Origin of the sequence: Microbispora sp. NPDC049125, from assembly GCF_040802045.1 — a bacterium.
In the GTDB taxonomy this organism is placed as follows: domain Bacteria; phylum Actinomycetota; class Actinomycetes; order Streptosporangiales; family Streptosporangiaceae; genus Microbispora.
Genome location: NZ_JBEZDW010000016.1, coordinates 57,262 through 112,768 on the forward strand (window position 1 = coordinate 57,262; position 55,507 = coordinate 112,768).

Sequence of the window (55,507 nt, forward strand, 5' to 3'; positions counted from 1 at the left end):
GCGGTCATCCCACCTCACGCAGGGCGGGAATTCCGGTCGCACCGTTCCGACTGTTTCGGCCTTCCCATGCGGCGGTGACGACGGCCCAGACGGTGGTCGAGTGGTCGTCGTGCCGGACTCCCCATCGGTCCGCCAGATACTCCACGATGCCCAGCCCCCGGCCGCCGAGAGAGGAGAGCGTGGGGCGGCCGGCCCGGGGCTCCGTGTGCGCCCCGCCGTCGCTGACGGCGATCTCGATCTGGGTGTCCGAGCAGGTCCAGGCCACCTGCAGGTGACCGCAGGGCAGGGGATGCGCGTGCCGGAGGGCGTTGCTCAGCAGCTCGCTCATGACGAGGACCACGTCGTCGACGGAGGAGTCGATGAGGCCGGCGGCGAGCAGTTCGGCACCGAGGCGCTGACGTGCGGCGGCGACGCTCGACGGTGCGTACGGCAGCATCACGACGCTCGACGCACTCACCTCCCCGACTCTGTTCTCCCAGAAGGAGATCAGCCCCACTAGGACCGAAATGCCCCGTTCGATCCACGGGGAAACCGTGCTCCGATCACAGCTTGTGCACATTGGACAATAGATCAGCTCTTAGGAGGTGACGCCGTTACCACTTCGGTGTGTCGCTTCGGATAGGGGAGCGACGTCCAGGACGACCCGCATGCGGGTGCCTCCGCCCGGCCTCGGCAGCGCGGTGACGTCCCCTCCCTGGGCCCGCGCGAGGCTGCGCACGATGTAGAGGCCGAGCCCGACGCCGCCGAACCTGCGCCGGTCGCCGCTGTCCGCCTGGACGAACCTCTCGAAGACACGCTCCCGGTCGGCGGACGCGATGCCCACCCCCTCGTCGTCGACCACCAGGACCACCTTCGCGTCGTCACGGCTGGCGGCGACCCGGATCAGTCCGCCGTCGGGCGAGTACTTGAAGGCGTTCTCCAGCAGCTGGCCGAGCAGGATCTCGGTCGCCAGCGGGTCACCGTACACAGGGGGGAGCCCGGGCGGGATGTCCACCTCGACGCGGTGCCGTTCGGACAAGGCGGGCAGCCCGAGCGTGGCCACCCGGACGAGCGCCGCCAGGTCGACGACCTCGACCCGCACCTTGAGCTCGTCGGCGCCCGCCCGGGCGCCGAGCAGCAGGTGGTCCATGAGCCGCCCGAGCGAGCGGGCACGCTCGGCGATGGTGTGGACGGCGGCCCGGCGCTCCGCGTCGGACAGGGCCTCCCAGCGGGAGTCGAGCGTGCTGGCGAACCCGTGCACGATCGTGATCGGCGTGCGCAGCTCGTGGCTGGTGGTCGCAAGGAACAGGTCCTTGGCCTCCTCCAGCTCCTTGGACCGGGTGACGTCGCGGAAGTCGACGACGATCTCCCCCGTCTCCCTGATCTCCGCGCGGAGCACGTCGAGCCAGCGTCCCGAGGGGAGCTGGAAGGTCAGCTTCTCCCCCGGCTCCGGCACCGGGAACGGCGGCGGGCCGCCGATCACACGGTCGGCGGGCAGGCCGGTCAGCTCGGCCGCCGCGGGGTTCCACTGGGTGACCCCGCCCGCCCCGTCGAGCACGGCGATGCCGTCCGCGCTGGCGTCGAAGACGGCCCGCTCGTGGGCGCGCTGCCGTACGGCGTCCTGGTAGGCCATGGCGTTGCCGACGGCGATGCCGGCGTGCCCGGCGAGCAGTTCGAGCAGCTCCAGCTCCAGATGGCCCGCCTTGCCGCGGCCGAACATGGCGTAGAGCGCTCCATACGGGCGGCCGCCGACCGCCGCGACACCCACCGCGATCGTGTGCAGCCCGGGGACGCGTGCCCAGATCAGGTCGCGCAGCTCTTCGCTGCCGGTCTCCAGCAGGACGGGCTTGCCGGTGCGCAGCAGCTTGCCGACCAGGCTGGTGCGCAGGTCGGCCGTGACGCCCCGCAGCGCCTGGGGGAGGCGGTGGACGGCGACCAGCCGCAGCCGGTCCCCTTCGATCATCGCGATGCCGCCGGCGTCCGCGCCGGTCAGCTCGGTGAGGCTGGCGGCGATCCGGTCGAGCACGACCGGCAGGTCCAGCTCGGCGTTGATGTCGCCCACGACGTCGGTCAGCCGCCGGACCAGCCGGGCCCGGCGCGTGGCCCTGCCCTGGGCGGCCTCGTCGTCCTCCGCCGCGTGGTAGACGCTGACGTAGCCGAGCAGCGCGCCGTTCGGCGAGCGCAGCGCGCTGGTGTCGACCCTCAGGTCGAGCAGCCCGCCGTCCCGCTGGAAGCGCTTTGTCCACAGGGACGCCCGGCCGCCGGCCCGGACGCGTTCGAGCACGGCGTTGTGCTCGGCCACCAGCTCGTCCGGCACGATCGGCGCGCGCCTGCCGAGCAGCTCGGCCGCGGGCCAGCCGAACAGCCGCTCCGCCGCGCCGTTCCACGTCAGGACGGCCTGGTCGCGGTCCACGGCGACGATCGCGTCGGGGGAGGACGCGACGACGGCGCGGGCGAGGCTGCCCTCGTCGTCGTCACCGCTGAAGTCACCCACGTCACCATCGTGCCGTCTTTCACCTTTTGATCTTGGGCTTTTCCGCCAGCTCGCGGCGGCTCCGATACGCTGCCCCCAGGGGAGCGAGAGGAAGTGGGGCCGATGTCCACCGGGGACCTGGAAGCCCTGCTCCGCATAACCTCCCCCGGGTATGTCGGGGAGGCGCCTCCCGACATCGCCTTCGGCACCACCGACACGCCGGTCGGGCGGCTCGTCCTCGCGGTGACCGCGCGGGGTGTCGTGACGTGCAGCTACGACGACGAGCACGCCGTCTTCGCCCGCGTGTCCCGGGCGCTCGGCTCGTTCATCGGCCCCGACCCACGCCGTCTCGACCCGGTGCGGCGCGAGCTCGACGCGTACTTCGCGGGCCGCCTGCGAGCCTTCTCCACCCAGGTGGACCCTCAGCTCTCCAGTGGTTTCACCCGGACGGTGACCCAGATGACCCTCGCCGTGCCGTACGGGAGCGTCACCACCTACCGGGACCTCGCCGAGCGGATCGGGCGGCCCCAGGCGGTCCGCGCCGTGGCCAACGCCCTGGCGGGCAACCCGGTATGCCTGTTCGTGCCGTGCCACCGCGCCGTGGACGGCCCCGGCTCGCTCGGCGGGTACGCCGGAGGAGCGGCGGCCAAGGAACAACTGCTCCGCCTCGAAGGCGCGCTCACCTGACCGTCCCGGGTGGGGACCCGGGAACCGGCCGGGTCCGCGCCCTCAGCCCCCGGCCGCGCGGGGTGATGGCGGCCGGTGGCGTGAGCGGAAGGCCGCGGCCTTCTCGCGGTTGCCGCACTCGCGCATGTCGCACCAGCGGCGCGAGCCTCCGCGTGAGGTGTCGACGTAGAGGCGGGTGCAGATCGGCCGCTCACACTGGCGCACGCGCGCGGCGTCGGGGCCGCCGAGCAGGCCGGCCGCCGAACGCGCGATCGAGGCCAGTGCGTGCCCCAGATCGCCGGTACGGCGCAGCCGCAGCCCCTCGCCGTCCTGGACGAGCGCCGGCGTGACCGGGAGACCGGCGGCCAGCTCGTTCACCAGCGCCACGTCGCCAGGCTCGTGGTCATGGCCGCGCAGCGGCGCGACCCCGAGACGGTAGACGGCCTCCCTGAGCCGCAGGGCCAGGCGATGGGCGTCCTCGTCGACGGCCGGAGGGAGGTCCAGCAGCCCGGCCGCGACGACCCAGGAGGCGAGCAGGCCCGGCGTGCCGAGCAGCTCGACCCGCTCGTCGTCCCTGTGCCCGACCGTGCCGGCGAAGTCAAGCGCCAGGTTGCCGCTCCAGAACGTGAACACCCTTCAACCATAACCGCCTTGACAGGTTATTCGCAGCCCTCCATCGTGGTAACCGTCTTGGGCGGTTATCGGAGGTGTGCGCATGACGATCGGGGAGAGCGTGGGAGTCGCGGAGCGGCCCCGGACGGAGGGGGCGAGGCGGCTCGCGGAGGCGGCGACCCCCGGGACGTTCGTCGTGCTGTGGAGCAGCGCCTTCATCGCGGGAGTGATCGGCCTGGGGGCCGCGCCCCCGCTGCTGCTGACGCTGTGCCGGTTCGCGCTCGCCGGCATGCTGCTGGCCGCCGTGGCGCTGGTCACGCGCGCGCCGTGGCCCCGGGGCCGGGCGCTCGGGCACGTGGTGGTCGCCGGGCTCCTGCTGCAGGCCGTGCAGTTCGGCGCGTTCTACACGGCGATGTCGCTGGGGGTCACCGGAGCGGTGGCGGCCCTGGTCCAGGGGCTGCACCCCGTGCTCACCGCGCTGCTCGCCGTGCCGCTGCTCGGTGAGCGGGTGAGCAGGCGGCAGGCGATGGGCTTCGCGCTCGGAGCGGCGGGCGTCGTCCTCGCCGTCGCGGAGCGGATCTCGTCGGTGGGAGGCGGGGTGCTGCTCTGCGTCGCGGGCCTGCTGGGGCTCAGCTTCGGGACGCTCTACCAGAAGCGGTTCTGCCCCGGCATGGATCTGCGCAGCGGCCAGGCCGTGCAACTGCTGGCCAGTGTGCCGTTCATCGGCGTGCTCACGACCACGCTGGAGCACCCGGCGGTGACCGCGTGGGGACCGTTCGCGGGAGCCGTGCTGTGGCTCGCGCTGGTGAACTCGATCGGCGCCTTCACCCTGCTCTACCTGCTCCTGCGCAGGTCGCAGGCGAGCCGGGCGAGCAGCCTGTTCTTCCTGACGCCGTCGGTCACCGCCCTGATGGCCTGGGCGCTGCTCGGGCAGCCGCTGAGCGCGCTCACCGTCGCCGGTCTCGCCGTCAGCGGCGCGGGCGTCGCCCTGGCCACCCGCACCGTCAGGCCGGCTCCCGTCGCAGCAGCCCGATCAGCATCGTGAGCAGGGCCGACACGAGGAAGGCGGCGAGCGCGGCGTTCATCCACGGCTGATGGGCGAAGCCGATGCCTTCGCGAACGCCGGTCCACAGGTGGTCCCACCAGCCGACGGTGGGTGTCGCCGTGACGATCCAGTACGCGGCGAACCCGAGGATCCAGGGCACGACCATGAGCCACCGCGACGGGGCGTCGTCGGCGGTGTTCCAGCGCGATGCGCCCCCGAGCAGGAAGTACTCGACCACGAGCACGGCGAACATCGGGACGAAGACCGCCCCGATCACGCTGAGGAAGGCGGCGTAGGAGTTCACGTTGACGAACAGCGCGATCACGACGGTGACGAGGCCGATCGCGACGGAGATCACCCGCCGGTCCATGCGCGGCGCCAGGTTCTGGATCGACACCGTGGTGGAGTAGACGTTGGCGAACGACTGGTCCGCCTCGCGCAGCACCAGGATGCCGAAGAACAGGGCCCCGAGCGGCGCGGCGACGAAGGGGTCCCACACCTGCTTCGCGTCGTTGCCCACCAGCGCGAGCGCGGCGATCCCGAGGGCCAGGCAGGCGACCTGGGCGATCGTGTAGCCGCCCACCACCCCGCCGAAGGCGGCGCCGCTGGAGCGGGAGTGCCGGGCGTAGTCGGCCGCCATCGGCACCCAGGAGACCGACAGCGCGATCACGTAGTCGACGGCGGGGGCGAACGCCTCCCACGAGCCGCCCGCGAGGGACGGCCCGCGGCTGAACAGGGCGACCGACAGCCAGATCATCGAGACGACCACGCCGGCGGTCACGTAGCGCCGCAGCAGCCGCACCGCGCCGAGCGGCCGGATGGTGAGCGCGATCGTCACCCCACCGGCCAGGACCACCCATACGCCGTACGGCACGGCGGTGCCGAACACGGCCCGGGCGCCGGTCGAGATGACCCACAGCTCGAACGCCCCCCAGCCGATCATCTGCACGATGTTCAGCACGGTCGGCACGTACGACAGGCGGGCGCCGAACAGGCCCCGCAGCAGCACCATGGCGGGCCGGCCCGTCCGGACCCCGGGAATCGCGGCCAGGCCGACCATGGCCGTCCCGATCAGGCTGCCCACCACGGCGGCGACGACGGCCGCCGTGAACGTCAGCGGCTTGCCGCCGAGCGGGTCGAGCAGGAAGAGCGCCCCGGAGAAGCCGAGGAGGCTCACCCCGAGGTTGGCCCAGAACGCGCTCTGGTCGAGGACGCCGAGGGTTCTGGGCGCCTTCTCGTCGAGGGTGAGGGGGACCTCCGCGTGGGCGGGGTCGACAAGGGCAGAGGTCATCACACGCTCCCTACGCCGGCATTACCCGGACAGGTTCATGCGGTCGGCAGTGGATCAACTGCCCTCTCAGCCCGGTGTCCCCGAGCTCCCGCGTTGGATTTCATGGCGAGATGGGAGGATCATCCCAACTCGCGCCCCAATGATGCCCTATTTGTCCGCGATCGGCCACCGGCAGGCGGCCGGCTCAGGGGCGCTTGGCCCAGATCACACCGTCACGGCCGGAAGGCGCCGCACCGACCGCCCAGAGGGAACCGCTCTCCGGCTGGATGGCGAGATCACGGACGGACGGCTTCTGCTTCGGCGGAGCCGGGAAGGCGCCCGGCTCGACACTGTCGACGCCGATGTGCAGGAACCGGCTGCCTCCGCCCTTGGCGTCGTAGACGATCCAGGCCCCGCCTCTGCCGTCGGGCTCCGCCTGGGCGTGCGGCTGGATGCCCGCCTCATCATGGACCTCGAAGGTGAAGTGGTTCAGATAGCCGGACAGCAGCAGAGTCTCACCGCAGAAGGGGTGCTTCGCACCGCCGCACGGCCAGGCGACCCAGCCGACGGCCATCACCCGGCCGGTCTCACCGTCGAGCGCGACATCCGTCAGCTCCGAGATCTGGCCCGCGTGTGCGGACGGAATCGCTGGAATCGGGACCGTGCGCCAGACCTTGCCGGTCCAGTGGGCGAGAGCCGCCCTGCCCCGCACCGAGCCCGCCGCCCACGCGGCGTCGAGTCCCTTGACCACGATCGGCGTGGGGACCTTGTGCCACACCGACCCGACCAGGCGCCGCAGCGTGGACCGCGCCTTCCACCCGGCCTTACCGGCCGACGGGAAGGTGTTGGAGTTCTCGATGACCCACAGGTTCTTGCCGATGGAGTTCGCCCGATCCACCCGGCCGTAGGGCCATCGCTTGACCTGCCAGCGCTTGCCGTCCCATCGGGCGTATCGCGACGCGCCGAACGCCCAGACCCTGGTGTCGGACGCCGACGTCAGCCGCTTCACCCGGAATCCCGGCCCGGTGACACGCTTGAAGGTGGACCGGCCGCCCTTCAACAGGAGCGACTCTGTGCCGGTCGATCCGCCCGAGCGCCTGGTCCCGGCGACCCAGACCGCCCCGCCCGGCGTCACCGTCACGGCGTCGTAGGAATCGCGGTGATCGTCATGGACGACGCTCCACCCGCCGGCCGGCGCCACGGCGTCGGCGGCGGCAGGCCCCGCGGTGACGAGGAAGGCGACGGCCGCAGCGGTGCCGCGAAACAACATTCCCATAAAGGATGAGACGCGCCTTCCGCCGGAAAAGTTGGCACGGAAAGTGTCACGAACCGGGCGGCTGCCCTGTCATAGCTGACGAACAGCTCGACGACGACGCGCGAACGGAACCCGGACCCTGTCCGGACCGGCCTCGTCCGAGCCCGCAGGCGGTGGAACGGGACGTTCCCGCCGGCTTTCCGAGGAGTGAGCGATGACCTCGACCACGCCCACCGGGCCGGAGACGGCCCAGAGGCGCCGGTTCGCCGCCGACGCCGCGCATGAGCTGCGCACTCCCCTGGCCGGGCTGCGGGCTCAGCTCGAAGAGGCCCGGCTGCATGCCGCCGAGACGGATCTGCCCCGGCTCCTCGACGCGACACTGCGCGACGTCGGCCGATTGGAGGCGATCCTGGCCGACCTTCTCCTGCTCACCCAGGTCGAGGCGGGCGCGATTCCCCGCCTCCGGCCCGTCGACCTCACCGCCACCGTGCGCGCCCACGCCGTGCCGCGGCCGGGCGGCCCCGGCATCCGGTTGCGGACCTTGCCCGCGGTCATCGTCAACGCGGTCCCCGGCCACCTGGGCAGGCTGGTCACCAGCCTGCTCGACAACGCCGGCCGGCACGCCCGGCGTTCGATAGAGGTCGAGGTACGCCGGCAGGACGCGATCGCGGAGCTGACCGTCGCCGACGACGGGCCCGGCATCCCCGCCCGCGACCGCGAGCGCGTCTTCGAGCTCTTCGCCAGGCTCGACGCCGCCCGATGCCGCCGGCGCGGAGGCGCAGGCCTCGGCCTGACGATCGCCCGCGACATCGCCCACGCCCACGGCGGCACCCTGCACGTGGAGGACGCCCACGGCGGAGGGGCGCGCTTCGTGCTCCGCCTGCCGGCCCGGCACGTCGCCGCCCACTCGCGAAAATGCCGCATGCCGCACCCTTTGTAAGCTGGCAGGGAGCGGAGGGGGCAGGCACGATCATGCACTCGGGGGAGCCGCGGGCGGCGAACGGTCTCGATCAGGCCGCCGCGGTCTTCGTCGGCGTGCGTCCCCGGCTCTTCGGCATCGCGTACCGCATGCTCGGCAGCACGACGGAGGCCGAGGACATCGTGCAGGAGGTCTGGGTCCGCTGGCAGACCACGGACCGTACGGCCGTGAAAGACCCGGCGGCGTTCCTCGCGACGATAGCGACGCGACTGGCCATCAATGCCGCCCAGTCCGCCCGGAGACGGCACGAGACGTACGTCGGCCCCTGGCTTCCCGAGCCGGTGGACACCGGCGCCGATCCCGAAGCCGGGGCCGAACGAGGCGACGAGCTGGAGCTCGCGGTCCTGCTGCTGCTGGAGAGACTCTCGCCGACGGAACGCGCGTCGTACGTCCTACGGGAGTCGTTCGACTACCCGTACGGCCAGATCGCGGCGATCCTCCAGCTGAGCGAGGCGAACACCCGGCAGCTCGTCAGCCGCGCGCGCAAGCACATCGCCGCCGAGCGCCGCAACCCGGTGAGCTCGGCCGAGCATCGGCGCCTGTTGCAGGCCTTCGTCGCGGCGGCCCGGACTGGCGACCTCGTCGCTCTGGAGGAGCTCTTCGCCGCGGACGTCGTCAGTTACTCCGACAGCGGGGGAGCCGTACGCGGCGCCGCGCGGATACCCGTGGCCGGCCGCACGCGCGTCGCGAAGGTCATCGTGGCGTTCTCCCCGCGGTTCTGGCCCGGCACGACGGTCTCATGGGTCGAGGCGAACGGACGGCCGGGCGTGCTGATCTCGCATGGGGAGACCGTCACCGCGCTTCTGTCCATAAGCGCCTCGGCTGAAGGCATCGACCAGCTCATGTGGGTGGTGAACCCGGCCAAACTCGCCGGAGGCCACTGGCGCCGTGGCCTGAGGGACGGTCACCTCTGAGCCGCCCGGCGACGGTGATCGCCGGTGACGTGGCCCCGCCGATCAGCGGTGAGGCCACGTCCGCGCCGGATCGGTCGTGGAACGTGCGGAGTCCATGGTCGGTGACCCGTGATGGCGCCGGAGCGGCGCACTCGCGGAGCGATGTCACGCCACGAAGGGAGGCTCCCCCGTCTCGCTGACCATGGGGCGGCCGGCGGCGGCCCACGACTGCATGCCGCCGTCCACGTTCACGGCCTCCCTGCCGATGTGGTTGAGCCACATGGCGGCGTGCGCGGACCTCCCGCCGACCCGGCACACGACGTACAGCGGCTGGTCGGCCGGTAGCTCCCCGACCCGCTCCTGCAGGTCGCCCAGCGGGATGTGAACGGCCTCGGGGGCGTGGCCCGCCCGCCATTCGTCGAGCTCGCGGACGTCCAGGAGGTAGGCGTCCTCGGGGACGGCCTTCGCGGCGATTTCGGGCATCGTCATGCGTTCATTGTGGCCCCCGCCGGGGACAGACCGGCCCGGCTTCCCAGGCTGGAGCCCATGGTCATGGCTCTTTCCGGTCGGCACGGTTACCAGACGTGGCCGGGCGACGCCGTCGTCTTTCCCGCCAGGACGCTCGGCCGGTTCGGCAACGCCTCGCAGGCCGAGACCGCCGAGTTCGTACACGTCGGCGGGGATCGTGGGGTTCATCGGCGAGAAGTCGATCACCCTGCCCTGGTCGCTGTGATCCCTACTTGAGCAGCTTGGACAGGCGGCGGTCCGCGAGAGGCTTGCCGCCTGTCTGGCAGGTCGGGCAGTACTGCAGGGACGAGTCGGCGAACGACACCTCACGGATCGTGTCGCCGCACACCTCGCACTTCTCGCCGGTACGGCCGTGCACCCGCAGGCCCGACTTCTTCTCCGACTTGAGGTCCTTGGCGGCCAGCCCCCGGGCCCGCCCCACCGCGTCGCGCAGGGTCGTCACGATCGCCTCGTGCAGATCGGCGATCTGGCCGTCGGTCAGCGTCGAAGCGATCTTGAACGGCGACATCTTCGCGACGTGCAGCACCTCGTCGGAGTACGCGTTGCCGATCCCGGCGATGATCTTCTGGTCGCGCAGCAGCCCCTTGATCTGCGTGCGGTTGCCGTCCACGATCGCCTTCAGCGCGCCGGGCGTGAACGTCTCGGCGAGCGGATCCGGGCCGAGGCTCGCGACACCGGGGACCTCTCCCGGATCCCGCACGACGTAGACCGCCAGACGCTTCTGGGTGCCGGCCTCGGTGAGCTCGAAACCGGGCGCCCTGCCGTCCTCCCCGGGCGACAGCCGTACGCGCACGGCGAGAGGCCCCTTGCCGGGACGCACCGGTTTGGCCCCCGACAGGTCCTCACGCCAGCGCAGCCAGCCGGCCCGGGCGAGATGGGTCACGAAGTGCAGGCCGTCGCAGTCGAGGTCCAGGAACTTGCCGTGCCTGCCCACACCGGTCACGGCCAGGCCGCCGAGCGCGGTCACCGGCGGGTCGACGGTCTTCAGCGCCTGGAAGGCCGTCACGTCGACGCCCAGGATGGCGTGGCCGACGGCGCGCTCGCGCAGGAACTCGGCGAGCGCCTCCACCTCGGGCAGCTCCGGCATGCCCCCACATTAACCCGGCCGGTCCGCCTGCACGACGCGTGTCCACAGCATGTCCACAGGGGTCTACAGCGGCACGTCCCAGAAGGCGAGCTCGTGGCGCATGCCCTCGGTGAACAGCTCCCTGGCCCGCGCCGGGTCCGGGGCCGCCTCGTCGATCATCACAGCCACGCGCGCGGCCAGCGCCGCGAACCCGGGGTCCGCGTACGTGTCGACCCACGCCCGGTAGCGCGGCTCGGCGGGCGGGGTCCGCGACAGGATGCCGCCCAGCGTCGAGTAGCCCCACATGCAGGGGTAGAGCGCCGCGAGCCCCTCGGCGTAGTCGGCCGCCGACTCCAGCAGGAACGAGGTGTACGCCGCGCAGGCGGGCCCCTTGCGAGCCGCCGCCAGATCGGCGCCGAACTCGGCGGACAGCGACCGGTGGAGGTCCAGCTCGTCGTGCCAGGTGGAGTGGGCCAGATCGACCAGGTCCCCGAGATGGGCGTCCGGGGCCTGCCAGGCCAGCCGGGAGAACACCCGGACGTAGTCGAGGAGGAACAGGTAGTCCTGCTCCAGCCACGACCGGAACACGGGCTCGGGCAGGGTGCCCGCCGCGATGCCCCTCACCGTCGGATGCGCCAATTGCGCGTCGAGGAGCGGCCGCCCGATGGCGTGCAGCTCGCGTGAGATCTCCACAAGACAGTCATTCTCTCGCGAAGTGGGCCCCGATCGACTGCCGGGCGCATGACGTCATGAGACGCGGGGGCAGGCCGCCAAAGGCGGTGCGGTCACTCAGCGACGGTGAGTACACGGGCTGTGATCCACGATTCGAATGATCGGCCGACACTTAGCGTAACCGTTAGACAACGTACGGAGATATGCCCGGCCCCCGCCACGACGCGACCAACGACCTGGTCCGCGAACACCCCGAACTCGTCCGCCGCTGGAGGCACTGATGGCCACGAGCGCCTGGTTCGTGTACAGCCCCTTCGCCAAAGAGCACTACGGCAAAGGCGTCGCCGACGGCAAGGCCGGAGGCAAGGCGGCTGCCGTGCTCACAGTGCTCACCGCACGAGGCCTCCAGCTGAGCGACGAACAGCGCCGGCTGATCGAGACCACCACCGACCACGACCAGCTCGACGATTGGCTCCTCACCGCCGAATCCGCCTAAAGCACCCGTAGCGGTTCGATTCACGAGACCCCCACCGGGCCTGCGTTCCGCCGCGAGCGCGACACCGCGCGTTAGTGTCGAATGCGTGATCCTGACTATCGCGGAGGAGATCCTCCTCCTCGCCTACCGCGAGGACACCGGCAAATCCAAGATCGGCTCCATCGAGCTGGAATCGGCCCTCGGCGGCGCCGTGCTGGCGGAGCTGGCCCTGAAGGGCCGCCTCGACTTCGAGGGCACCACCGTGCACGTCACGGACTCCGCCCCCGTCGGCGACGACGAGCTCGACGCCGTGCTCGCCCGCATCGCCGGCGAGCGCAAGGAGCGCAAGCCGGAGTGGTGGGTCGGCAAGCTGCGATCCAGCAAACTGCGCGGACGGCTGCTCACCCGCCTCGCGGAGCGCGGCGTGCTCAGCGAGCAGCAGACCAAGGTCTTCGGTCTCTTCCCCACGAGGCGCTACCCGGAGCTCGACCCCGGCCCCGAGCAGGAGCTGCGGCAGCGGATCGAGAGCGTGCTCGCCGGAGCCGAGCCAGACGAGCATCTCGCCATCGTGGTGGCCATCCTGAACGCGGCGAAGCTCGACCGCAAAGCGTTCCCGGACGCGTCCAAGAAGCGGATCAAGGAGATCGCCGAAGGCGACCGCACGGGGGTCGCCGTGCGCAAGACGATCGCCTCCATCCACGCCTCGATCGCCGCGGCCGGCGCCGCCGCCACTATCGCGAGCACCAGCGCGGGCACGAGCTGAACGCGGCGCGGGCGGCTACTTGGTGATGGTGTCCTTGGGGATCGGCTTGTCCTCGGCCAGGGCGCCGAACATGCGCGTCGCCCTCTGAGTGTCCCACTTGACCACGGACTCGCCGTTGATGGTGGGCAGCGACCCGACCGGCACGGCCGTCGTCACCGGGCCGCCGCGCATGGCGAGCCCCACCGAGAGCAGGTTGAACAGCCCGGTGTCCGGGTCCACCGCGACCGAGTCGGCCGCGCTCAGCCCCAGCGGCACCGATTTGAACGGATTGAGCAGCGTGCCCGGGCCGGCCGCCTTCTGCACCACGGCGGCGAAGAACTGCCGCTGCCGCTGCGTGCGGTCGTAGTCGGGGAGGCCGGTGTTGGCCGTCTTCCGCGTCCGCACGTAGCCGAGCGCGGTGCCGCCGTTCATGTCCTGGCAGCCCTTCTTCAGGTTGATCCCGGCTTTGGGGTCGTCGATGGGCTGTTTCACGCAGATGTTGACCCCGCCGATCGCGTCGACGATGCCGACGAACCCGCCGAAGCCGATCTCCATGTAGTGGTCGATCCTGATGCCGGTGACGCGCTCGACGGTCTTGGCCAGCAGCTTCGGCCCCCCGTACGCGTACGCCGCGTTGAGCTTGCCGCTGCCGTGCCCCTCGATGGGCACGTAGGAGTCGCGGGGCAGGCTGACCAGCGTCGGCCGTCCGTCCGAGGGGATGTGCAGCAGCATCATCGTGTCGGTGCGCTTCCCGACGGCCTTGCCGGTCGCCAGCTTCCTGCGCTGGGCGGCGGTCAGCCCCGCCCGGCTGTCGGACCCGACCAGCAGCCAGTCCTCCCCCGGAGTCGCCGCCGGGCGGCCGCTGTAGTCGGTGAGCGACTCGACCGACTTGAGGCGGGAGCCGATCCAGAAGTAGCCGGCGACGGCGAGCACGAGCAGGACGACAAGCACGATCACCACGATTTTGAGGATCGTCCTGCCCGTCCGCCGGGGGCCTCTGGGGCTCCTGGAAGCCAGAAGACCCACGCCGCCACCTCTACCGTCGCCACCGCCGCCCGGAGCGTCAGCGGCCGCCTCAGCGTCTCGCCGCCCCCGCTCTCCGCCGAGCGGGCGCACCGGGCTGTCTCCCGGGCGCGGCTTGCCGTACACCTTGGACCGCATGCGGGGGATGGTGGTATCGGCGATCTTGTCCGCGCGTTCGCCGCGCACCCCGTCCGGGACCGGATGGGCGGGCTGGCCCGCCGCCGCCCGCGGCTCCTCCGGCCGCCGGATCGCACGGGTCGCCTCGTCGTCCTCCGCCACGTCGTCTCCCAGCCCCTCAGCTTCCCGGCCCCGCCATCGGCGGGTATCGCCCCCGCTTTTACGGTACGTCGCCATCGTGACGGTACGCGGGTGTGTTGTCAGCGGGGCCCCCAAGCCCGGCTCGGAAACACATGACGCATCCCAGCCGTTACGGTTGTATACCACTCTCTCGAAAGGATCCTCGTGTCCGTCCCGGACCCTTGGAGTACCGGCCCGTGCTTCGGCACGGGACCGCTTGACCGCCCGGCCGGCGCCCCATGAGCGCTGTCCTAGGCCTGCTGGCCGTACTCCTTCTCACCCTCGCGACGGGGTTCTTCGTCGCCCAGGAATTCGCCTTCGTCGCGGCCGACCGGTCCGCGCTGCGGGAGCAGACGGCCGCGGGTGACGCCGCCGCCCGGCGCGCCCTCGACATCACCGGACGGCTGTCGTTCATGCTCTCGGGCGCGCAGCTCGGGATCACCGTCACCACCCTGCTGGTCGGCTTCATCGCCGAACCGGCGATCGCCGATCTCATCCGCGGCCCGCTGGAGGGCACCAGGCTGCCTCGCGGCGCCGTTCCCGGCGTCGCCGTGGCGCTGGGCGTCGTGATCGCGACGATCGTGCAGATGATCCTCGGCGAGCTCGCCCCCAAGAACCTCGGCATCGCGCGGCCTGAGCCGGTCGCGAAGTTCCTGTCCCGGCCCACGGTCGTCTACCTGGCGGTCGCCGGGCCGGTCATCCGCCTGTTCGACGCCGCCGCCACCCGCCTCCTGCGGCTCGCCGGCATCGAGCCGGTCGAGGAGCTCGAACACGGCGCCACGCCAGAGGAGCTGTCCCGCATCGTGGCGGACTCCGCCGCGGCGGGCGAGCTTCCCGCGCGGCTCGCCGAGTTGCTGGAGCGGGCGCTGGAGTTCGGCGACCGCACCGCGGAGGACGTCATGGTCCCCCGGCCCCGGGTGATCTCGCTGCGGGCCGAATGGCCGGTCGGCGATCTCCTCGACGGCCTGCGGGTGCACGGCCACTCCCGCTACCCGGTGCTCGGCACCGACGCGGACGACGTCGTGGGCGTGACCGGGCTGCCCGAATACCTCAGGGCCGGCTCGCCGTCCACCGGCCTGATCGGCGGCATCATCCGCGCGCCGATGCTCGTGCCGGCCACGCTGCCCCTGCCGGTCCTGCTCAAGCGGATGTCGGCCGCCGGCGAGACGTTCGCCTGTGTGATCGACGAGTACGGCGGGCTGGCCGGCGTGGTCACCCTGGAGGACCTCGCCGAGGAGCTGGTCGGCGAGCTGGTGGACGAGAACGACCCCGAGCCGCTCGGCGTGGTGAGACGGACCGACGGCGCCTGGGACGTCCCGGGGACGCTCCGCCTCGACGAGGTCGAGCGGGCGACCGGGGTCCGCCTGCCGGACAGCGACGACTACGAGACCATCGCCGGGCTCGTGCTCGCCTCCCTCGGCCGGATGGCCGAGCCCGGCGACCGGGTGATCACCGAGGTCGTCCCCGAGGCGGACCTGTTCGAGGACGACGAGGACGGGTTGCGGGCCGCCGTGGAGGTCGTCAGCGTGAGCCGCCGGGTCCCCGAGTGGGTGCGGCTGTCGCTCCAGAAGGCGGAGCCCGCCGTGCGCGAGGCCGTGCAGGACGCGCCGCGCACCGCCGCCGACTACGCCCCTGAGCTGTTCTCCGCCCTGTTCCAGGGGAGGCCCGCGTGATCGCCGTACGGGTGGATCGCCCGGGTGGGCGGCGGATGAGTGAGGAGCGGGCGTGAACGACCTGAGCGCGATCCTCCTCGGCATCGTCCTGCTCGTCCTCAACGGGGTTTTCGTGGCCGCCGAGTTCGCCCTGCTCTCGGCGAAACGGCACCGGCTGGAGGAGGCCGCGGTCTCCGGCAGCCGGGTGACCAAGCTCGCCGCGCGCGCGGCCGTACGCGGCGGGCGCGAGCTGTCCCTGATGCTCGCGGGCGCCCAGCTCGGCATCACGTTGTGCTCGCTGGGCCTCGGCATGGTCGCCGAGCCCGCCATCGAGCACCTGCTGGAGCCGGTCCTCGCGTTGCTGCCCGAGCCCGTGCGCACCCCCGTGGCGTACGTCGTGGCGCTCGCCGCCGTGACGTTCCTGCACATGGTCGTCGGTGAGATGGCGCCCAAGTCGTGGGCGCTGACGCATCCGGAGCGCGCGGCCATGGGCCTCGCGCTGCCGTTCCGCGGGTTCGCCCGCGTCGTCCGGCCGATCCTGGCGGTGCTGAACGGCCTGACCAACGCGACGCTGCGGGTCTTCGGCGTGCGGCCCCGCGACGAGCTCGGCACGGCCCGCACCCCCCACCAGCTCGCCATGCTGGTGGCCGAGTCAGGGCGGATGGGCATGCTCGACCGGGACGAGCACGACCTGCTGACCCGGGCCCTGCGGGCGCAGTCGCAGCCGGTCGACCGGCTGATGCAGCCGATCGGCGAGGCGCCGTCCGTGCCGGCCGGGGCCGGTGACGAGCTGGTGCGGGAGGTGGCGGCGCGCAGCGGCCGGCTGCGCATGCTGGTGATGGGCCCCGGCGACGTGCTCGGCGTGCTGCACGTCCGCGACGTGCTCGTCCAGCCGGGACGTCCCCCGCAGGAGCTGGCGACCCCGGCTCCCCGCGTGCCGGAGGGGACCACGATCCCCGACGCGGTGACCCTGCTCCAGGAGGCGCGGGCTCAGCTCGGGCTCGTCATCGACGCGAACGGGACGCCGATCGGTGTGATCGATCTCACAACGCTGGTCGGCGAGCTGCTGGTGGCCTGAGCAGCCCGGTCCCCGGCGTCGCCGCCGACGCGGTCAGGGCCAGCGCGCCGGCCACGGCGAACGCCGTCCCGAACCCGGCGTGCGTGATCAGCGCGCCGAGGGCGGACGGCGTCGCCGCGGCCACCAGGTTCTGGACGGTGTTCTGCGCGCCCATCGCGCGGCCCGCCCAGGCCGCCCCCGCGAGCTCGGAGACGGCGGTGAAGGCGAGCCCGTTGCCGCTCATGGATATCACGAGGGCGGCGATCAGGAGCGCGGGCGCGGCCGCGTTCCCCGCGCCCGCCGCGGCGGCCAGGCACAGCATCGCCGCCGCGTTGATCAGGGCGAGCCGCCGCATCGGCCCCACGCGGCTGCCCGCCCGATCCGACCAGCGCCCGCACAGCAGCCTGCCGCCGGCCCCCGCGAACTGGGCGGCCGCCACGACCTGACCGGCCGTCGCGACCGTCCAGTGCCGCTCGCTCACCAGGTAGGTCAGCGCGAACGCGGCCGTGGCGAACTGGGGGACGACCAGCAGCATGCTCGCCCCGTGCACCCGCCACAGCGAGAGGTCCCCGTACGGCGAGGCGGAGCCGTGGCCGGGGGCGTGCGCCGGGCGGGGCGGGTCGACGACCATGAGGGCCACGCAGACGGTCGTGACGAGGCAGATCCCGGCCATGACCAGCAGGGCGCCCCTGACGCCCCACAGATGGGCGGCGGGCGGGATCACCGCACCCGCGACGGCCACGCCCAAGGGCTGGGCCGTCTGCCGCCACCCCATCGCCACGCCGCGCCGCTCCTTCGGGAACCAGCCGAGGACGACCCGGCCGCTGGCCGCGTTCGCCGAGGCCCCGGCGGCCCCCGCCAAGCCCAGGAACACGGCGAGGGCCCCCGGCCCGCCCGTTGTGGCCGCCAGCCCGAGGAAGGCCGTCGCCACGGCGAGGCCGCCGGCCATCGCGATCCGCTCGCCGAACCTGTCCGCGATCCAGCCCCACGCGATGAGGGTGAACAGCATGCCCGCGCTGGGGGCCCCGACGACCGCTCCCGCCTGGGCGAGCGACAGCCCGTACTCAGCCTGGAGGGCCGGGAGGAGGAACGGCAGGCCGTACATGAACACGCAGCCGGCGCCCTGGGCCGCCACGCCCAGGCTCAGCATCACCCAGCGATTCGGTGGATCCATGACCGGCACGGTACGTCAATCTCTTATCGCGAGACATATCGTCTTGAATATTGAGACAGTTGCCCGAGCTCCCGCGTAACGGAGCGGTGCAATCACCGATCAAGTGGTTTGAAAGGCCTCACCCGGAGAATGTGCAAGGCGCACCGGACGGCACCGGCGGGTCCATCGGCCCATCGGCGCGTCCGTACTGTGCGACTTTTGTGCGACTTGTAACAGCGGTACACCCGTACCGCGCGACCCGAACAGGAGACCGGCCCGTGCGCGAGGGCAGGAACGAAGGGCCCCGCGAGGCGCCGGCTCCGTCTCCGGCCGAGCACGACCGGCTCGAACTCCCGTGGGCTTCGCCCTCGGCCCGTACGGGGGAAAGAAAAAAACCCTGCGGGAGGGAAGATAGGCTTCCGACCACACAGGGTTTGGTGCTGGTGGGCAAGGGGGGAGTTGAACCCCCACGTCCTTTCGGACACACGGACCTGAACCGTGCGCGTCTGCCATTCCGCCACTTGCCCGTCGCGGGTGCTCCCATCGCTGGGTGCCTGGAAAGGTTAGCACGTAACCGCCCGTGCCACCGAACCCGGATACGATCGCTCTCAACGACGAAGCGAAGGCGCTCGATGAAGCACCGGAGCGGTCGCGACCATAGATCGAGTGGAAGGGAGGGATCCGGTGGGAGTCCTTCAGCGCTTCGAGCGCAGGCTCGAAGGGTTGGTTGAAGGGGCCTTTGCGCGGGCGTTCAAGTCCGACCTCCAGCCGGTCGAGGTGGCCAGCGCAGTTCAGAGGGAGATGGACGAACGGGCCGCGATCGTCGCTCAAGGTCGCACGCTCGTCCCCAACGACTTCGTGGTGGAGCTCTCGACGACCGACAGCGAACGGCTGGAGGTCTACGCCGACAGCATCAGCCACGAGCTGGCCAACCTTGCCAGGGAGTACGCCAAGGAGCAGGGGTACTCGTTCGTCGGCCCGGTGCGCGTGCGCTTCGAGACCGCCGACGACCTCGCGGTCGGGCTGTTCCGGATCCGCTCGGGCGTCATCCGGGGGGCGACGGTCGAGCAGGACGAGATCCGCCAGCCGGTGAGCGACGTGCCGGCCAGCCGGCCGAGCGCGTTCCAGGGCCGTCCACGGCTGCTCGTCTCCACTCAGGACGATCCGCAGGGTCAGCGGTCCTACGAGCTGACCACCCCGGTGACGCTGCTCGGCAGGGGAACCGACTGCGATCTGAGGCTGGTGGATCCTGGCGTATCACGGCATCATGCCGAGCTACGGATGGAAGGACAGCAGGTCGTGCTCGTCGACCTGGGGTCCACCAACGGCACTTTCGTCAACGGCCAGCCGGTCCGCAGGGTCGAGATGCAGGACGGGACGAGAGTGACGCTGGGTCGCACGACACTGGTGTTCCGGCGCGATTAAAGGTAGACAAACGGTCCATGTCCGAGCTAACGCTGCTGCTGATCCGGCTCGCCTTCCTGGCGGTGCTGTGGTTCTTCGTGATAGCCGCGGTCGGCGTCATCCGGACAGACCTGTTCGGTCCGCGTACGGCTTCCGCACCCGCGAGGAAGCCGGTGAAGCAGGCCAGACCGGTGTCCAAGCCCAAAAAGGGCGAACCTCGCCAGCTGATCGTCACTGGTGGCCCCCTGCAAGGGACCATCATCAACCTCTCGGAGACGCCAATCACCATCGGCCGGGCGAACGACGCCACGCTGGTTCTCAGCGACGACTACGCTTCCAGCCGGCACGCCCGGCTATTTCCCCAGGACGGCCAGTGGATCGTGGAAGATCTCGGCTCGACCAACGGCACGTTCCTCGAACGCTCGAAAGTCACCCGCCCGACTCCGGTGCCCCTCGGAACTCCGATCCGCATCGGCAAAACCGTCATCGAATTGCGCAAATGACCATCGCACTCCGCTACGCCGCTCGCTCGGACGTCGGACTCCTCCGTGAAGGCAACGAGGACTCCGCGTACGCCAGCGGCCGCCTGCTCGCCGTCGCCGACGGCATGGGCGGGCATGCCCACGGCGAGGTGGCCAGCTCGGTCGCCATCGCCGCAATGTCGTCCCTCGACAGGGGCGCCTCCGGTGGTGACCTGCTCAGTGACATCGAGGCGGCCGTCCGGGACGCCAACCATCAGCTCCACGCGATGGTTGCCCGGGACCCGAGCCTCAAGGGCATGGGCACCACACTCACCGCGATGCTCTGGAGCGGCCCCCGCTTCGCGCTGGTCCACGTGGGGGACTCCCGCGCGTACCTGCTGCGGAACGGCGAGCTCTACCAGATCACGCACGACCACACACTGGTGCAGTCGTTGGTGGACGACGGCCGGATCACGCAGGAGGAGGCCGCCAACCACCCCCAGCGTTCGATCCTGCTCCGCGCGCTCGACGGGAGCGGGGAGGTCGATCCCGACCTGCAGGACCGGGAGGCCCAGGTGGGCGACCGGTATCTGCTCTGCTCGGACGGCCTGTCCACCGTCGTCAGCGCGGAGACCCTGCACCACACCCTCACCTCGCTCGACGATCCCGAGGACGTCGTCCGGCAGCTGATCGACCTGGCCAACAGGGGCGGCGGGCCGGACAACATCACCTGCGTGGTCGCCGACGTGATCGAGGTCGACGACGTGCAGCCGCCCGTCTCGACGGCCGCCGTGGTGGGCGCCGCCGGGTCCGGCCGGGGGCGCTCGGCTCCCCCGGACACGCCGGCCGGCCGGGCGACGACCGTGACCGCCCCCCAGCCGGTGATCGTGGACGACGAGATCGACGAGGAGCCCGTGCGCGAGGTCCAGGCCTCTGCACGGCGCTCCCGTAAACGCCGGAGGTGGCCGCTGGTGGCCGGCCTCGTGCTGGTGGTCGCCGTGCTCGGGCTCGGCGGCTACTTCGGCTACCAGTGGACCCAGAGCCAGTACTACGTGGGCGCCAACGGGGACGAGCTCGTCGTGTTCCGGGGCGTGGACGCGGACCTGGGCCCGGTGACGCTGAAGAAGGTCGCCTACACCGAGCACGTTCGCGTCTCGTCGCTGCCGGCCGTGCAGCAGGATCAGATACGCACCACGATCGCCGTCGACAGCCTTCAGGCCGGGATCGACCGTCTCAAGACCTTCGGCGCCGCCGCTACGCCCACGCCGAGCGCCAGCCCGACACCGACCCCCGCGAGGTCCAATAAGTGACCGCTGTCGAAGCCACGCCCGTTCCGATGACCGCCAAGCGGCGGGGGGCCCAGCTGGGAATGCTGGCCTTCGCCGTGCTGATCGTGATGGGCGCGTACGCCAGCGTCGGGCTGGGGATCAACAACAAGGTCCCCTCCGGCATGCTCGGCTACGGCCTCGGCCTCGGCGGCCTCATGCTCGCGGCCTACCTGGTGCTGGCGAAGTTCGCCCCGTGGGCCGACCCCCTTCTGCTTCCGCTCGTCACGCTGGTCAACGGGCTCGGGCTCGTGATGATCTACCGGATCGAGCAGACCGGCATGGACGGCGCCTCGGCCACCAACCAGCTCATGTGGACGGCGCTCGGCGTCGTGATGTTCTCCGCGACCCTGATCGTGTTGAGAGATCACCGGGCCTTGCAGCGCCTCACGTACACCGCGGGTTTCGTCGGCCTCGGGCTGCTCGTGCTGCCCCTGATGCCCTTCATCGGCTCGGAGCACTACGGCTCCCGGATCTGGATCAACATCGGCGGGTTCTCCATCCAGCCCGGCGAGTTCGCCAAGCTCGCGCTCGTCGTGTTCTTCGCCGGCTACCTCGTCGCCAAGCGCGACGTGCTGGCCCTGGCCGGGCGCCGCCTGCTGTTCATCGACCTTCCCCGCGCCCGCGACCTCGGCCCCGTGCTCATCACCTGGGCCGTGAGCATCGCCGTCCTCGTCGGGGAGAAGGACCTCGGCACGTCGCTGCTGCTGTTCGGCACGTTCATCGCGATGCTCTACCTCGCGACGCAGCGGACGTCGTGGGTGCTCATCGGGCTTCTGCTCTTCGTCGGCGGCGCCATCCTGGCCGGTCAGATCTTCAGCCACGTCGAGGCCCGCTTCGACGGCTGGCTGCACGCCGATTCCCAGGAGCTCTACGACCGGCAACTCGGCGGCACCTACCAGCTCATGCAGGGACTGTTCTCGATCGGCTCCGGCGGCATCCTCGGCACCGGGCTCGGACGGGGCCACCCCGACCTGACCCCCTTCTCCTTCTCCGACTTCATCTTCGACGCGGTCGGCGAGGAGCTCGGCCTCACCGGCCTGATGGCCCTTCTCCTGCTGTACGCGCTGATGGTCGAGCGCGGCCTGCGCACGGCGATCGCGGCCCGCGACCCGTTCTCCAAGCTCCTGGCGGGCGGCCTGTCGTTCATCCTGGCCTGGCAGGTGTTCATCATCGTCGGCGGCGTGACGCGGCTGATCCCGCTGACCGGTCTTGTGACGCCGTTCATGTCCGCGGGAGGGTCCGCGCTGCTGGCCAACTGGATGATCCTCGCCCTGCTCATACGGATGTCGGACGCGGCCAGGCGGCCGCCGCCGCAGGCGATCCAGGACGAGGGGATGACCCAGGTGATGCAGCGATGAACGGCCCGCTCAAGCGCGTCTCCGTGGCGTGCCTGATCATGTTCGGCCTGCTCATGGCGAACGTGACCTACCTGGGCTCGGTGAAGGCCGAGGACCTGCGCACCGACTCGCGCAACTCCCGGGCGTTCTTCGCCCGCTACGCGGTCGACCGGGGCTGGATCACCGCCGACAACGGCAAGACCACGCTGGCCAAGACCATCGACAGCGGCGACCACACGTTCCGCTTCGAGCGGGAGTACCCGCTGGGCAAGGCGTTCGCGCACGTCGTGGGCTACTTCGCCCCGGAGAGCTCGACCGGCATCGAGGGCACCGAGGGCCGCTACCTCGACGGCAGCCACCCCGACCTGGTCGTCCGCCGGGCGGTCGACCTGATCAGCGGCAAGCCGGCCAAGGGCGCGAGCGTCGACCTCACGCTGGACGTCAAGGCCCAGCAGATCGCGTACAAGGACCTCGCGAGCACCGGCAAGCGGGGAGCGGTCGTCGCGATCAACCCCAAGACAGGGGCGATCCTGACGATGACCTCCGTGCCGTCGTACGACCCGAACCCTCTGGCCGTGGCCAGCAAGAAGACGGTCAACGCGGCGTACAACAAGCTGGAGAAGGACGGCGACAAGCCGCTGCTGAACCGGGCCATCGACCTGACGTTCGCGCCGGGGTCGACCTTCAAGACGGTCACCTCGGCCGCGTTCCTCAGCGACGACACCTCGCGTGACGAGAACACCGAGGTGGACGCGCCCGACTCGCTGCCGCTGCCGGGCACCACGATCTCGCTGCCCAACTACCACGGGGAGTCCTGCGGCGGCCGGGCCACGATGGTCGAGGCGCTCACCATCTCCTGCAACACGCCGTTCGCGAAGATGGGCATGGATCTCGGGTACGACAAGATGAAGGAGCAGGCCACCAAGTTCGGCGTCGGGGTGCCGCTGTCGATCCCGCTCCAGGTGGCGCAGAGCAACATCGGCCCCGACAAGGGGAAGGCGGCGCTGGCCAAGACCTCCATCGGGCAGCAGGACAACCAGATGACACCGCTGCAGATGGCGATGGTCGCCGCCGGGATCGCCAACCAGGGCACGGTCATGAAGCCGTACCTCGTGAACAAGATCGTGAGCCAGGGCAGTGAGATCGACGTCACCCGGCCCGAGGATCTCAGCGAGGCCGTCACCCCCGAGGTCGCGGGCGAGCTGACCAAGATGATGATCAATGTGGTGCAGCACGGCACCGGCACCGCCGCCCAGCTCCCCGGCATCACGGTCGCGGGCAAGACCGGCACGGCCGAGACCCTTCCCGGCAAGCCCTCGCACGCCTGGTTCATCGCCTTCGCCCCCGTGGAGGACCCCAAGGTCGCCGTGGCGGTCTTCGTCGAGGCGGGCAGCTCGGGCGCGGACGCGACCGGCGGCCTGGTCGCCGCGCCCATTGCGCACGACGTCATGCAGGCGGTGCTCGGCCAGTGACGCCGGCTGACTCGGTTCTCGGGGGCCGCTACCGGCTCCTGTCACCCATCGCCGCCGGAGGCATGGGCGAGGTCTGGCGTGCCGCCGACGAGCTGCTCGGCCGCGAGGTCGCGATCAAGCTGCTCGGCCGCCACATCGCCGCCGACCCCTCGTTCCAGCGGCGGTTCCGGGCCGAAGCGCAGATCACCGCCGGCCTGACCGACGGGGGGATCGCCCAGGTCTTCGACTACGGGGAGACCGACGACGTCGCGTACCTCGTGATGGAGCTGGTCAAGGGCGAGCCGCTGTCGGCCATCCTGGCCCGCAACGGCGCCCTCGGTCCGGAGGTCACGCTCGACATCGTCCACCAGGCCGCCAGGGGTCTGCACGCCGCTCACCGCGCCGGGATCATCCACCGGGACATCAAGCCGGGCAACATCCTCGTCACCGAGACCGGACAGGTGAAGATCACCGACTTCGGGATCGCCCGGGCCCTGGAGGCGGCGCCGCTGACCCAGACGGGCCTCGTGCTCGGCACCGCCCAGTACGTCAGCCCCGAGCAGGCGTCGGGCGCCACGCTCACCCCGGCGAGCGACATCTACTCCCTGGGCGTCGTCGCGTACGAGTGCCTGGCCGGGCGCCCCCCGTTCGTCGCGGACAACCACGTCACGCTGGCCCTGCGGCACCTCAACGACCCGCCTCCGCCGCTGCCTGACGCGGTTCCGGCGGCGGTGCGGGCCCTCGTGCTCGCCATGCTGGCCAAGGACCCGGCGGCCCGGCCGGCGTCCGGCCCAGACCTCCTGGACCACGTACGGGCCCTGCGTGACCGGCTCGCGGGACCGGGCACGGCCGTGCTCGGCGGGCTGACCGACTCGCGGGGATTCCCGGTCGCCGGCGGCACCTGGAGGGACGGCACCAACGGATCCGCCCCCGCCTCGGCTCCCACACCTCCGTTCGGCGCCTCCACCGTCGGCGGCATAGGCGGCGGCGCGGGCAGGGGCGGCCCCTCTGCGGGTGGCACCGGGCCCACCGACCGCTTCGGCGCCTCCGCGGGGAGCGCGCACCGCGCGGCCGATCCGTACGCCACCTCGGCGGCCGCCGGCTCCGCGTGGACCGATCCCTTCAACTCTCCGGCCGCCGGGCGGCCCGGCCCGTCCGGCCCGGGGACCGCGTTCGCGGGAGGACGGGCCGCAGGCGATGATCTGCGCGCCGCCCCGGCGCGGCGCCGGCGCCCGGCCGTCATGTTCTTCGCCGTCGCCGGCTGCGCGGTCGCCATCGGCGCCGGGGCGCTGGCGTGGAACGCCAGGACCGACGAAGCGACGCCGGGGCCGGCGAAGACCACGACGCCGACACCGTCCGCTTCGGCGCGCCCTTCACATTCCCCGTCTGCCCGGACCTCGCGTCCGGTGGCTCCGGTACCGTCGGACGAGCCGACCGTCGTGCCGTCGGCTACCGTAAAGACGTCGGCACCACCCACCCGGAAGCCGACCCCGACCCCGACTCCGACCCCGGAACCAAGTGACAGTCCGACTTCGGAACCAAGTGACAGTCCGATCCCCACGGACGCCCCGACCGACACGAGCTCTCCGGATGAGGGGACGTGATGAGGAAAGGGGTCGATGATGGACACCGGCGGCACCCCAAGATGAACGGCAAGGGACAGTGCAGGAAATGACTCAGCCACGACTTCTCGGCGGACGCTACGAACTCGACGGCGTCGTCGGGCGTGGCGGCATGGCCGAGGTGTACCGAGCCCGGGACATCCGGCTGGACCGTATCGTCGCCATCAAGACGCTCCGCTCCGACCTCGCCAGGGACCACACGTTCCAGGCGCGGTTCCGCAGGGAGGCCCAGTCGGCCGCCTCTCTGAACCACCCGTCGATCATCGCTGTCTACGACACGGGTGAGGACATGATGGACGGCACGCCCACGCCGTACATCGTGATGGAGTACGTCGACGGGCGGACCCTGCGCGACCTGCTCCGCGCCGACCGGCGGCTGCTGCCCGAGCGGGCGATGGAGCTGGTCGACGGCATCTTGCGGGCGCTGGACTACAGCCACCGGGGCGGCATCGTCCACCGGGACATCAAGCCGGCGAACATCATGCTGACGACCAGCGGCGAGGTCAAGGTGATGGACTTCGGCATCGCCCGCGCCATGGCCGACTCCGCCGCCACGATGACGCAGACCGCGCAGGTCATCGGCACCGCCCAGTATCTGTCCCCGGAGCAGGCGCGCGGCGAGCGGGTGGACGCGCGCAGCGACATCTACTCGACGGGCTGCGTCCTGTACGAGCTGCTGACCGGCCAGCCGCCCTTCACGGGGGACTCGCCGGTCGCCATCGCGTACCAGCACGTCCGGGAGGACCCGATCCCGCCGTCGCGGATCGATCCGGAGATCCCCAAGTGGGCCGACGCCATCGTGCTCAAGGCGATGGCGAAGGATCCGCTGCAGCGCTACCAGAGCGCGGCCGAGATGCGCAGCGACATCCAGCGGGCCGTGTCGGGCATGCCCATCGACCCGCAGACGATGGCGATGGCCACCAACTACAGCCAGTACGGCGGCGCGGACCGCACGCGGACGATGACCACCGCGGGCGGCGCCACGAGCCAGGGCACGCGGGCAATCCCGCAGTACGACTACGGACCCGAGGAGCGCGGCGGCCGGTACGACGGGCGGCGGCGCAGCGGCGGCGGGAACACCGCGCTGAAGACGGCGGCATGGATCCTGGTCCCGCTGCTGATCATCGGGGCGTTCATCGGCGTGGGATACGCCTTCCTCAGCGGCTCCGGCGGCGAGTCCACGCTCAAGGTGCCCTCGGTCGTCAACCAGACCAAGGCCGCTGCCGAGCAGACGCTCAAGGCCGCCGGGCTCAAGTGGGCGTACGGCCCTACCGCGTTCAGCGACGAGGTGCCGAAGGGCTCGGTCATCAGCACCACCCCCGCCGCCGACGAGGAGATCGAGCCGAACGCCACAGTGACGATCATCCTGTCCAAGGGCAAGGAGACCGTCACCATCCCAGACGTCATCGGCAAGACCTCCGACGAGGCGAAGAGCGAGCTTGAGGGCCTGGGCCTGACGGTCAGCATCGTGTCCAAGGCGTCCAGCAAGCCGCAGGACCAGGTGTTCGACACCAAGCCGAAGGTGGGCGAGAAGGTCGCCAAGGAGAGCTCCGTCACGTTGTACGTGCCCAAGGCCACCGTGGAGGTCCCGAGCGTCGTCGGCCTGACCTTCGCCGACGCCCAGAACACGCTCAAGGGCGCCGGGTTCAAGGTCAAGAAGTCCGACCAGCCGAGCGACGTGGTGCCGCAGGGCAACGTGATCGACCAGTCGCCCCAGGCAGGAGCCAAGCTCACGTCGGGCACCACCATCACTTTGACGGTCTCCAGCGGGCCGCAGGAGCAGCAGCCGCCGACCGACCAGCCGACGGAACCGCCGGTCGACCAACAGCCGACGGACGAGCCGACCGACGACGGCGGCGTCGACATCGGCGACGGCGACAACCCGTTCGGCAACTAGGCCGGGGTTCAGAGGTGGTTTCGGAGCGATCGGTGCGGGCCTTGGCGTGAGGCCTCACGCGGAAGGTCCGGAGCGCGGCGTTCGTGGCGCGGCCTCGGTGTGAGGCCGCGCCGGGGACCCGCGCTGAGAATGTCGGACCGCTTGGGCAGGTTGCCGCCATGACGGAATTCGTACTGGTGGCGGGGCTTGGCTGGGGTCATGGGCGTGGGACGAGGTGGTGCCGGAGTTGCGTGGCGCCGGTCATGGCGTCCACCCGTTGACACTGTCCGGCCTCGCCGACAAGCGAGGCGTCCCGGCCGGGCAGCAGACCCACGTGCAGGACATCATCGACGAGGTCGGACGCCACGACCTTCGCGACGTCATCTTGGTGGGGCACAGCTACGCAGGCATCCCGGTCGGTCAGGCCGCCGAGCGGATCGGTGACCGGATGGCTTCTCGACGGTGACGAGCCGAACGACAAGGTGGCATTGCCCCTGAGACATGAGCGAGGGCTTCCGCCACTCGGGGGCAATGGCGGAAACCCTCATCCTGTAGTCGTCACGGGGTGCCCGAGTGTTACACAGTCCGCCGGGATTCCTCGATCTGGTCGAGCCAGTTCCGCAGAAGACGGTGGCCGTGCTCGGACACGACGGACTCCGGGTGGAACTGGACTCCCTCGATGGGGGCGGTGCGGTGGCGCAGACCCATGATCACGCCTTCCGGCGTGGTGGCGGTGAGCTCCAGCTCGTCCGGCAGCGTGCCGGGGACCACCGCGAGCGAGTGGTAGCGCGTCATCGTCACGGGTGAGGGCAGCTCCCGGAAGACGCCCTGCCCGTCGTGGGCGACCCGGCTCGTACGGCCGTGCATGAGCTCCGGGGCGCGGGCCACGGTTGCCCCGTACGCGACGGCGATGGCCTGGTGGCCGAGGCAGACGCCGAGCAGCGGCTGCCGCCTGCCGGCACAGTGACGGACGAGCGAGAGGCTCACACCGGACGCCTCGGGCGTGCCGGGGCCCGGCGAGGTGAGCACGCCGTCGAAGCTTTCAGCGTCCTGGAGGGTGACGAGGTCACGCCGCCGTACGTCGCAGTCGGCGCCCAGCTCTCGCAGATACTGCACGATCGTGTGGACGAAGCTGTCATGATTGTCCACCACGAGCACGCGAATCGGGGTCATGCACCCACCGTGCGGAGAGAAATTCGGACTTTCACCCTATGTCACCGGGCACAGGAATCGCCGCGGCACGGCCACGCCGACTATCCTTGCTCCCGGACTTCACCGCAGCAGCGACTACGCTATCGACAGAACCCGCACTACCACGCGCGGGTGCCCACCAGGAGATGCTCCCGTGCCCAAGTCGAAGACTCGCAAGAAGGCCGTCTACACCCCGCCGCAGAAGGCGCAGACGGTCAAGGTCAGCCCTCGTTGGCTCGCCCCCGTCATGGTCGCGTGCTGGATCATCGGCATCGTGTGGATCGCCGTGTACTACCTCGCTCCCACGCTTCCGGGCATCTCGGCGCTGTCCAACTGGAACCTGCTGATCGGCTTCGGTCTGATCATCGTCGGCGTGGTGCTCTCCACCCGCTGGCGCTGATCGACGCCGGCTCGGCGGATTCTTTCCACAGGCTTTATCCACAGCCTGTGGGCAGCGGAGATTTCAGCCAGTGACGAAGGCGGCCGGGATCCCGTACGGCGGCAACAGGGTCACCACCAGGATCAGCGCCACCAGGACGGCCGCCGCGATGGCGAGCTGTACGGCGGTGCGGTTGCGGGCGGGCGCGTAGGCGAAGCCCGCCGCGACCAGGGTCCCGGTCACGAGGCCGCCGAGGTGACCCTGCCAGCTGATGCCGGGGATGACGAACGTGATGACCACGTTGATCCCGATCAGCCAGATGACGCCGCGCGCGTCGTATCCGAGCCTGCGTGCCATGACGAACAGCGCGCCGAACAGGCCGTAGATCGCGCCGGAGGCGCCGACCGCCGCGGTGCCGAACAGGTAGACGGCGACCGAGCCGCCGAGGGCGGCCAGCAGGTAGAGCGTCGCGAACCGCACCGAGCCGAAGCGCCGCTCCAGCTCCGGGCCGATCGCGTAGAGCGCCCACATGTTGAACAGGATGTGCCAGAACGACGGCGGCGGGGCGTGCAGGAACGCGTTCGTGATCAGCCGCCACCACTCGCCCTGGTAGACGCCGAGCGACCACATCTGGAATCGCCCGAGGACCTGGTCCGGCATGAGGACCTCGGCCCCGTAGGCCAGCACGTTGGCGATCAGCAGCGCCCATGTCACGCGGGGGGCCGCGACGGCGGCGCCGCCGAAGACGGCCTGGGCAGGCCGCATGTCCCTGCTGCCCTCGCGCACGCATTCGACGCACTGGTGGCCGACGGCGGCCTCGCGCATGCAGTCGGGGCAGATCGGACGGTCGCAGCGCTGGCAGCGGACGTAGGTCTCGCGGTCGGGGTGCCGGTAACAGGTCGGTACGGCTTCCGCTCCCGGTGGGGGCGGGCTCGTCGGCGGCTGGGAGGTCATGGAGTCCTTCCAAAGGGCAAGTCCACTGACCGCCAGCCTATAAGGCGCGCGCGCCCCGGCCGCGCGTCTCGGCGGCCGGGGTCGCACGGGCGTCAGGAGCGCTCGATGGTGACCTCTTCGAGGACGACGTCGTTCACGGGGCGGTGACCGTTGGTGGGGGTCTTGGCGATCGAGTCGACGACCTCGGTGCCCTCGATCACCTCGCCGAAGATCGTGTGGCCCTGGTTGAGGTGCGGGGTGGGGACGACGGTGATGAAGAACTGGGAGCCGTTGGTGCCCTTGCCGAACCGCTTGCCCGCGTTGGCCATCGCGAGCAGGTAAGGCCGGTTGAACTGGTTCTCGGGGTGGATCTCGTCGTCGAAGTCGTACCCGGGGCCGCCGATGCCCTGGCCGAGCGGGTCCCCTCCCTGGATCATGAAGTCGCTGATGACCCGGTGGAAGATCGTGCCGTCGTACAGCTTGTCGGTCGTCTTCGCACCGGTCTCCGGGTGCGTCCACTCCCGGGTGCCCTCAGCGAGCTCGACGAAGTTGCGGACCGTCTTCGGCGCCTTGTTGGGAAAGAGCTTCACGCGGATCGTGCCGTGATTGGTGCGCAGATTGGCGATCAGGTTGTCAGCCACGGAGGCCGCCCCCTTGTGTCCTGGTGTTAGTTGTCGGACTAACAGGGTATCGAGCATGCCTCTGAGCACCGCTCGTGATTGAGCCGCGACCATGCGGGAAGGGGTCGTCACGGGGCCCGTCGATAAGGGAGGGTGATTGTGTCCCTGAGTATGAACAGAAGGCGCCGCGTCGAGGTGATCATCCCGCAGACGTGGCTGGACCGCATGAGGGTCCAGGCCAAGAGGGCCGGTGGCAGGGTGAGCCCGGTCGCCGAGTCCGCTCGCGATCTGGCGACGCACCGCATCGAGGACGCGCGCATCTGGGCGGCCCCGAAGCTGGAGGAGGCCGCCCAGTCGGTTGAGGAGCAGATCGCTCCCATCGTGAGTGCGTTCCTCGTCGAGCTGGCCAGGCGCCTGGAGGTGTCCAACGCCAGGAAGCAGAGGCGGCGCTGGCCCGTGGTCGCGCTGGTCGGCGGCGCCGCCATCGGCGCGGTGGGCGTGGCCATGTACCGCAACAACGCCCAGCGTTGGACGGACACGATGAGGGACAGCATTCGGCACACGGGCTCGGACGCCAGCAAGTGGGTCGGAGACAAGGCCCAGGAAGCGGGCGACAAGGCGGGCAAGACCGGCGACGAGATCTCCGGGAAGCTGTCTTAACCAGTCGGCGACGCGTACGGTCGGCGCCCAGACGCCGGCCGTACGCGTTTCCAGGCCCACGCGTTTCCAGGCCCACGCGCGTCCAGGCCCACGCGCGTCCAGGCCCACGCATGTCCAGGCCCACGCGTGTCCAGGCTCACGCGTTTCCGGGCGCAGCCGTACACGTGTCCGAGCGCCGGCCGTACGATCGATCGTGAAGTCGCACGCGTGTCCGGACGGGTCTGCTGAACCAGACGGCGGCACGGGCCGTTCTGAGGGGTGAGTCACCCCCCAGGCTGAAAGGCCCGCCATGTCGCAGCCGATCATGTCCGAACCCGCCGAACCGACCGAACCCGTCCAGCCGGCCTCCGCCGCGGAGGCTTCCTCGCCGCCCGGCCCCGCGCCGAGCCGCCGGACACTGTTCACCAAGGCCGTCCTCGCCGGCACCGTGGCGCTGTTCACCCGGGTCGCGCTCGCCACGCCCGCCGAGGCCGGCGAAGCCACCGAGGCCGGTGAAGAGACCGCCGACGGCGTCGTGCTCGCGAAGACCAAGAGCATTCCACTGCACGGCGGAAAGATCATCAAAGGGAAGTACGTGGTGACCCACCCGGCCAAGGGTGTCTACCGGTGCTTCACCGCCAAGTGCACCCACCAGGGGTGCACGGTGGCGACCATCCGGGGCGGCACGATCAACTGCCCGTGCCACGGGAGCAAGTTCTCCATCGTCGACGGCCACGTCGTACAGGGACCGGCGACTCGATCACTGCCCAAGAAGAAGATCAAGGTCAGTAAGGGTGTCATCCGGCTCGCCTGACCGGGCGCCGGACGTCCCTCCGGCCAAGGCCGGCCGCGTCAGCGGGGCGGCGGGAAGACTCATCCGTCCCGCTGACGCGAAGAACGCTCGTCACCGTCTCGCGACTCCGCGAGTGTCTGCGATGCCGGTCGCCCCGAGGCGCCCGGCCCGTCGAGCCGGGCCAGCATCTCGGGCAGCCGGTCGTCGTACACAACGGTCAGCCGCCGCGTCGCCCGGGTGATGGCCACATAGAGGTCCTGCCCGCCCTTCGGGGACTGGCCGAGGATCCCCCCGGGGTCGACGACGACCACCGCGTCGAACTCCAGCCCCTTGGAGCCGCGCACGGTGAGGACGGCCACCGGAGAGTCGAGCGGGTCCGGCGTCGTGGGGAAGAGCGCGGCCGTCGCGGCATACCGGGCGTCAGGGGCGATGACCGCGAGACGGCCCTCGCCGATCTCCCGCAGCTCGGACTCCACCAGGCGGCGCAGGTCCGTCCCCGCCGCCGGAACCGCCCGCGGCGGCGCCTCGCCGTACCGGACGGACTCGGGGGGCTCCTCGCCGGGCGCCACCGCGCGCAGCACATCGGCGGCCACATCCATGATCTCGGCGGGCGTCCGGTAGTTGACCGTCAGCCGCTCCTCACGCCACCGTCCCTTCACGTACGGGTCGAGCACCTCGGCCCATGAGCGGGCCCCCGCGGCTGAGCCGGTCTGGGCGATGTCGCCGACGATCGTGAGCGAGCGGGCCGGGACCCGCCGCATGACGACCCGCCACGCCATCGGCGACAGCTCCTGGGCCTCGTCCACGATCACGTGCCCGTACGCCCAGTGCCGGTCGCCGGTCGCCCTGTCGGCCGTCGTCGTGTAGGGGCCGCCGTCGCGGTGCCGTTCGGCGACGGACGCCGCGTCCATGTACTCGTCGAGCTCGCTGATCAGCAGCACGCCCCGCGCGTACCGCTCCTCCTCCTCGCGCTCCCTCTCGGCGCGGCGCCGCCTGGCCCGCACCCCGGTGTCGTCCTCGCCGAGCAGTTCGGCGGCCTCGTCGAGCAGCGGGACGTCCCCCACGGTCCACGGCGCGCCGCGCGGTCGCAGCAGCGCCGCGAGCTCCTCCTCCGACAGGTACGGCCCGGCGGCCGTGCGCAGCCGCCGCTCGTCCGACAGCAGCTCGCCGATCAGCCGTTCGGGGCCGATGTCCGGCCACAACGCGTCGATCGCCTCCCTGACCACCTCGTGCTGCCACAGCCCGGCCGCGGCGTAACGCAGGTCGTCGGCGTCCGACGGACGGTCGAGCTGCTCGGCCTCGTCGCGTGCCAGCGCCGCCAGGATCCGGTCGACGAACGCCTTGCGGGCGAGGTTGTGGGGGCGCCGCAGGCCCCGCGCACGCTCCCGGGCACGCAGGCAGGTGGCGTGGTCCACCCGCAGCGGCATCTCCTCGACGATCACCTCGACGCCGTCCCGCAGCGACGTCCGCACGGGAACGGCCACCTCGAGGCCGCCGGGCGGGACCCGCTCGCGGTCGCGTACGGCCGCCTCGACCACCGCGACCATCCGGAGGTCGCCTTTGACGACCGCGGCCGCCGGTTCGTCCTCGGCCGTCGCGTGCACGCCGTGATGCAGCTCCCCGAGGCTCGACAGCACCACCTCGGTCTCGCCGAGGGACGGCAGGACCTGGCCGATGTAGCGGGAGAAGGTGGCGTTGGGCCCGATCACGAGCACGCCGCGCCTTTCGAGCACGGCCCTGTGGGCGTAGAGCAGGTAGGCCGCGCGGTGCAGGGCGGCGACCGTCTTCCCCGTGCCGGGACCGCCCTGGACGACCAGGGCGCCGGCGAGGCCCGAGCGGATGACCCTGTCCTGCTCGATCTGGATGGTGGCCACGACCTCGCCCATGCGCCCGGTCCGCCCGCGCCTGAGCGCCGCCATGAGCGCGGCCTCGCCGACGAGCGTGCGCCGGTCGCCCTCGCTCATCCGGTCGAGGTCGAAGACCTCGTCGTCGAGGTCGACGACCGTACGGTCACGGGTGTGCAGGTGGCGCCGTCGTACGAGCCGGCCCGGATCACCGGGCGTCGCGACGTAGAAGGGACGCGCGGCCGGCGCCCGCCAGTCGACGAGCACCGATGTGTGGTCGTCGTCGCGCAGGCCGATACGGCCGATGTACAGCGTGTCGCCCGCGTCGTCGTCGATCCGGCCGAAGCACAGCCCGCGCTCGACGGCCGAGAGCTGGGCGAGGCGGCGAGCGTGCTCGCCCGCCGACACCTCTCGCTCCACCACCGCCTGCCGCGTGCCGGTTCCCCCACGCCCGAAGACCTCCCTCAGCGCCCGTTCTGTGCGCTCCCGGGCCACGTCGAGACGCCGGTAGATCGTGGTGACGTAGGACTGCTCCGCGGCGAGGGCCTGCGCCTTGGCCGATTGCGATTGCCTCGACTTCATTGTTGTGGTAGACTCCCAGTAGAGGGACAGGTGTGTTCTCGGCAAAGAGCCTCCATCATAGGCCGTCCTCTCCCTTCGCGCTCGCGTGTCCACGCCGCTCGGCGCGTCATCTCATTCAGCTTCGCCTCGGCGGCGAGCGACGATCCGCCGTGTGACCAGTGTGGCGAAATGGGTGGATTTTTCCTGTGATGTTCGGTCGTATAGGGGTAGCTGTCCTCACGCGCCGGATCCCTTCCCGTCAGGGGCACGGCGTGCGGAAGTCCCGTCGGGCAGGGTCGTGGCCACCGCGGCCGCCTCGGCTCATCGAGGCCTTCGGCGTGGCATCCGAAGTTCGCATGGCCGGCGGGTGAACCCCTGCGTACCGCGGGACGTCTTGGTAACAAGGAGGCCCGGATGGACGTCCTGGACGGCCTCGTGGACGAGGAACTCCGGCTGGAGCTGCTCCTCGTCGAGGCGCTGCACGAAGAAGCGGAACGGCTGGCCGCCCCAGCCGCCCGCTGATGTCGCAAGCCCGCCGTCTCGTCCCACGGCGAGACGGCGGGGTCCAGCTCGCGTCACCCGGTCACACCCTGGGGGTCAGGGGGCTGCGGCCAGTGCCTCCTCGACGGTGGAGAAGACAGGGACGTGGAACGCCAGGCCGGTTATCCACAGCACGCGGGCCGCACCCTGCTCGACGGCCACGAGCGCCAGCCACCCGCCCTCGTCCGTCGCACGCTTCCAGGAGTTGATCAGCAGGCCGGTCGCCCGGGAGTCGAGGAAGTCGAGATCGCGCAGGTCCACCACGAGCGACGCACCGAACTGGCCGAACGCCTTATCGAAGAACTCCGACGCGACCTCGTGCGTCGTGTAGTCGAGCGTGCCCCGTACGGTGAGCACTCCGATGTTCCCGTTGCCGGCGGCGGTGAACTCGGTGGGACCGGTCGAGATGTGAAGATCGGACATCAGGAGACTTCCATGGTGGTGGGCATGACCCGGGCGACCAGGATGCAGGTGTCGTCACTGGTGTTGCTGGGCGTGAGGACCCGCGTGACCGCGGCGAGCCGGTCGCCCCGGGCGTTCCGTACGGCGTCGGCGACGGCCACGCTGAGGACCTCGAGGCCGTCGAACAGGTCGCGGCCCGGTCGCTCGATGAGCCCGTCGGTGAACATGAGCAGCAGGTCCTCCGGCTCCAGCCGCAACTGCGCCGTGCTGTAGCTCACGTCCTCGAAGACGCCGAGCAGCACGCCGGGGTGCAGCAGCCGGTGCACCGTGTCCCCTCTGACCAGCAGGATCGGGGGATGGCCCGCGTGGGTCCAGGTGAGCATGCGATCCGCCGGCCGGTAGCGGGCGACGACGGCGGTGGCCAGCACGTCGGGGCGCATCCGCCGCAGCAGCCGGTTCAGCGCGACCAGCGTCTGCGCCGGGTCGTGGTCGGCGAACGCCAGGCCGGTGATGGCGTGGCGCAGCTTGGCCATCGCGGAGGCGGCCGCCAGACCGTGCCCGGCGACGTCGCCCACGGCGAGCAGCACCTCCTCCTGGTCCAGGGGGATCGCCTGGTACCAGTCGCCGCCCAGGGGAGCCGTCTCCGCGGGGATGTAGCGTACGGCGATCCGCAGCCCCGGCACCGAGAACGACTCGTTCTCGACCGGCATGATGATGTGCTGCAGCCGCGCGGTCAGCTGCGACTCCTCCTCCAGCCGCTGGCTGACCTCGGCGAGCTCCTCGGCGGTCCGGCGCCAGTCGGTGATGTCCTGGATCACGCCGTGGACCTCGACGGGCTTCCCCGTGGCGTCACGGCTCACCTCGACGGTGGCCCTGATGTGGCGAAGCTCCCCGTCGAGGTCGACGCGCACCTCGAACTCGTGCGGCGCGTCGCCGACGGTGAGCACCTCGAGCGCACGCTCGACGACGGGGACGTCGTCGGGGTGGGCTATGTCGCGGTACTCCTCCAGCGTGAGCGGCCCGTCGGCGGGATCCCGGCGGTGGATGCTGTAGAGCTGCGGCGACCACTCGGTCTCACCGGTCACCAGGCTCCAGCGGCCCCACCCGAGATTGCCCAGACGCTCGGTGTGGAGCAGGCGGCTCGACAGCCGCTCCTCCTCGTCGCTCTTGCTCCACGATGTGAGCAGGCCGCCGTTGAAGCGGGCCAGCCGGACGGTGTAGAGCGTCTGGTGACGCATGCCGTCCCCCGCATCCGGATGCTGGTAGCGGACGACCTCCTCGGGCTTCCCCGACTTCATGACGCGCAGCTGGCTCTGCCAAAGGGGGGTGTCGAGCACGCCGGGATAGGCCTCCCGCGTCCGGACGCCGATCAGCTCCTTGCCGCTGCGGCCGTGGACATCCCGAGCCTGCGGGCTGGCGGCCAGGACCTCGAAGTCGGCGATGCCGCCCGTCTCGTCGGAGACGGGTGTCGCCCAGACCGCCTGGACCGGCACGGAATCCAGCAGCGCCTGCATCCACGAGGCCGCCGCCTCATGTGGATGCTTGGAGGTGTCCGCCGAAGGTCCGTTCATGGGCATGAGATGCAAACGCCTTCACCTCCACCCATGAGACCGCCGGCCCACCTTCCGCGATGTCTTCGTACCAAAAGATCCTTGTCTTCCGACGAGAGTACCCGCGACGCCCAGAATAGGCCTCCAGGCCCCGGACAGAAGGCGTTCGGCCACCGGCCTCGACCGCTGTGGTGACGGTACGCGTGCGCCCGCGACCGAGCCGGGGCGGATTAAACGGGATGACACCGGGATCCGGCGGAGGACACGATAGGACGTCCTTCCGGCCCGGCAGCGAGGAGCCAGCAGTGTCCAGCCTCCGCGCCGACCTGGGCATGCTGCGGGACCGGCGCTTCACGCTGCTCGTGTCGGCCCGCACGATCTCGATGCTCGGCGCCTCCTTCGCCCCTGTCGCGCTCGCCTTCGGTGTGCTCGCCCTGCCCGGGGCGACGGCGACCACGCTCTCGGCGGTCCTCACCGCCGAGGCGCTGCCGATGGTGGCATTCATACTGGTCGGCGGCGTGATCGCGGACAGGCTCCCGAGACAGCGAGTGATGATGGCGGGCGAAGGCCTCAACGCCGCGGCCTACGCCTGCCTGGCCGTGATGCTGCTCACCGGCTGGACGCCGCTCCCCGCCCTGCTGGCGGCGTCCGCCGCCGGCGGTGTCGCATCCGCCGTCCTGTTCCCCGCGCTGACGGGGATCATCCCCGACGTGGTGCCGGCCGACCGGCTGCAGACCGCGAACGCCCTGCTGGGCCTCGGAGCCAACGTCGCCCGTTTCGCCGGCTTCATCCTCAGTGGCGCCGCGGTGGTCCTCCTCGGCGGCGGATGGGCGCTGGCGATGAGCGGCGCGATGTTCGCCGTGGCCTCCGCCCTGATCGCGTCGCTGCGCCTCACCCCGGCCGAGCGGGCCGCCGCCGGGACCCATTCCATGCTCGCCGACCTGCGCGCCGGGTGGCGCGAGTTCATCTCCCGCCAATGGCTGTGGGTCGTGGTCGCGCAGTTCTCCGTGCTGATATTGGCCATGCAGGCCGCCCACGGCGTGCTGGGGCCGCTCGTCGCCAAGGAGCACCTGGGCGGGGCGCCCGCCTGGTCCGCCGTCCTCGCCGGCGAGGCCGTGGGCATGATCATCGGTGTGGCCGTCACCCTCCGGCTGCGTCCCCGCCGGCCCATTCTGGTCGCGACGCTCCTCACGGTGCCCTCGGCCCTGCCGTACCTGCTGCTGGGAATCGGGGCGCCGCTGTGGACGGTGGTGGGCGGCGCGGTCGTGACGGGAGTCTGCTTCGACATCTTCGGAGTGCTGTGGCAGACCACCATGCAGCGGGAGATCCCGCCGGAGTCGCTGTCGCGGGTGAGCTCCTACGACGCGCTCGGATCGCTGATGTTCGGCCCCATCGGCCTGCTGCTCGCCGGGCCCGCCGCAATCGCGTTCGGCCCGCGGCCCGCGCTGATCTGCTGCGCGGCGATCGTCGTGACCGTGTCCCTCGCCGCGCTGCTGTCGCCGGGAGTGCGCCGGCTGCGGGCCCCCGAGCCGTCGGCCGCCGCGACGTCCCTCGCCGACGCCTGATCATTCCTGCTGACGCTCAGCCCAGCCGCCGGCCCGGGGTGAGCCCGCCGGCTCGTCACCATGGTGACCTGGGTAAAGTACGGCGGGCATTACGGGGATACCGGGGGGAAGGTCACGAATGTCGGGGGTCCAGTCAGGTCTGAGGCGGCTGGCGCTCGACACCCGTCCACTGGGAATTCCGGCGTACCGGCGGCTCCTGATCGGCCAGGGTGTGTCGTTCATCGGCGTCCAGCTCACCTCCGTGGCCGTCAGCGGCCAGATGTTCGCCATCACCCGGTCGTCGCTGTGGGTGGGCATGCTCGGCCCGGTGAACCTCGTCCCCCTGGTGATCTTCGGCCTGTGGGGCGGCGCGGTCGCCGACGCGGTCGACCGCCGCCGTCTGCTGCTCACCGGCTCGGTGATCGCGTGGGTGGCCACACTCGCCCTGCTGCTGCACGCCTGGTCGGGCCGGGGGAACGTCTACGTCATCCTCGGAGCGGTCGCCGTGCAGGCGGTCGGCTTCGCGATCAGCTCGGCGACGCGGGGCGCGATCATCCCCCGCCTCGTGCCCGTCGAACGCGTCCCGGCGGCCAACACGCTCAACTTCCTGGTGAGCAGCATCGGCACCGTCCTCGGCCCGCTGCTGGCCGGCATCGTGCTCGCCAACGGCGGTTACGCCGTGGCGTACCTCATCGACGGCGTGCTGTTCAGCACGGCGTTCTACGCGGCGATACGGCTGCCGCGGCTCGCGCCGCTCGGGGAGATCGCCCGGCCAGGTCTGCGGTCGGTGGCCGACGGGCTCCGGTACATCGCGACCCAGCCGATCGTGATGATGTCGTTCGTGGTGGACATCATCGCGATGGCGCTCGCCATGCCGAGGGCGCTCTTCCCGGAGATGACGGCCGAGCGGTTCGGCGGGTCCGCCGTCGCCTTCGGATGGCTGTCGGCGAGCATCGCGATCGGGTCGGTCGCGGCGGGCGTCATGTCCGGATGGATCGGACGGGTCGCCCGCCAGGGAGTGGCGCTGACGATCACGATCGCGATCTGGGGTGCCGCGGTGGCCGCGGCGGCTTTCGCCCCCAGCCTGTGGATGGTCGTGGCGCTGCTGGCCGTCGGCGGGGCGGCCGACCTCTGCTCCGCCGTCTGGCGGCAGACGATCCTGCAGACGTACGCCCCGGACGAGATGCGCGGGCGCATGCAGGGGGCGTTCATGGTCGTGGTGGCGGGCGGCCCCCGCCTCGGTGACCTGCGGGCCGGCGCCACGGCGAGCGCCTTCGGGCTCGTCCCGGCCTGGGCGGGGGGCGGGCTCGTGTGCGCGGTCCTCGTGCTGGTGGCGGGCTTCGCCGTGCCGAGGTTCCGGCGGTACGACGCGGTGGCGGAGCGCCTCGGCCGGGGATGAGCCGGCACGACTCTTGACTCGACCTGGTTCAAAGCGTTAAATCCAGCTAGTTAATAAACAAGAAACCTTCCTGTCAGTTCCGGATCACCCCCTCCGGCCTGCTCGAAGGTGGACCCGAGGAGGTCCTCCACCCTCTTAATTCGGCACTTGGTTGAAATTCCGGCCTCTCTCAGAAAGAGACACCCCCCATGAAACCGGAACACTCCCATCGCGCCTCTCTACGCCTTCTCGTGGGCGCTCTCCTGGCCGCCCTGGCCCTCGTCGCGACCGGCCTGTCCCCGGCCTACGCCGCGACCGGCCAGATCACCGGTTACGGCGGCAAGTGCGTCGACGTCGCCGCGGCGAACAGCGCCAACGGCACCAAGGTGCAGCTCTACACGTGCAACGGCACCAGCGCCCAGCAGTGGACGACCGGCGCCGACGGCACCGTCCGCGCGCTCGGCAAGTGCCTCGACGTCGCCGCCGCGAACAGCGCCAACGGCACCAAGGTGCAGATCTACGACTGCAACGGCACGGCGGCGCAGACCTGGACCAGCGGCTCCGACGGCACGCTGCGGGCCCTCGGCAAGTGCCTGGACGCGACCGGCCCCAGCTCGGCCGACGGCACTCCGCTGCAGATCTGGGACTGCACCGGCGGGTCCAACCAGAAATGGGTCGTGCCGAGCGGCGGCACCACGCCACCGCCGGCCGGCAGCAGGATGCCCGGCGCGCCGTACCTCTACATGGGCTGGGGCAGCCCGCCCAGCGCCACCTCCGTGATGAGCGCCACCGGAGTGAGGTCCTTCACCATGGCGTTCATCCTCTCCGGCGGCGGGTGCAACCCCATGTGGGACGGCGTACGGCCGCTCTCGGGCGGGGTGGACGCGCAGACGATCTCGGCCGTCAAGGGAGCGGGCGGCAGCGTCCAGATCTCCTTCGGCGGCTGGTCGGGCAACAAGCTCGGCCCCAACTGCTCGTCGCCGTCCGCCTTCGCCGGCGCCGTGCAGCAGGTCGTCAACGCGGTCGGCCCGGCCGTTGTGGACTTCGACATCGAGAACACCGACGAGTTCTCCAACTACACCGTGCAGGACCGCATCCTCGGCGGCCTGAAGATCGTCAAGCAGAACAACCCGAACGTCAAGGTGGTCCTCACCTTCGGCACCGGCACCACCGGGCCGACCGGTGACGGCCTGCGGCTGATCAACCAGTCGCGGGCGCTGAACGTGCCCGTGGACAACTACACGATCATGCCGTTCGACTTCGGCGGCGGCGCGAACATGTACCAGAGCACCGTCAACGCGGCCGAGGGCCTGAAGAACGCGCTGAAGAGCGCGTGGGGCTGGAGCGACGCCCAGGCGTACGCGCACATGGGCATCTCCGGCATGAACGGCCTGTCGGACCAGCAGGAGGTGACCTCGACGGGGACCTGGACGCAGATCCGCGACTGGGCGAGCTCCAAGGGCCTGACCCGCCTGGCGTTCTGGTCGGTCAACCGCGACCGTCCGTGCCCCGGCGGCGGCGTGCAGGAGACGTGCAGCGGCGTGGCACAGAACAACTGGGACTTCACCCGCATCACCGCGGGCTTCTAGGCCGTTTCCCAGCAGTCAGCCGGCCGCGGCAGCCGCATCCCGGTGGCCGCGGCCGGCGCGGGGCCCTCGGGCGGCCGTCGTGCGGCCGTCAGAGACCCTGTGGCCGGTACTCGTCGCGGACTTTCAGCCAGCTCATCGTCGGGTCCTGAGGCCAGCCCTCCGGCGAGTCCTCCCACTCCTCCTGCCTGCCGTACGGAGTCAGGTCCAGCAGGTTGAAGTCGAGGCGGAGCCGATCCACCCCGCGGGCGGTGGTGAAGTAGGTGCGGAAGAACTCGTCGCCGTCGCGCAGCAGGACGCTGAGCCCGAAGCCGCCGCCCAGGCCGAGGTCGTCGTAGAAGCCGCCGTCGCCGGCGGAGTACCACGGCACGGTCCAGCCCATCCGCCGCCGGACCGGCTCGATCTCCTCCTGCGGTGCGCGGGACATCAGGATCAGGGTGGTGTCCCGTGCGTTGAGATGCGCCTGGCCGGGGATGTTGTCGGTGAACGACGCGCAGCCGACGCAGAGCCAGTCCTGGCCCGGCTCCAGCATGAAGTGGTAGACGACGAGCTGGCGGCGGCCCTGGAAGAGATCGCCCAGCTCGGCCGCCGTGCCGTCCGGAGCGGTGAAGCGGTAGCCGTCGCCCAGCCGGACCATCGGCATCCTGCGCCGTTCGGCGGCCAGCGCGTCCAGTGCGCGCGTGTGCTCCTTCTCCTTCACCAGCAGCGCGTCACGCGCCGCCTGCCATTCGGCCGCCGAGACGACCTGGGGACGGTTCATGGAAGTGCTCCATCCTCGAACGTTTTCTCAGGGAACGGACTTCCACGACCGTAGCAGACCTCCGTTCCCTGAGGGAACTAGCGGGCTTAGAATGGTGGCATGCAGCGAACACGGTTCGGTGAGATGGTCTGCTCGATCGCCCGCACGCTCGACGTCGTCGGCGAGCCCTGGTCCCCGCTGATCCTGCGGAACATCTACGTCGGCATCACTCGTTTCGAGCAGCTCCAGCAGAGTCTGGGCATCTCACGCAAGGTGCTCGCCGAGCGGCTCAAATGGCTCGTAGAAAGCGGCGTGCTGGAGCGGCGGGAGTATTCCAGCCGGCCCCCACGCCACGAGTACACGCTCACGGTCAAGGGCCTGGAGCTGTGCGACCTCCTGCTGGTGATGGTGCGCTGGGGCGACCGCTGGACGGCGGGCGAGGCCGGTCCGCCGGTGCTCTACCGTCACCATGCCTGCGGTGAGATCAGCCACGTCGAGCTGCACTGCTCCGTGTGCGACCGGCCGATGCGGGCCTCCGACGTCGACGTGCTGCCCGGCCCGGGAGCGGAGACCGGGACGGCCACGGCCTGAGGAAGATCTTTTCCTGTGACCGATGAGTTCGGGCGGACGAGCACGTTCTACTGTCCGCAAACGCCGATCTTCGGACAGCCAGGAGGCACATCATGGAATGGACGCTCGAACTCATCGTGGTCCCCGTCTCGGACGTCGACCGCGCGAAGGCCTTCTACACCGAGCAGGCCGGTTTCACCGTGGACGTCGACCACAGCGCCGGCGAGGACTTCCGCGTCGTGCAGCTGACCCCGCCCGGCTCGGCCTGCTCGATCGCCCTCATGCGGAACGCCGGCAGCGCGGGCTCGCTCCAGGGCCTGCACCTGGTCGTCGCCGACATCGACGCCGCCCGCGCCGAGCTGGTGAAGCGCGGGATGGAGGTCGGCGAGCTGTTCCATTTCGAGCCTGGCGGCCAGACGCCCGGCCCCGATCCCGAGCGCCGCAGCTACGCCACGTTCATGCCCTTCAGCGACCCGGACGGCAACGGCTGGCTCGTGCAGGAGGTCCGCGAGCGCACTCCCCGGGCGGAGTGATCGCGGCAGGCGCGTGGAACGAGGCCGGCTCCCGGGTGTCGAGAAGGGCGCCCGCACGGCCTCGTCGCGCGGACGTCCGCTACTGCCCGAAGGAGTAGCGAAGCCGGCCGTTGATGAGGAAGTTGAGCCGGTGGCGGAGATGCCCGATCACGTCCTGCCCCGGAGCCTCTCCCGGCGTCAGCAGCGTCCAGCGGAGCGCGCAGCCGTTCGGAGCCGGCCGGATGTCGAACCGGATCTCGTCGCCGGGCCTGTCGGGCCACAGGGACGACCAGACCACGAGCTCCGGCTCGACCGCCCGAAGGACGCGGGGCTCGACCTCGCCGGGGCGCAGGTCGAGCCATTGCCGTCCACCCGGCCGCCGTGGGTCGGCCAGGCTCTCCCACACGATGTGGGGAGGCGGCGGCTGGTTACGCTCTCGCGAGCCCAACTCGATCACACTCGCAGCCTAGGCGAGCGAGCACATGGCCTCACGCCGCGCCCATCGCACCGTTCGAAGGTTTCACGACTTCACGGCGACGCCGGCGGGCGGCCCGGATGGTGAGAGCCCGCCACGAGGTCCTTGTTGCGTTTTTGTGTGCCGGACGCCAGACATCCCTGCAACACCCCGATGGGTGAAATGGGTCCCATAGCGCGTTCCGTCCGGTTCGCGCGGAGAGGACACCATGAATGACATCCGGCGACACCGTTCGACGCCGCTGGCGCTGCTCGCGGGCGTGCTGCTGTCGTGCACGCTGGCGGCCTGCGGCGGCTCGGAAGTCTCGGCCGGCTCGAAGAGCGAGGGCTCCGGGAGCTCGTCGACCACCACGGACGCCAAGGGCAACGCGTGGTACGAGTGGCAGCTCAAGCAGGCGAAATGCCTGCGGTCGAAGGGGATCGACGTCGCCGATCCCGACCCCGTGAAGGGCGCCGACCCGAATGTCGTGCAGGACGACGCGTTCAAGAAGGCGCTGTCCGCCTGCGGCGACACGATCGGCCCGCCGCCCGTGGACGACGCCGGCGGCTCCGATGAGAAGTTCCAGGCCGCGTTGAAGGCGGCGAAGTGCCTGCGGAGCCTGGGTTACGAGGTGCCCGACCCGGCCCGGGGCGACGGCCTGCAGATCGGCAACCAGAAGCTCAGCGACGAGGCGGTCGGCAAGTGCATGTCCAAGTGAGACGCGCGCAGCTCGGCGAGCCCGTGCACCCCCCGAAGCCGGAGAAGCCGGAGAAGGCCGAGAAGCTGGAGAAGGCCGAGAAGCTGGAGAAGGCCGAGAAGCTGGAGAACGCAGTGACGCGAGGAACGGCTCCGGGCGCGGGGGCCTCGGAGAAGTCCCGCTCCACACGCAAGGGTGTGATCGTCGCCGGCGCCGTCGCCGTGCTCGTCATCGGGACGGCCATCACGTGGGCCACCACCAGGGAGGAATCACGGGACGACGTCGTCCGCAGGCCCCTGGCCACGGCGACGGTGACGAAGGGTGGCCTGGCGGTGGAGACGGTCATGCCCGGCACGTTGGAGTTCGGCGGCCTCAAGACCGTCTCCGCGAGCCTGCCGGGTGTCGTGACGCGACTGGCGAAGATCGGCGCCAAGGTGGGGCGTGGCGGGCGGCTTTACTCGGTGAATGATCGGCCGGTGTCCCTGCTGTACGGCACGCTCCCCGCCTGGCGGGCGTTCAAGGCCGGGATGACGCCGGGCCGCGATGTGGAGCAGCTCGAGTCGAACCTGCGCAGGCTCGGATACTTCGGCGGGACCGTGGACCGGACGTTCACGTACCTCACGTCGGTGGCCGTCAGGAAATGGCAGGCGTCGCTGGGCCAGAAGGACGCCACCTCGCTGGATCTGGGGGCGGTCGCCTTCGCCCCCGGCCCGGTGCGCGTGGCCGGGCACAAGGTCGCGGTCGGCGCGCGGGTCGGCGCGGGAACGGCGGTCCTCGCGACGTCGGCCCTGGCGAAGACCGTGAAGGTCGACGTCAAGGTCTCCGACCAGGGCCTCGCGCGTAAGGGACAGCCCGTCACGATCACGCTGCCCGACGGCAAGACGGTGAAGGGAAAGGTGACGGCCGCCGGCGCGCCCGTGGAGAGGACCCGGGGCACCGGCAAGACGATCGTGATACCCACGACCGTCACGATCTCCGACCAGAAGCCGGCGGGCCGCTTCGAGCGGGCGTCGGTCACCGTGACCTTCAGGGGCGCCCAGAGCCGCGACGCGCTGTCGGTGCCGGTCGAGGCGCTCGTCGCGATGAGCGAGGACACCTTCGCCGTCGAGGTCCCCGACGGCAGAGGCGGTGTCAGGCGCCTACCGGTCACGACGGGCCTGTTCGCGGCCGGCCGGGTGCAGATCTCCGGAGCCGGCGTCGCCGAAGGGCTGGAAGTCGTGGTCGCGGACTCATGAACGAGATCGTCACCCTCAAGGACGTCACCCGCAGTTACGGCGATCCACCCGTGCACGCGCTGGCCGGGGTCTCCTTCACCGTCACGGCCGGTGAGTTCGTCGCCATCGTCGGCCCCAGCGGATCGGGGAAGTCCACCATGCTCAACGTCGTCGGCACTCTCGACCGGCCCACCTCCGGACGGGCGTACATCGACGGCCATGACGTCCAGGCGATGAGCGACGACCAGTTGTCGGCGTTGCGCGCCCACCGGATCGGCTTCGTGTTCCAGCAGTTCCACCTCTCCGAGGGCGTGAGCGCGGTCGACAACGTCGCCGACGGCCTCCTCTACACCGGAGAGCCGCGACGTGCCCGCCGCGAGCGGGCGCGCGCGGCGCTGGAACGCGTGGGGCTGGGCCACCGCATGACCCACAAGCCGGGCCAGATGTCGGGCGGCGAGCGTCAACGCGTCGCGATCGCCCGCGCGGTGGTGGCCGAGCCCGCGTTGCTGCTGGCGGACGAGCCGACCGGAAATCTCGACTCCCATTCGGGTGAGGGCGTGTTCTCCCTGCTCCAGGATCTCAACGCCGCCGGGACCACGATCGTCGTCATCACGCACGACAGCGAGCTCGCCGCCCGCCTGCCCAGGCAGATCTCGGTCAGGGACGGCGAGGTCGTCTCCGACGTACGGCACGACGCGGCGGTGGTCGCATGACCTCGGTGAGGCACGGCCGGTCACGGCTGCGCGCGAGCGACGTCGTCCACCTGGGCACGGCCGGGCTGCGTGCGCGGCCGGCCCGCGCCGTGCTGTCCGCCCTGGGGATCGCGATCGGCATCGCCGCGATGATCGCCGTGCTCGGGACCTCGGCGTCGAGCCGGCAACGTCTGAACTCGCAGCTCGACGCGCTGGGCACCAATCTGCTCACAGCCGAGGCCTCCCAGTCGGCCGGCCCGGTCACCCCGCTTCCGGAGAGCTCGGCCGAGCAGGTCAAGCGGATCGCGGGCGTCGAGTCGGCCAGCACCACGGGGCTCATCGAGGAGGCCCACGTCTACCGGAACCGTCACATCGATCCCGGGCTGACCGGCGGCATCAGCGTGCTGGCCGCCAGGCTCGACCTGCCGGACGTGGTGGGCGCCCGGGTGCGGAGCGGCAGCTGGCTCAACCAGGCCACCGCGACCTTCCCCACGGTCGTCCTCGGCGACACCGCCGCCCGCCAGCTGGGCGTCGTGACCCCCGGAAGCCAGGTACGGCTCGGCGACCGGAACTTCGCCGTCGTCGGCATCCTGGGCCCGGTCCCACTCGCGCCCGAGCTCGACCGCGCCGCCCTGATCGGCATGCCGGTCGCCAGGAGCGCGCTCGGCTTCGACGGACACCCCACGACGCTCTACGAACGGTCCAGCGACTCGGCCGTCGACACCGTCGGATCCCTGATCGCCTCGTCGATCCGGCCGGACGATCCGGCCGCCGTCTCGGTCTCGCGTCCCTCCGACGCGCTCGCGGCGAAGAAGGCCGTCGACCAGGCCTTCACGGGGCTACTGCTCGCGCTGGGGTCCATCGCGCTGCTCGTCGGCGGGATCGGCGTGGCCAACACGATGGTGATCTCCGTACTCGAACGCCGCCGTGAGATCGGCCTGCGGCGGGCCCTCGGCGCGACCAGACGGCACATCCGCCACCAGTTCCTGGCGGAGGCGCTGCTGCTGTCCGTCCTCGGCGGGCTCGCGGGCGCCGCGCTCGGCGGCGCCGTCACCGTGGTGATCGCGCTGGCCAACGGCTGGATCCCGGTGATACCGCCGCTGGTCGTGGCCGCCGGCGTCGGCGCCACCTTGCTGATCGGCGGGATCGCGGGCCTGTATCCGGCGATTCGGGCGGCCCGGACGCCGCCGACGGTCGCCCTCGCCGGTTGAACAATGAGTACAAAAGCCGCCTATGGTGACAAAAAGGACAGGAGGAGAACGTGCGGGTGCTGATCGTCGAAGACGAGGTGTTCCTGGCCGAGGCGCTGCAGGCGGGTCTGCGCCATGAGTCGATGGCCGCCGACATAGCGCTCGACGGCGACCAGGCGGTGGAGCTGGTGAGCGTCAACGACTACGACGTCGTCGTGCTCGATCGCGACATCCCCGGCACGCATGGCGACGAGGTCTGCTCCATCGTCGCCCGTGAGCATCCCGGCGTACGGGTCCTGATGCTGACGGCGGCGGCCCGGTTGACCGAGAAGGTGGCCGGGTTCGAGCTCGGCGCCGACGACTACCTCACCAAGCCGTTCGCGTTCGAGGAGCTCGTCGTCCGCCTGCGCGCCCTGGCCCGCCGTCCCCCGGCGGGCTCGGCGCCGGTGCTGGAGTTCGCCGACCTGAGGCTCGATCCGTTCCGGCACGAGGTCTACCGCGCGGGACGGTACCTGCGGCTGACCAGCAAGCAGTTCGCCGTCCTGGAGCTGCTCATGCGGGCCGGGGGTGGCGTCGTGAGCGCCGAGACGCTGCTGGAGAAGGCCTGGGACGAGCGCGCCGATCCCTTCACCAGCGCGCCGCGGGTCACCATGTCCACCCTGCGCAGGGCGCTCGGCGAGCCCGATCTGATCGTCACCGTCCCCAAGGCGGGATACCGCCTCGTCCACCCGAAGACCGCGGCGGAGGACGGGCATGACGCCTGACCGGGCCCGGCCGGGGACGATGAGCAGCGCGCGCCTGCGGCTGGCGCTGAGCTACGCCGGCTTCCTCGTCGTGGCCGGTGTCGCGGTCCTCGCCGGGGTGTACCTGGTGCTGCGGTACGTCCCGGACTATCCGCTGACCGCCGCCAACCCCTCCGAGACCGGGGGAGCGGTCGCGTCGCGCGGGGAGATCCTGGGCACGCTGGTGAAGATGTCCGGCTTCATCCTGGCCTTTCTCGCCGTAGCCGGGATGACCGGCGGCTGGATCCTGGCCGGGTGGGTGCTGAGGCCCCTGCGGCGCATCGACGAGGCCGCCCGGATCGCCGCGACCGGCCGGCTCGACCACCGCGTACGCCTCCAGGGCCGCCACGACGAGTTCCGCCGGCTCGCCGACGCGTTCGACGCCATGCTCGACCGGCTGCACGACGCGTTCGCCACCCAGGAGAGGTTCGCCGCCAACGCCTCGCACGAGCTGCGCACTCCGCTCGCGATAACGGCGACCATGCTCGACGTCGCCCGGCGGGACCCGCCAGGCCAGGACTATCCCGTCCTGCTCGACCGGCTGCAGGCCGTCAACGCCCGCGCCATCGGCCTCACCGAGGCACTCCTCCGCCTCGCCGACGCCAACGCGATCAGCGCCGTGTCCGAGCCCGTCGATCTCGCCGCCGTCACCCGGGCGGCGGTGGCCGAGCTGTCCGGCGAGGCGAGACACAGGGACCTCGTCATCGAGGCCCGGCTCGATCCGGCCGTGACCATGGGCGACGCCACGTTGCTCGGCCGGCTCGCCGGCAACCTGGTGCAGAACGCCGTCCGTCACAACCACGACGCCGGAGCCGTCTGGGTCACCACCGAGCGCGGCGGCCCGGCCGTGACGCTGCGTGTGGAGAACACCGGCGTCCCTTACACCGCCGAAGCCGCGGCTCAGCTGACCGAGCCGTTCCTACGCGGCGACGGGAGGGTGAGCCGCGCCGGCCGTGAACGCGGCTACGGGCTGGGGCTCGCGCTCGTGGCGCGCATCGTCGCAGTGCACCACGGCACGCTCGACATCAGACCGCGGGCCGCCGGCGGCCTGGCCGTCACCGTCACCCTTCGTGCGGAGGCCGGCGTCCAGGACTCAGTAGCCTGAGGCGCGATGAACCGTTTACAGACATCGGCAGGCGGGTTCGACCTCACCCGCTTCCCCGAGGATCCCCGTGACCTCCTGAGGGCCTGGGACGCCGCGGACGAATACCTGCTGCGGCACCTCGAAGAGGCCCTCGAAGAGAACGGGGAGCGGCCTTCGGGGACCGTCGTCGTGCTCGGGGACCGGTGGGGGGCTCTGGTGACCGCGCTCGCCGATCGCCGTCCCGTGCAGATCACCGACTCGTTCCTCTGCCAGGAGGCGACCCGGGCGAACCTGAAGCGCAACGGGGTCGCGGAGGACACGGTGCGGCTCCGTACGACCAGGGACACGCCGCCCGACCGGATCGACGTGCTGCTGATCCGGGTGCCCAAGAGCCTCGCGCTCCTGGAGGACCAGCTGCACCGCCTGGCGCCTCACGTGCACGCGGGCACCCTGGTCGTCGGCACGGGGATGGTCACCGAGATCCACACCTCGACGCTGAGGCTCTTCGAATCGATCCTCGGGCCGACCAGGACGTCGCTGGCGGTGAAGAAGGCCCGGCTCATCTTCTGCTCACCGGAGCCCGGGCTCCCCCGCCGCGCCAACCCGTGGCCGCGAAGCTACGCGCTGCCCGCGGACGCCGGAGCCGTCTCGGGCCTCACGGTCACCAACCACGCGGGAATCTTCTGCGCCGACCGCCTCGACGCCGGCACCCGCCTGTTCCTCCGGCACCTGCCGCCGCGCCGTGACCGCGAACACGTCGTGGACCTGGGCTGCGGCAACGGGGTGATCGGGCTCGCCGCGGCGCTGGCGAACAGCGACGCCGAGGTCACGTTCATCGACGAGTCGTACCAGGCGCTGGCGTCGGCGGAGGCCACATTCCGGGCGAACGCGGACGCGGGCCGTCGGGCGCGCTTCCTCGCGGCCGACGGGATGTCGGACGTGCCGGCGGGGACGGCGGACCTGGTGCTGAACAACCCGCCGTTCCACACGCACCGCGCGACGACCGACGCGACGGCCTGGCGCATGTTCAACGGGTCTCGTGCCGCGTTGCGCCGCGGCGGCGAGCTGTGGGTGGTCGGCAACCGGCACCTCGGCTACCACGCCAAGCTGCGCCGGCTCTTCGGCAACTGCGAGGTCGCCGCGAGCGACCCGAGGTTCGTCGTCCTGCGAGCCGTCAAACGCTGACCGTCCGCGCGTCGCGACCCGTACGGAGCGGAGGCTTTTCGCGTTGTTTTCCGCGAAATGAGCAGGCCGGGAGACCGCGGCACTTTCCATGACGTACGGCGCACGCCGTCCTCGTTGAGGTATTACCGGCCCATCAATAGCGTTGATGTGCGGGTCATCGCTCGGCCGCATTCGAGCCACAACCGAGAGCCGGGGCATCGCCATGCCGGTCGATCGTGAGGCCGGTCGGTATCGGCGCGCGCCCGGCATCAACGAAGGACCATCGTCATGTCTGTCTTCTGGGACCTCAAACACGAGCTTTGCGAAGCGATCAACGATCATGACGTACGCCGCGTGCTCGAGTTCTACAGCCCGGACGCCGTCTACGTCGCGCCGGCCGGCGTAGCCGAAGGGCATGAGCAGATCGCCTGGCTCTACGAGCACTTCTTCAAGGGCTTCCCGGACTATCACCTGACGGCGTGGTACGAGGTCGAGTGCGACAATCCGACCGTCACGGAATGGACGGTCACCGGCACCCACACGGGCCCCTTCCTTCTCCCCGACGGGCGCGAGCTGGAGGGAACCGGCCGGCCCATCACTCTGCGCGCCACATGCCTCTCCTACGTCGAGAACGGCAAGATCAAGACGCACCGGGAGTACTTCGACCAGCTGGAGCTGTACACCCAGCTCGGCTTCGGCCTGACCGAGCTCACAACCGCCTCCGCGTAACCCGAGCGGCGTCGCCGGTCGCGCTGTCGGCCGTCCGCCCGGGTGGTGTGCCGATCCTCCTGGGCGACCAGGCGCTGCGTTCCGATGACCGACAGCAGCTGGAGCTTCTCGTGGCTTTCGCTTCCAGGGGTGGCGGTGTCCTCCGGCTGCAGCGCCTCACGCCGCTTGCGCAGGAAATCGGACATCTCCCTGTACTCCACGTCGCCCTCCGGGGATCTCCCAGCGTGACCTCCCGCACCACCTTGACGACCATGGAGGTTCCATGTCCACGACCACTCACCGGCGGATGCGGCTCAGCGAGCCCGGACTCGACTTCGGCCTCGTCGAGGAGCCCGTCCCGGAACCGGGCATCGATCAGGTCCGCGTGATCGTCGAGGCATGCGGGGTCTGCGGCCACTCCGACACGCTGATCGCCTCGGGACACATCCCGGGCACGCGCTTCCCGCTCACCCTCGGCCACGAGATCGCCGGCCGCGTCGACTCCCTCGGGCCTGGCGTGACCGGATGGGCCGTCGGCGACCGGGTCGCGATCGGCTGGTACGGCGGAAGCTGCGGGCACTGCGACGCCTGCCGTACCGGCGACGGCGTCCACTGCCCCGAGCTGCAGATTCCCGGCGTCGCCTATCCCGGCGGCTACTCCGACTCCGTCATCGTCCCCTCGATGGCGCTGGCCGCCGTTCCAGGCGAGCTCACGGCGGCCGAGGCAGGGCCGCTGGCCTGCGCCGGCGTGACCACGTTCAACGCGCTCCGCCGGAGCGCCGCGCGACCGGGTGACACCGTCGCCATCCTCGGAGTCGGCGGCCTCGGCCACCTCGGGGTGCAGTTCGCGGCGAAGATGGGGTTCGACACCGTCGCGATCGCGCGCGGCGCGGAGAAGGCCGACCTGGCCCGGCGGCTCGGAGCCGGCCACTACATCGACAGCACCGGATCCGACGTGGCGCAGGAGCTTCAGGCGCTCGGCGGAGCCAAGGTCGTCCTCGCCACGGTGAACGCGGCCGAAACCATGTCGGCGGCGATCGACGGGTTGAGCAGGCGCGGCGAGCTCGTGATCGTGGGCATCTCCATGGACAGGCTGGACGTGACGGCACTCCAGCTGGTTCAGGGAGGCAGGCGTGTCTACGGCCACGCCTCGGGCACCGCGGTGGACACCCAGGACACGATGCGATTCGCCGCGCAGACCGGCATCCGGCCGTGGATCGAGGAGATGCCGCTGGAGGAAGCCGCCGCCGCTTTCGGAAAGGCGAGCAGCGGGGCCGCCCGGTTCCGCATGGTGCTCACCACCGGGAACTGAAGGCCGCCCGGCAAGAGGGCGTTCAGAAGAGCGTCAGCGGCTCGGCGGGCATGGGCTCGGGCAGCGGCTCGACCTGCGGCAGCCGGGCACGTACGTCGTCGTGGAAACGGCGGGCCAGCGGCAGTGCGTCGGCATTGTCGGGGGTGTGGATGAAGACGGTCGGCGAGCGGCCCTCGCGCAGCCAGTCGGTGACCGTGCCGATCCACTGCTGCCAGCCCTCGATCGTGTGCTCCGTGGCGTCCCGGCCCAGGTAGCGGATGATCGGGCGGTCCGTGAGAGCGGCCGACCGGCGCGGCACGCGCGGCTTCTTCGCCCACGCGTCCCGCTCGGCGTCACTGGTCGGAGGGCTCTGGAAGAGCACGGTCGTGTCGAACGGGATCCACTCGGCATCGGCCGCGGTGAGCACCTCTTCGAGGAGCCGTACGGACCGCGCGTCGTCGAAGAACGCGCGGTGGCGGACCTCCACGGCGTACCTGTACGAGCCGGGAAGCCGGCGAAGGAAGCCCGCGAGCGTGCCGAGGTCGGCGGGGCCGAACGAGCCCGGAAGCTGGACCCAGAGAGCGTGGGCTCGCGACCCGAGCGGCTCGATCGCCTCCAGGAACGATCGGACCTCGTCGTCGGCGCCGGTGAGGCGGCGCTCATGCGTGATCGACTTGGGCAGCTTCGCCACGAGGCGGAAGTCGGGGCCGGTCTGCCGCGCCCATGACTCCACCGTGCTCCGCGACGGTGTCGCGTAGAACGTCGTGTTGCCCTCCACGGCGTTGCACCAGGTGGCGTAGGAACGCAGGCGTTCGCCCGGAGGGAGCGGATGGGGCAGGAAGCGCCCCTGCCAAGGCGCGTGAGTCCACATCGCGCATCCCACATGAAGCCGCATGCCCCGACGCTATCCAAGGCCGGCCGGGGAAAACACGCCCGGCTGCCCCGGGAGGCCGCTCCGGTCACTGGCCACGATGGTGCGCCACGACTCGTACCAGGTCAGGAGTCGCTGTCGAGACGGGCGTGGAGGTGCATGTCGTGCCAGCCGTCGGCATGGAGGCCCTCTCCCCGTTTCGTGCCCTCCGCGGCGAAGCCGGCATGCTGCGCGACCCGGCAGGACGCGGCGTTCTCCGTGGAGTGGCACAGCTCGACGCGGTGCAGCCGGAGCGTCGAGAAGCACCACGCCGTCACGGCGGCCAGCGCCCGCGGGGCGACGCGACGACCGCGCGCGCCCGGCAGCACCCAGTACGACACCTCGGCCAGGCCGTCGGCGAGGACCACCCGGCGCAGGCTGATCTGCCCGGCGACCTCCTGGGCCTCTCCCGCGTCGAGCACGGCCCATCCGGCGCCGGTCTCGCCCCGCCACCGGTCCGGCCAGGCGCCTATCCAGTCGCGGGCCTCGTCGTCGGTCATCGTCCGGCAGTGCCAGCGCCGGATGGCGGGATCGGCGTAGGCCGCGACGACCGCCCGGAGATCCGACGGCCGCCAGGGCCGGAGCACCAGGCCGTTCGCATGGATCTCGGGCTGCGTCAGCGCCGCCATCGAGCCGGGCGGCACTGCGGGTGGGAGTGCCGGCACGCGACGACCGTACGGCACGCGACTGACAGCGCCGGCCCACGGGCCACCGGAAAGCAAGACCGCGCTATCCGTTGCTCGCGTCGGGGAGCATCCCGGGACAGGTGCCTCCCGGTGTCGTGGCGAGCTCGAAGTGCCACATCTCGTTCGAATAGATCTGACACAACCCGTAGTCCGTGCCGTGCCGGCTGAGCCAGTCGTCGGCGTCCGTCGGGCCGATGTCCACCGCGTCGCCGGTGACATGGTGTGACTGTGCGGGAGCGCTGACGCGGCGGCGGGCCTCCCGCTCGCCGTACTTGACGACCGCTTCGCCGAGGAGCTGCCGCTGGTACGCCTCGCTCCGCCAGCCCGTCGTCAGGAACATCTCGACGCCGTCGCGGGCCGCGGCGTCCGCCGCCTTCTGTACGGCGTGCAGCAGCTTCGGGTCCAGGTTGGCGATCGCGGGGAGCTGGGTGTCGTGGGGAGAGACATGCCCGCCGTCCGGGACGAATCCATCCTCGACGCCCACGGTGTGCCCCGCGCTGTCAACGGAAGAGCCGGGCCCCGGCTCGGTAGCGGCGGTGTGCGCCCATCGGGGGCCGAAGTCGACCGCCGCCGCGCCGAGGCCGGCTACGGCGGCGATCGCCAACACGGTGATGACCGTTCGCTTGGGCGTGCGCCGGCGCACGCGGGCAGAGGGCGGGCGCAGGAGCGTGGTTCGTGTGTCGTCGTACATGCCCGCCACCATGCGCGGCGCGGGTGTCCCCGCTGCCGCCGCGGCGTATCCGTAGCCGCTTAGGTGTGTATCGGCTACGTGTCAGCCCTTGCCCGCCTTCCGGGAGGGGTCAGCCCTCGGAGCGGGCGCCGTCCGGCAGGCGGAGCGTGGCGACGGCGCCGCCGTCGGACGCGTTGGCGAAGTCGAGCCCGGCGCCGATCACCCCGGCCTGGCCGAGGGCGATGGTCAGGCCCAGACCGTGGCCTCGGCCGCGCTCGGCCGCACCGGTGCGGAAGCGCTGCGGTCCGTCTGTCAGCAAGTCGCCGGGAAATCCGGGGCCGTGGTCCCGTACGACGATCGTCGTGCCGCGCACGGTGACGTCGACCGGGGGCCGTCCGTGCCGGTAGGCGTTGGTGACCAGATTGGCGATGATCCGGTCGAGACGGCGCGGATCGGTGTCGGCGACCGGGTCACTGGTCACCGTCAGCCGGGCCTGGAGTCCCGTACGGCCCAGGGACTCCTCGACGACCCGGCCCAGCGGCACCGGGATGCGATCGGCCCGCTCCGCGCCCGCGTCGAGGCGGGAGATCTCCAGCAGGTCCTCCACGAGCGTCCGCAGGACCCGCACCCGGCCCCTGACCAGGTCGGTGACCTCGCTCTCCGGCAGCAACTCGGTGGAGACGACCAGGCCCATCAGGGGAGTTCGCAGTTCGTGGGCGACATCGGCGGTGAAGCGCTGCTCGCTCAGCAGCCGCTCCCGCAGGCTGTCCGCCATCGAGTCGACGGCGGCCGAGATCTCGGCGATCTCGTCTCCGCCACGGCCGCCCGCCCCGATCCGGGCGTCCACGTCTCCATCCGCGATACGCCT

Annotated in this window: 55 protein-coding genes, 1 tRNA gene and 1 riboswitch (1 of these 57 cut by a window edge); of the genes, 33 read left to right on the forward strand and 23 right to left on the reverse strand. The window is 71.1% G+C overall.

The window, feature by feature from the left end:
* Window positions 1-4: 4 nt before the first annotated feature.
* Together AB0B72_RS20180 and AB0B72_RS20185 are read right to left on the reverse strand one after the other, a co-directional pair.
* Window positions 5-457: an ATP-binding protein gene (locus AB0B72_RS20180; RefSeq protein ID WP_367740368.1), complete on the reverse strand. Its 453-nt coding sequence runs from the start codon at window positions 455-457 to the stop codon at window positions 5-7.
* A 120-nt stretch (window positions 458-577) separates the two neighbouring features.
* Entirely contained in the window at window positions 578-2,473 is a 1,896-nt protein-coding gene (locus AB0B72_RS20185) for a PAS domain S-box protein (RefSeq protein WP_367740369.1), read from the reverse strand.
* A gap of 102 nt (window positions 2,474-2,575) precedes the next feature.
* Here AB0B72_RS20185 and AB0B72_RS20190 point away from each other — a divergent pair, with 102 nt between their 5' ends.
* On the forward strand, window positions 2,576-3,139 hold the full coding sequence (locus AB0B72_RS20190; RefSeq protein WP_367740370.1) for a methylated-DNA--[protein]-cysteine S-methyltransferase: 564 nt from the start codon (window positions 2,576-2,578) through the stop codon (window positions 3,137-3,139).
* A 42-nt stretch (window positions 3,140-3,181) separates the two neighbouring features.
* Here the strand turns inward: AB0B72_RS20190 and AB0B72_RS20195 are convergent, their stop codons facing one another.
* The gene (locus AB0B72_RS20195; RefSeq protein WP_367740371.1) at window positions 3,182-3,751 is read right to left on the reverse strand and encodes an ABATE domain-containing protein; all 570 of its coding nucleotides are present in this window, start codon (window positions 3,749-3,751) and stop codon (window positions 3,182-3,184) included.
* An 82-nt stretch (window positions 3,752-3,833) separates the two neighbouring features.
* On the opposite strand from AB0B72_RS20195, the gene AB0B72_RS20200 reads away from it, so the two are divergent.
* On the forward strand, window positions 3,834-4,775 hold the full coding sequence (locus AB0B72_RS20200; RefSeq protein WP_367740372.1) for a DMT family transporter: 942 nt from the start codon (window positions 3,834-3,836) through the stop codon (window positions 4,773-4,775).
* Here AB0B72_RS20200 and AB0B72_RS20205 read toward each other — a convergent pair.
* Together AB0B72_RS20205 and AB0B72_RS20210 are read right to left on the reverse strand one after the other, a co-directional pair.
* Window positions 4,735-6,066 (reverse strand): cytosine permease, encoded by a 1,332-nt coding sequence (locus AB0B72_RS20205; RefSeq protein WP_367740373.1) that lies wholly within the window; start codon window positions 6,064-6,066, stop codon window positions 4,735-4,737. The two genes, AB0B72_RS20200 and AB0B72_RS20205, sit on opposite strands and share 41 nt — an antisense overlap.
* Window positions 6,057-6,168, reverse strand: a riboswitch (TPP riboswitch). It overlaps the preceding gene by 10 nt.
* 82 nt (window positions 6,169-6,250) lie before the next feature.
* Complete coding sequence (locus tag AB0B72_RS20210; protein WP_367740374.1) at window positions 6,251-7,321, reverse strand: hypothetical protein; 1,071 nt, start codon at window positions 7,319-7,321, stop codon at window positions 6,251-6,253.
* Between the two features lie 193 nt (window positions 7,322-7,514).
* On the opposite strand from AB0B72_RS20210, the gene AB0B72_RS20215 reads away from it, so the two are divergent.
* Both AB0B72_RS20215 and AB0B72_RS20220 read left to right on the forward strand, forming a co-directional pair.
* Window positions 7,515-8,240, forward strand: a complete 726-nt coding sequence (locus tag AB0B72_RS20215) for a sensor histidine kinase (RefSeq protein ID WP_367740375.1) — start codon at window positions 7,515-7,517, stop codon at window positions 8,238-8,240.
* 32 nt (window positions 8,241-8,272) lie between these two features.
* On the forward strand, window positions 8,273-9,193 hold the full coding sequence (locus AB0B72_RS20220; protein WP_367740376.1) for an RNA polymerase sigma-70 factor: 921 nt from the start codon (window positions 8,273-8,275) through the stop codon (window positions 9,191-9,193).
* 144 nt (window positions 9,194-9,337) lie between these two features.
* On the opposite strand, the gene AB0B72_RS20225 is transcribed toward AB0B72_RS20220, so the two are convergent.
* The 3 genes from AB0B72_RS20225 to AB0B72_RS20235 all read right to left on the reverse strand — a co-directional run bounded on the left by AB0B72_RS20225 (window position 9,338) and on the right by AB0B72_RS20235 (window position 11,459).
* The gene (locus AB0B72_RS20225; protein ID WP_367740377.1) at window positions 9,338-9,661 is read right to left on the reverse strand and encodes a rhodanese-like domain-containing protein; all 324 of its coding nucleotides are present in this window, start codon (window positions 9,659-9,661) and stop codon (window positions 9,338-9,340) included.
* A gap of 247 nt (window positions 9,662-9,908) precedes the next feature.
* Entirely contained in the window at window positions 9,909-10,787 is an 879-nt protein-coding gene (locus AB0B72_RS20230; protein WP_367740378.1) for an Fpg/Nei family DNA glycosylase, read from the reverse strand.
* Between the two features lie 63 nt (window positions 10,788-10,850).
* A complete protein-coding gene (locus AB0B72_RS20235) occupies window positions 10,851-11,459 on the reverse strand; it encodes a TenA family protein (protein ID WP_367740379.1) in 609 nt (202 codons plus the stop codon).
* Window positions 11,460-11,718: 259 nt separating this feature from the next.
* On the opposite strand from AB0B72_RS20235, the gene AB0B72_RS20240 reads away from it, so the two are divergent.
* Entirely contained in the window at window positions 11,719-11,934 is a 216-nt protein-coding gene (locus tag AB0B72_RS20240) for a hypothetical protein (protein ID WP_367740380.1), read from the forward strand.
* 85 nt (window positions 11,935-12,019) lie between these two features.
* Window positions 12,020-12,676, forward strand: a complete 657-nt coding sequence (locus AB0B72_RS20245; protein WP_367740381.1) for a GPP34 family phosphoprotein — start codon at window positions 12,020-12,022, stop codon at window positions 12,674-12,676.
* 15 nt (window positions 12,677-12,691) lie between these two features.
* On the opposite strand, the gene AB0B72_RS20250 is transcribed toward AB0B72_RS20245, so the two are convergent.
* A complete protein-coding gene (locus AB0B72_RS20250; RefSeq protein ID WP_367740382.1) occupies window positions 12,692-13,957 on the reverse strand; it encodes an LCP family protein in 1,266 nt (421 codons plus the stop codon).
* Between the two features lie 257 nt (window positions 13,958-14,214).
* On the opposite strand from AB0B72_RS20250, the gene AB0B72_RS20255 reads away from it, so the two are divergent.
* Together AB0B72_RS20255 and AB0B72_RS20260 are read left to right on the forward strand one after the other, a co-directional pair.
* Entirely contained in the window at window positions 14,215-15,648 is a 1,434-nt protein-coding gene (locus AB0B72_RS20255; protein ID WP_367740383.1) for a hemolysin family protein, read from the forward strand.
* Window positions 15,649-15,700: 52 nt separating this feature from the next.
* Complete coding sequence (locus tag AB0B72_RS20260; protein WP_367740384.1) at window positions 15,701-16,705, forward strand: hemolysin family protein; 1,005 nt, start codon at window positions 15,701-15,703, stop codon at window positions 16,703-16,705.
* On the opposite strand, the gene AB0B72_RS20265 is transcribed toward AB0B72_RS20260, so the two are convergent.
* Together AB0B72_RS20265 and AB0B72_RS20270 are read right to left on the reverse strand one after the other, a co-directional pair.
* Window positions 16,671-17,858 carry an MFS transporter gene (locus tag AB0B72_RS20265; protein ID WP_367740385.1) on the reverse strand — a complete coding sequence of 396 codons (1,188 nt, stop codon included), beginning with the start codon at window positions 17,856-17,858 and terminating at the stop codon, window positions 16,671-16,673. The genes AB0B72_RS20260 and AB0B72_RS20265 overlap by 35 nt on opposite strands.
* Before the next feature lie 420 nt (window positions 17,859-18,278).
* Window positions 18,279-18,364 (reverse strand) — tRNA-Leu (locus tag AB0B72_RS20270).
* A gap of 157 nt (window positions 18,365-18,521) precedes the next feature.
* On the opposite strand from AB0B72_RS20270, the gene AB0B72_RS20275 reads away from it, so the two are divergent.
* From AB0B72_RS20275 to AB0B72_RS20310, 8 genes are all read left to right on the forward strand, one after another.
* On the forward strand, window positions 18,522-19,262 hold the full coding sequence (locus AB0B72_RS20275) for an FhaA domain-containing protein (RefSeq protein ID WP_367740386.1): 741 nt from the start codon (window positions 18,522-18,524) through the stop codon (window positions 19,260-19,262).
* A 17-nt stretch (window positions 19,263-19,279) separates the two neighbouring features.
* Entirely contained in the window at window positions 19,280-19,744 is a 465-nt protein-coding gene (locus AB0B72_RS20280) for an FHA domain-containing protein (protein ID WP_367740387.1), read from the forward strand.
* Complete coding sequence (locus AB0B72_RS20285) at window positions 19,741-21,012, forward strand: Stp1/IreP family PP2C-type Ser/Thr phosphatase (RefSeq protein ID WP_367740388.1); 1,272 nt, start codon at window positions 19,741-19,743, stop codon at window positions 21,010-21,012. The genes AB0B72_RS20280 and AB0B72_RS20285 overlap by 4 nt, the downstream gene beginning before the upstream one ends.
* Window positions 21,013-21,038: 26 nt before the next feature.
* Entirely contained in the window at window positions 21,039-22,388 is a 1,350-nt protein-coding gene (locus AB0B72_RS20290) for an FtsW/RodA/SpoVE family cell cycle protein (protein ID WP_367740467.1), read from the forward strand.
* Window positions 22,385-23,839 (forward strand): peptidoglycan D,D-transpeptidase FtsI family protein, encoded by a 1,455-nt coding sequence (locus AB0B72_RS20295; protein ID WP_367740389.1) that lies wholly within the window; start codon window positions 22,385-22,387, stop codon window positions 23,837-23,839. Before AB0B72_RS20290 ends, AB0B72_RS20295 begins: the two co-directional genes overlap by 4 nt.
* Window positions 23,836-25,422, forward strand: coding sequence for a protein kinase (locus AB0B72_RS20300; protein ID WP_367740390.1), 1,587 nt, complete (start codon window positions 23,836-23,838; stop codon window positions 25,420-25,422). Before AB0B72_RS20295 ends, AB0B72_RS20300 begins: the two co-directional genes overlap by 4 nt.
* Window positions 25,423-25,489: 67 nt before the next feature.
* Entirely contained in the window at window positions 25,490-27,337 is a 1,848-nt protein-coding gene (gene pknB / locus AB0B72_RS20305; RefSeq protein ID WP_367740391.1) for a Stk1 family PASTA domain-containing Ser/Thr kinase, read from the forward strand.
* Between the two features lie 190 nt (window positions 27,338-27,527).
* Window positions 27,528-27,782 (forward strand): alpha/beta fold hydrolase, encoded by a 255-nt coding sequence (locus AB0B72_RS20310; RefSeq protein WP_367740469.1) that lies wholly within the window; start codon window positions 27,528-27,530, stop codon window positions 27,780-27,782.
* Between the two features lie 110 nt (window positions 27,783-27,892).
* Here the strand turns inward: AB0B72_RS20310 and AB0B72_RS20315 are convergent, their stop codons facing one another.
* Window positions 27,893-28,489, reverse strand: a complete 597-nt coding sequence (locus AB0B72_RS20315) for an aminodeoxychorismate/anthranilate synthase component II (protein ID WP_367740392.1) — start codon at window positions 28,487-28,489, stop codon at window positions 27,893-27,895.
* 172 nt (window positions 28,490-28,661) lie between these two features.
* Here AB0B72_RS20315 and AB0B72_RS20320 point away from each other — a divergent pair, with 172 nt between their 5' ends.
* Window positions 28,662-28,907 (forward strand): cell division protein CrgA, encoded by a 246-nt coding sequence (locus tag AB0B72_RS20320; RefSeq protein WP_367740393.1) that lies wholly within the window; start codon window positions 28,662-28,664, stop codon window positions 28,905-28,907.
* A gap of 63 nt (window positions 28,908-28,970) precedes the next feature.
* Here AB0B72_RS20320 and AB0B72_RS20325 read toward each other — a convergent pair whose 3' ends face one another.
* Window positions 28,971-29,840, reverse strand: coding sequence for a rhomboid family intramembrane serine protease (locus AB0B72_RS20325; RefSeq protein ID WP_367740394.1), 870 nt, complete (start codon window positions 29,838-29,840; stop codon window positions 28,971-28,973).
* Window positions 29,841-29,932: 92 nt separating this feature from the next.
* Window positions 29,933-30,448, reverse strand: a complete 516-nt coding sequence (locus AB0B72_RS20330) for a peptidylprolyl isomerase (protein ID WP_367740470.1) — start codon at window positions 30,446-30,448, stop codon at window positions 29,933-29,935.
* 162 nt (window positions 30,449-30,610) lie between these two features.
* Here AB0B72_RS20330 and AB0B72_RS20335 point away from each other — a divergent pair, with 162 nt between their 5' ends.
* Both AB0B72_RS20335 and AB0B72_RS20340 read left to right on the forward strand, forming a co-directional pair.
* The gene (locus AB0B72_RS20335) at window positions 30,611-31,099 is read left to right on the forward strand and encodes a hypothetical protein (protein ID WP_367740395.1); all 489 of its coding nucleotides are present in this window, start codon (window positions 30,611-30,613) and stop codon (window positions 31,097-31,099) included.
* Between the two features lie 289 nt (window positions 31,100-31,388).
* Window positions 31,389-31,892: a Rieske (2Fe-2S) protein gene (locus AB0B72_RS20340; RefSeq protein WP_367740396.1), complete on the forward strand. Its 504-nt coding sequence runs from the start codon at window positions 31,389-31,391 to the stop codon at window positions 31,890-31,892.
* Window positions 31,893-31,951: 59 nt separating this feature from the next.
* Here the strand turns inward: AB0B72_RS20340 and AB0B72_RS20345 are convergent, their stop codons facing one another.
* From AB0B72_RS20345 to AB0B72_RS20355, 3 genes are all read right to left on the reverse strand, one after another.
* Window positions 31,952-34,297, reverse strand: coding sequence for an ATP-binding domain-containing protein (locus AB0B72_RS20345; RefSeq protein WP_367740397.1), 2,346 nt, complete (start codon window positions 34,295-34,297; stop codon window positions 31,952-31,954).
* 576 nt (window positions 34,298-34,873) lie between these two features.
* The gene (locus AB0B72_RS20350; RefSeq protein ID WP_367740398.1) at window positions 34,874-35,239 is read right to left on the reverse strand and encodes an anti-sigma factor antagonist; all 366 of its coding nucleotides are present in this window, start codon (window positions 35,237-35,239) and stop codon (window positions 34,874-34,876) included.
* Window positions 35,239-36,789 (reverse strand): PP2C family protein-serine/threonine phosphatase, encoded by a 1,551-nt coding sequence (locus tag AB0B72_RS20355; protein WP_367740399.1) that lies wholly within the window; start codon window positions 36,787-36,789, stop codon window positions 35,239-35,241. The genes AB0B72_RS20350 and AB0B72_RS20355 overlap by 1 nt, the downstream gene beginning before the upstream one ends.
* Before the next feature lie 284 nt (window positions 36,790-37,073).
* On the opposite strand from AB0B72_RS20355, the gene AB0B72_RS20360 reads away from it, so the two are divergent.
* The 3 genes from AB0B72_RS20360 (at window position 37,074) to AB0B72_RS20370 (ending at window position 41,279) form a co-directional block, all read left to right on the forward strand.
* Window positions 37,074-38,333 (forward strand): MFS transporter, encoded by a 1,260-nt coding sequence (locus AB0B72_RS20360; RefSeq protein ID WP_367740400.1) that lies wholly within the window; start codon window positions 37,074-37,076, stop codon window positions 38,331-38,333.
* A 118-nt stretch (window positions 38,334-38,451) separates the two neighbouring features.
* Window positions 38,452-39,711 (forward strand): MFS transporter, encoded by a 1,260-nt coding sequence (locus tag AB0B72_RS20365; RefSeq protein WP_367740401.1) that lies wholly within the window; start codon window positions 38,452-38,454, stop codon window positions 39,709-39,711.
* Window positions 39,712-39,899: 188 nt separating this feature from the next.
* Window positions 39,900-41,279: a ricin-type beta-trefoil lectin domain protein gene (locus AB0B72_RS20370; protein ID WP_367740402.1), complete on the forward strand. Its 1,380-nt coding sequence runs from the start codon at window positions 39,900-39,902 to the stop codon at window positions 41,277-41,279.
* A gap of 88 nt (window positions 41,280-41,367) precedes the next feature.
* Here the strand turns inward: AB0B72_RS20370 and AB0B72_RS20375 are convergent, their stop codons facing one another.
* Window positions 41,368-42,036, reverse strand: coding sequence for a DUF899 domain-containing protein (locus AB0B72_RS20375; RefSeq protein WP_367740403.1), 669 nt, complete (start codon window positions 42,034-42,036; stop codon window positions 41,368-41,370).
* A 99-nt stretch (window positions 42,037-42,135) separates the two neighbouring features.
* Here AB0B72_RS20375 and AB0B72_RS20380 point away from each other — a divergent pair, with 99 nt between their 5' ends.
* Both AB0B72_RS20380 and AB0B72_RS20385 read left to right on the forward strand, forming a co-directional pair.
* On the forward strand, window positions 42,136-42,606 hold the full coding sequence (locus AB0B72_RS20380; RefSeq protein WP_367740404.1) for a winged helix-turn-helix transcriptional regulator: 471 nt from the start codon (window positions 42,136-42,138) through the stop codon (window positions 42,604-42,606).
* A gap of 92 nt (window positions 42,607-42,698) precedes the next feature.
* Window positions 42,699-43,118, forward strand: coding sequence for a VOC family protein (locus tag AB0B72_RS20385; RefSeq protein ID WP_367740405.1), 420 nt, complete (start codon window positions 42,699-42,701; stop codon window positions 43,116-43,118).
* A 79-nt stretch (window positions 43,119-43,197) separates the two neighbouring features.
* Here AB0B72_RS20385 and AB0B72_RS20390 read toward each other — a convergent pair whose 3' ends face one another.
* Complete coding sequence (locus AB0B72_RS20390) at window positions 43,198-43,554, reverse strand: SRPBCC domain-containing protein (protein ID WP_367740406.1); 357 nt, start codon at window positions 43,552-43,554, stop codon at window positions 43,198-43,200.
* Window positions 43,555-43,780: 226 nt separating this feature from the next.
* Here AB0B72_RS20390 and AB0B72_RS20395 point away from each other — a divergent pair, with 226 nt between their 5' ends.
* From AB0B72_RS20395 to AB0B72_RS20435, 9 genes are all read left to right on the forward strand, one after another.
* Window positions 43,781-44,269, forward strand: coding sequence for a hypothetical protein (locus tag AB0B72_RS20395; protein WP_367740407.1), 489 nt, complete (start codon window positions 43,781-43,783; stop codon window positions 44,267-44,269).
* On the forward strand, window positions 44,266-45,483 hold the full coding sequence (locus AB0B72_RS20400) for a peptidoglycan-binding protein (RefSeq protein WP_367740408.1): 1,218 nt from the start codon (window positions 44,266-44,268) through the stop codon (window positions 45,481-45,483). The genes AB0B72_RS20395 and AB0B72_RS20400 overlap by 4 nt, the downstream gene beginning before the upstream one ends.
* Window positions 45,480-46,175, forward strand: a complete 696-nt coding sequence (locus AB0B72_RS20405; protein ID WP_367740409.1) for an ABC transporter ATP-binding protein — start codon at window positions 45,480-45,482, stop codon at window positions 46,173-46,175. Before AB0B72_RS20400 ends, AB0B72_RS20405 begins: the two co-directional genes overlap by 4 nt.
* A complete protein-coding gene (locus AB0B72_RS20410; RefSeq protein ID WP_367740411.1) occupies window positions 46,172-47,365 on the forward strand; it encodes an ABC transporter permease in 1,194 nt (397 codons plus the stop codon). Before AB0B72_RS20405 ends, AB0B72_RS20410 begins: the two co-directional genes overlap by 4 nt.
* Before the next feature lie 50 nt (window positions 47,366-47,415).
* Complete coding sequence (locus AB0B72_RS20415; RefSeq protein WP_367740413.1) at window positions 47,416-48,108, forward strand: response regulator transcription factor; 693 nt, start codon at window positions 47,416-47,418, stop codon at window positions 48,106-48,108.
* Complete coding sequence (locus tag AB0B72_RS20420; protein ID WP_367740414.1) at window positions 48,098-49,231, forward strand: sensor histidine kinase; 1,134 nt, start codon at window positions 48,098-48,100, stop codon at window positions 49,229-49,231. Before AB0B72_RS20415 ends, AB0B72_RS20420 begins: the two co-directional genes overlap by 11 nt.
* 6 nt (window positions 49,232-49,237) lie before the next feature.
* On the forward strand, window positions 49,238-50,395 hold the full coding sequence (locus AB0B72_RS20425; RefSeq protein WP_367740415.1) for a methyltransferase: 1,158 nt from the start codon (window positions 49,238-49,240) through the stop codon (window positions 50,393-50,395).
* A 267-nt stretch (window positions 50,396-50,662) separates the two neighbouring features.
* Window positions 50,663-51,103: an ester cyclase gene (locus AB0B72_RS20430; RefSeq protein ID WP_367740416.1), complete on the forward strand. Its 441-nt coding sequence runs from the start codon at window positions 50,663-50,665 to the stop codon at window positions 51,101-51,103.
* Window positions 51,104-51,365: 262 nt separating this feature from the next.
* Window positions 51,366-52,394, forward strand: a complete 1,029-nt coding sequence (locus AB0B72_RS20435; RefSeq protein ID WP_367740417.1) for an alcohol dehydrogenase catalytic domain-containing protein — start codon at window positions 51,366-51,368, stop codon at window positions 52,392-52,394.
* 22 nt (window positions 52,395-52,416) lie between these two features.
* Here AB0B72_RS20435 and AB0B72_RS20440 read toward each other — a convergent pair whose 3' ends face one another.
* The 4 genes from AB0B72_RS20440 to AB0B72_RS20455 form a co-directional block, all read right to left on the reverse strand.
* On the reverse strand, window positions 52,417-53,268 hold the full coding sequence (locus tag AB0B72_RS20440; RefSeq protein WP_367740418.1) for a DUF72 domain-containing protein: 852 nt from the start codon (window positions 53,266-53,268) through the stop codon (window positions 52,417-52,419).
* A gap of 101 nt (window positions 53,269-53,369) precedes the next feature.
* Window positions 53,370-53,948: a GNAT family N-acetyltransferase gene (locus tag AB0B72_RS20445; RefSeq protein WP_367740419.1), complete on the reverse strand. Its 579-nt coding sequence runs from the start codon at window positions 53,946-53,948 to the stop codon at window positions 53,370-53,372.
* 64 nt (window positions 53,949-54,012) lie between these two features.
* On the reverse strand, window positions 54,013-54,660 hold the full coding sequence (locus AB0B72_RS20450; protein WP_367740420.1) for a M15 family metallopeptidase: 648 nt from the start codon (window positions 54,658-54,660) through the stop codon (window positions 54,013-54,015).
* Window positions 54,661-54,769: 109 nt separating this feature from the next.
* Window positions 54,770-55,507: the 3' portion of a sensor histidine kinase gene (locus tag AB0B72_RS20455; RefSeq protein WP_367740421.1), read on the reverse strand. It continues 528 nt past the right edge of the window; only the last 738 of its 1,266 coding nucleotides appear in the window; its start codon lies beyond the right edge, outside the window; it ends in the stop codon at window positions 54,770-54,772.

Excerpts from the sequence above, each read along its gene's own strand:
- AB0B72_RS20380 (WP_367740404.1), top strand. The coding sequence starts at position 42,136 with ATGCAGCGAACACGGTTCGGTGAGATGGTCTGCTCGATCGCCCGCACG.
- AB0B72_RS20225 (WP_367740377.1), bottom strand. The coding sequence starts at position 9,661 with ATGACGATGCCCGAAATCGCCGCGAAGGCCGTCCCCGAGGACGCCTAC.
- AB0B72_RS20425 (WP_367740415.1), top strand. The coding sequence starts at position 49,238 with ATGAACCGTTTACAGACATCGGCAGGCGGGTTCGACCTCACCCGCTTC.
- AB0B72_RS20430 (WP_367740416.1), top strand. The coding sequence starts at position 50,663 with ATGTCTGTCTTCTGGGACCTCAAACACGAGCTTTGCGAAGCGATCAAC.
- AB0B72_RS20340 (WP_367740396.1), top strand. The coding sequence starts at position 31,389 with ATGTCGCAGCCGATCATGTCCGAACCCGCCGAACCGACCGAACCCGTC.
- AB0B72_RS20450 (WP_367740420.1), bottom strand. The coding sequence starts at position 54,660 with ATGTACGACGACACACGAACCACGCTCCTGCGCCCGCCCTCTGCCCGC.
- AB0B72_RS20350 (WP_367740398.1), bottom strand. The coding sequence starts at position 35,239 with ATGTCCGATCTTCACATCTCGACCGGTCCCACCGAGTTCACCGCCGCC.
- AB0B72_RS20410 (WP_367740411.1), top strand. The coding sequence starts at position 46,172 with ATGACCTCGGTGAGGCACGGCCGGTCACGGCTGCGCGCGAGCGACGTC.
- AB0B72_RS20440 (WP_367740418.1), bottom strand. The coding sequence starts at position 53,268 with ATGCGGCTTCATGTGGGATGCGCGATGTGGACTCACGCGCCTTGGCAG.
- AB0B72_RS20255 (WP_367740383.1), top strand. The coding sequence starts at position 14,215 with ATGAGCGCTGTCCTAGGCCTGCTGGCCGTACTCCTTCTCACCCTCGCG.
- AB0B72_RS20370 (WP_367740402.1), top strand. The coding sequence starts at position 39,900 with ATGAAACCGGAACACTCCCATCGCGCCTCTCTACGCCTTCTCGTGGGC.
- AB0B72_RS20210 (WP_367740374.1), bottom strand. The coding sequence starts at position 7,321 with ATGGGAATGTTGTTTCGCGGCACCGCTGCGGCCGTCGCCTTCCTCGTC.
- AB0B72_RS20435 (WP_367740417.1), top strand. The coding sequence starts at position 51,366 with ATGTCCACGACCACTCACCGGCGGATGCGGCTCAGCGAGCCCGGACTC.
- AB0B72_RS20420 (WP_367740414.1), top strand. The coding sequence starts at position 48,098 with ATGACGCCTGACCGGGCCCGGCCGGGGACGATGAGCAGCGCGCGCCTG.
- AB0B72_RS20280 (WP_367740387.1), top strand. The coding sequence starts at position 19,280 with ATGTCCGAGCTAACGCTGCTGCTGATCCGGCTCGCCTTCCTGGCGGTG.
- AB0B72_RS20405 (WP_367740409.1), top strand. The coding sequence starts at position 45,480 with ATGAACGAGATCGTCACCCTCAAGGACGTCACCCGCAGTTACGGCGAT.
- AB0B72_RS20230 (WP_367740378.1), bottom strand. The coding sequence starts at position 10,787 with ATGCCGGAGCTGCCCGAGGTGGAGGCGCTCGCCGAGTTCCTGCGCGAG.
- AB0B72_RS20355 (WP_367740399.1), bottom strand. The coding sequence starts at position 36,789 with ATGAACGGACCTTCGGCGGACACCTCCAAGCATCCACATGAGGCGGCG.
- AB0B72_RS20325 (WP_367740394.1), bottom strand. The coding sequence starts at position 29,840 with ATGACCTCCCAGCCGCCGACGAGCCCGCCCCCACCGGGAGCGGAAGCC.
- AB0B72_RS20265 (WP_367740385.1), bottom strand. The coding sequence starts at position 17,858 with ATGGATCCACCGAATCGCTGGGTGATGCTGAGCCTGGGCGTGGCGGCC.
- AB0B72_RS20200 (WP_367740372.1), top strand. The coding sequence starts at position 3,834 with ATGACGATCGGGGAGAGCGTGGGAGTCGCGGAGCGGCCCCGGACGGAG.
- AB0B72_RS20335 (WP_367740395.1), top strand. The coding sequence starts at position 30,611 with ATGAACAGAAGGCGCCGCGTCGAGGTGATCATCCCGCAGACGTGGCTG.
- AB0B72_RS20365 (WP_367740401.1), top strand. The coding sequence starts at position 38,452 with ATGTCGGGGGTCCAGTCAGGTCTGAGGCGGCTGGCGCTCGACACCCGT.
- AB0B72_RS20290 (WP_367740467.1), top strand. The coding sequence starts at position 21,039 with ATGACCGCCAAGCGGCGGGGGGCCCAGCTGGGAATGCTGGCCTTCGCC.
- AB0B72_RS20240 (WP_367740380.1), top strand. The coding sequence starts at position 11,719 with ATGGCCACGAGCGCCTGGTTCGTGTACAGCCCCTTCGCCAAAGAGCAC.
- AB0B72_RS20215 (WP_367740375.1), top strand. The coding sequence starts at position 7,515 with ATGACCTCGACCACGCCCACCGGGCCGGAGACGGCCCAGAGGCGCCGG.
- pknB (WP_367740391.1), top strand. The coding sequence starts at position 25,490 with ATGACTCAGCCACGACTTCTCGGCGGACGCTACGAACTCGACGGCGTC.
- AB0B72_RS20395 (WP_367740407.1), top strand. The coding sequence starts at position 43,781 with ATGAATGACATCCGGCGACACCGTTCGACGCCGCTGGCGCTGCTCGCG.
- AB0B72_RS20220 (WP_367740376.1), top strand. The coding sequence starts at position 8,273 with ATGCACTCGGGGGAGCCGCGGGCGGCGAACGGTCTCGATCAGGCCGCC.
- AB0B72_RS20205 (WP_367740373.1), bottom strand. The coding sequence starts at position 6,066 with ATGACCTCTGCCCTTGTCGACCCCGCCCACGCGGAGGTCCCCCTCACC.
- AB0B72_RS20285 (WP_367740388.1), top strand. The coding sequence starts at position 19,741 with ATGACCATCGCACTCCGCTACGCCGCTCGCTCGGACGTCGGACTCCTC.
- AB0B72_RS20295 (WP_367740389.1), top strand. The coding sequence starts at position 22,385 with ATGAACGGCCCGCTCAAGCGCGTCTCCGTGGCGTGCCTGATCATGTTC.
- AB0B72_RS20375 (WP_367740403.1), bottom strand. The coding sequence starts at position 42,036 with ATGAACCGTCCCCAGGTCGTCTCGGCGGCCGAATGGCAGGCGGCGCGT.
- AB0B72_RS20385 (WP_367740405.1), top strand. The coding sequence starts at position 42,699 with ATGGAATGGACGCTCGAACTCATCGTGGTCCCCGTCTCGGACGTCGAC.
- AB0B72_RS20190 (WP_367740370.1), top strand. The coding sequence starts at position 2,576 with ATGTCCACCGGGGACCTGGAAGCCCTGCTCCGCATAACCTCCCCCGGG.
- AB0B72_RS20315 (WP_367740392.1), bottom strand. The coding sequence starts at position 28,489 with ATGACCCCGATTCGCGTGCTCGTGGTGGACAATCATGACAGCTTCGTC.
- AB0B72_RS20345 (WP_367740397.1), bottom strand. The coding sequence starts at position 34,297 with ATGAAGTCGAGGCAATCGCAATCGGCCAAGGCGCAGGCCCTCGCCGCG.